Below are 57,671 nucleotides of genomic sequence, written 5' to 3'. Positions count from 1 at the left end.
GTGATGCGGTGACGCGCGCGAGCGCCGCGCACGCCGCGCCCGCGTGGTCGATGCTCGCAACGGCCGCGGGCGCAGTGCGCGGGCCGCTCGACCTCCCCGCCGACGGCTGGATCGCAGCCCCCGTCCCCGGCACGGTCGCGCAAGCGCTCGCGCTGGCCAGTCGGGCTGACGAAACGGCGTCGCTCGACGAGCGCGACCACTGGTATCGCGTCGAACTGCGCGGACACGGGCCGCGCGTGCTGCGCTTTCATGGCCTCGCGACGCTCGCCGAGGCATGGCTCGACGACACGCCGATCCTGCGCTCGGACAGCATGTTCGTCGCGCACGACGTGCGCGTGTCGCTCGACGGCACACACCGGCTCACCGTCTGCTTCCGCGCCCTCGCGCCGCACCTGCGCGACGCGCGCGCATCGCGCCGTGCCCGCTGGCGCACGCGGCTGGCCGAACCGGCGACGCTGCGCACGGTTCGCACGTCGCTGCTCGGGCACATGCGCGGCTGGTTTCCGCGCTGCGTGCCGACCGGACCGTGGCGGCCCGTCGACGTGCTCGACCCGGCCGACGGCCCGGTTCTCGTCCATTGCGACCTGCATGCGCGCATCGACGGCGACACCGGCTGGCTCGATGCGGAACTCGCGTTCGCCGCTCCGCTGCCCGACGCGTTCGCGGCGCGGCTGTCGTGCGGCGAGCACCACGCGACGCTCGAACACATTGGCGCCGACCGGCTGCATGCGAGCGTCGCGGTGCCCAACGTGCGCCGCTGGTGGCCGCACACGCACGGCGAACCGGTGCTCTACGACGTCGCGCTGCACATCGGCGCCGAACGGCGGCCGCTCGGTGCGACAGGTTTCCGCACGATCGAACCGGACGCCGGCGACGACGGCAAGGGGTTCGGGCTGCGCGTGAATGGCGTGCGCGTGTTCGCACGCGGCGCATGCTGGAGCAGCGCCGCGCCGCTCGCGCTGCACGCGGATGACGCGACCTATGGCCGTTTGCTCGGGCACGCGCGCGACGCCGGCTTCAACATGATTCGCGTCGGCGGCACGATGACCTACGAGGCCGACGCGTTCCATGCGTGGTGCGACCGGCTCGGGCTGCTGATCTGGCAGGACTTCATGTTCGCGAACTTCGACTACGCGCTCGACGATCGCGCGTTCGCCGACGCCGTCGATCGGGAAGCCGAACAGTTCCTCACGCGCCACCGCGCGTCGCCGTCGCTCGCGGTGCTGTGCGGCGGCAGCGAGATCGCGCAGCAGGCCGCGATGTCGGGGCTCGGGCCGAAGCAGCGCTTCGTCGAACTGACCGCCGAGCGCCTCGCCGGCCATGCGGCGGCACGGCGGCCCGACGCGCTTTACGTCCCCGACTCGCCGGACGGCGGCCCACTGCCGTTCCTGCCACGCGAGCGCGTGTCGCACTACTACGGCGTCGGCGCGTACCTGCGCCCGCTCGACGACGCGCGCCGCGCCGACGTGCGCTTCGCGAGCGAATGCCTCGCGTTCGCGAACGTGCCGTGCGACGCGATGCTCGCGAGCCTCGGCTGGCCCGGCGTTCATGAGCCGCGCTGGAAGGCGGCCGTACCGCGCGACCCCGGCACATCGTGGGATTTCGACGATATTCGGGATCACTATCTACAGATGCTGTACGAGGTGGCGCCCGACCGGCTGCGACGCGAGGATCCGTCGCGCTACTTCGAGCTGTCGCGCGCGGCGATCGCCGACCTGATGCGCGACACCTTCGCCGAGTGGCGGCGCGCCGGCTCGCGCTGCGCGGGCGCGCTCGTCTGGCAGTTCCAGGACGTGATGCCGGGCGCCGGATGGGGCTTGATCGATGCGACGCATCGGCCGAAATCGGCGTGGTATGCGCTGCGCCAGGTGCTTCAGCCGGTGCAGGTCCTGCTCGTCGACGAAGGGCTGAACGGCCTCGACGTGCACGTGATCAACGAGCGGCCGGCGCCGCTGTCGGCGGCCGTCGAGCTGGTCGCGCTGCGCGACGGCCGCACGCCGGTCGCGCGGGCCGGCGGGCCGGTCCGGATCGCCGCGCACGACACGGTGCGGCTCGGTTCGGCCGAATTGCTCGGCCGCTTCTTCGACTGGACCTACGCTTATCGCTTCGGCCCGTGCGAGCACGACACCGTCGTCGCGACACTGCGTGCCGACGATGGCACGCTGCTGTCGCAGGCGTTCTACTTCCCGTCCCGCACGCATCCCGCCGTGTTCGCACGTCGCGAGCCCGGCATCGACGCATGCGTGTCGCGCATCGGCGACACGTGGTATGTCGACATCGACACGCGCCACGTCGCACGTCACGTGCAGATCGACGCGCCGGGCTTCGTGCCGCGCGACGACTGGTTCGATCTCGCACCCGGCACGCCGGCACACGTCGCGCTCGTGCCGCTCGACGACACGGGCGACCGCGCGGCCGCCGGCGCGCCGCCGACCGTCGATATCCGCGCGGTCAACGCCGCACGCACCGTGCGCGCCGCGCCGGCCCGCTGACGCGGCCGGCGCCGCCCATGCGGTTGCGCGGCCGCGCCGCGCATCAGTCCGACGACCCCGTGCCGCGCGGCCGCTCGATGCCGTACGCTTCCATCCAGCGATAGAGCGTCGCGCGCGACACGCCGAGCTCGCGCGCGGAAGCAGCGACGCGGCCGCGCGTGCGCAGCAGCGCGGTTTCGATCGCTTCGCGCTCGATCGACTTGCGGATGTCGGCGACGGACGGCGAAGCCGCGTCGAGACAGTATTCGAGCTCGAGATCCTGCGCGGTGATCAGGCGTCCTTCCGTCATCACGACCGCGCGCCGCACACGGTTGATCAGTTCGCGGACATTGCCCGGCCAGTCGTGCTTGTAGAGCGCCGTGATCGCATCCGTCGAGAAGCCGCGCACGCGATGGCGCGCGTCGCCGCGAAAGCGTTCGAGCATGTGATGCGCGAGCAGTTCGATGTCCTTGCCGCGCGCACGCAGCGGCGGCTGATCGATGCGCATCACGCACAGGCGGTGGAACAGATCCGCGCGAAACCGCCCTTCTTCCATCGCCTCGCGCAGGTCGACGTGCGTCGCGGAGACGATTCGCACGTCGACCGGCACCGGATCGCTGCCGCCGAGGCGATGAATCGCGCGCTCCTGCAGGAAGCGCAGCAGGCTCGCCTGGCTCTCGTGCGGCAAGTCGCCGATTTCATCGAGCAGCAGCGTGCCGCCGTTCGCGGCTTCGACGTAGCCCGTCTTGCGCGCGTTCGCGCCGGTAAACGCGCCGCGCTCGTAGCCGAACAGTTCCGATTGCAGCAGGTGCGGCGGGATCGCGCCGCAGTTGACCGCGACGAACGGGCCGTTGCGCCGTTCCGAATGACGATGGATCGCGACGGCCGTCAGCTCCTTGCCGGTTCCCGTCTCGCCGAACACGAACACCGGTGCGTCCGTGCGCGCGAAACGCCGCACCGTATCGAACAGCCGCAGCATCGCGCTGCAGGTGCCGACGATGCCGTTCTCCTGCGATTCCAGGCGTTCGCGATCGCGGGCGAACAGGCATTCCATCCCGTACGCATGGCCGACCGTGTCGGCGATCCGCTGATGCGACGCGGGCAAGGTGATGTAGTCGAAGCAATAGTCGCGCAACAGCGCGCGCACGTTCGGGGACGCGGTCTGGCCGGTCTCGACGAGCGCGACCCACACGACATCGCGCATCGACGCGCAGGTGGACGCGATGCTGCCGATCGCATCGGCGTGGCCGCCACTCAGGTCGAGGATGCCGCAGGTGATTTCGCCGGAGCTGTCGCGCAACTCGCTTGCGTGCGCGACGATCGTCACTTTCCAGTCGCGTCGCGCGAGTTCCTTGCGAAGCATGACGGAAGGTGACTGCGTCCAGTAAATCAGAGGACGCTGCCCGGTAGTCCTCCCCGCGCCGGCGCTCTTATCGCGCGTTATTGGCATATTCATAGCGAACCATCACTTTCTCCACTCTGCGAACCGTTCGCGTGCGCTGCGGGCGGCGGCGCATGGCCGCCAGTCCGTGCTGCGTTTCCGCAGCCTTGGCGAAGATCGAAACTGCACACGGCGAGAGCCCCCGGAGGTCGAGCCGGATTTCATCCGGCCTCGTTGTCATCGAACTCGAAGGGAACGCGCGGCCGCGGGAGCCAAGGCGTTCCGGCTTTGATGCGACGCGCCGTCAGGCGGAGCACGTCGGCAAACGGGAATTGCGTCCGCATTTGCGTCGCGTCGTACACGACAGTCGCGCTCGATGCTGAACTCGACGGCCGCCAACCCGCTTTCGGAATGGCTGCCTCATTTCATCCACTCCTGAATTTACACCCCGTATCGAGACCGCTCGTTACCAAACGATAAATATCGATTCAGCCGGTTACGCGGCCGCCCGGCCGGCCCGGCCGCATTTAGCGACTCAGATTTGATTATCTACGACCATTCGCATCAATCAGTGGCAAATACTACTTTTCTGCAAGATCGGTATCGCCCATTGCCCGCGATTCTTGACGAAATCGCGTGCAAGAACCGTGCAGTGTTTGTCAGGCGTCGGTAATCGCACGCCTCGCGCGACACAGGAATGTCACATCGAATGCCCGCGAACCGTGCGCGGTCGTTACAACGTCGTAACGAAGCGGCGCAGCGTCGCCGCCGCGAAACCTGGCGTGTCGTCCACTTCATTGCGCAACGCCGCATGATCGCCCTGCATCGCCGGCAACCGGTCGCTGCCGTCGCGCCGCGCGACAGGCTAATTATGGAAAAGCCTCCACTCGGCCAGTGTGTGCTACCGCACATTGCTCCGCTCGCGGCACGCGGACGCGCGGCGCCGCCCACGCGGCCCGCGCGTAACGGGTGGGTGAGTATGCTTTCGAACAGACCGGCGCACGCCGCATCCGCATCATGGGCATCGCCGCGCCGCATCGCACGAACGCGTTCGTGCGGCTCGGCGTGCTGAAGGCTTCACACGAGGACCGCATCATGGAATGGCATTGTTGTGAATTCGAGCATCTGAGCGCCGTCGATCTCTATGCAATCCTGCGCTCGCGCAACGCCGTGCTGGTGGTCGAGGACGCGCACACGCATCTCGACATCGACGGCAAGGATGCGCACGCGCTGCACGTGTTCGCGCGCATGCGCACGGGCGACATGATCGAAGTCGTCGCGTACGCGCGCGTGCTGCCCGGCGACGAAGTCGATCCGGACGTCGTGATCGACAAGGTGCTCACGAGCGAGGCATGTCGCGACGACGCCACCCTCGAGCAGTTGATGCAGCGCGCGCTCACGGCCGCGCAGGCCGCGTGGCCCGATGTGGCGGTACGCACGCACGTTCCCGCTCAGCGCCAGCCATTCTACAAACGCTTCGGATTCCGCAAGGCCTACGGCCCCTATCTCGAACAGGGCGCGCCGTTCGTCGGTCTCGTCCGGCCGGCCGACCGCGCCGCCGGCGCGCTGCGCAAGCTGCTGTCGCGGACCGTCCCGGCGCCGCGCTCGCGAAACGAGGACGCGCGCGTCGACGGCCGCACGCACAACCGGCTGCCCGCCGATACCGGAGCCAATCGATGAACGCCACCCTTCGCCCAGTTCCCGAACCCGAGCTGCCCCGCATCCTGCCCGTCATTCTCGCCGGCGGTTCGGGCACGCGGCTCTGGCCGCTGTCGCGCGAGCAGTATCCGAAGCAGCTGATCGAGCTGACCTCGAACGAATCGCCGCTGTCGGCGACCGCGCGCCGCCTGAACGGCATCACGAACGCGTCGCTCGGCGACACGCTGCTGCTGGTATGCGGCGAACAGCATCGCATCATGAGCGCCGCGCAGGTGCTCGGACGCGCCGCGCCCGCGCGCATCCTGCTCGAACCGGCCGCGCGCAATACGGCGCCCGCGCTGACGCTCGCTGCGCTCGACGCCAGCGTGCTCGCGGACGATCCCGTGCTCGCGGTCATGCCGGCCGATCACGTGATCGGCGACGTCGGCGCGTTCCATGAAGCGATCGGGCGCGCGGCGCGCTACGCGCAGGAAGGCGCGATCGTCACGCTCGGCGTGCTGCCGCGCCGCGCGGAAACCGGCTACGGCTACATCCAGGTCGGCGCACCGCGCGCCGGCCGGCTCGGCGGGCACGGCGGCTATACGATCGGACGCTTCGTCGAGAAGCCTAACGCCGCGCTCGCCGAGCGCTACCTGCATTCCGGCGATTACTGGTGGAACAGCGGCATTTTCGTCACGCGCGCATCGATCTGGCTGAAGGCGATCCGCGCACTCGCGCCCGACATCCACGCGGCCTGCGACGCGGCATGGCGTGCGGGCATCGCCGAGGATCCGTTCTTCCGGATCGACGCGGCGGCCTTCGACGCCTGCCCGGCCGACTCGATCGACTACGCGGTCATGGAGCGCCTCGCGGAGAGTCCCGACCTCGGCATCGAAGGCATCGTGGTGCCGCTTTCGGCCGGCTGGTCGGACGTCGGCACCTGGGATGCGATCTGGGAAATCATGCCGAAGGACGATCAGGGCAACGTCGCACGCGGCCCGATCGTGTTCGAGGACACACAGGACAGTTTCGTGCGCTCGGAAGGCCGGCTGATTGCATGCGTCGGGATGAAGGACGTCGTCGTGATCGAGACGCCCGATGCGGTGCTGGTCGCGAACAAGCACGACGTGCAGCGCGTGAAGAACATCGTCGCGCGCCTGAAGACCGAGCAGCGCCCGCAGGCGAGCGAGCACCGCAAGGTGCAGCGGCCGTGGGGGCACTACGATTCGATCGATCTCGGCGAGCGGTTCCAGGTGAAGCGGATCGTCGTCGAACCCGGCAAGCAACTGTCGCTCCAAATGCACTATCACCGCGCCGAGCACTGGATCGTCGTGCGCGGCACCGCGAAGGTCACGCGCGGCGACGACACGTTCCTGCTCAGCGAAAACGAATCGACCTACATTGCCGTCGGCGAGGTCCACCGTCTCGAGAATCCTGGCCGGATCCCGCTCGAGATCATCGAGGTGCAGTCGGGCGACTATCTCGGCGAAGACGATATCGTGCGGTTCGACGATCGGTATGGACGGCCGGTCGTCGGTACCGCGCAGCTTGCGCCACGTTCACCATGCGAACCTGACGAGCCGCTTGAGGAAGCGGCGGAACGCGACGCCACTCGATAAGCGCGTCCGACAGGCGCGCGCGCATCCCCCCGGGCGCGCGGTCAATCGATGCTTCGCTGCGACCAGCGCGCCTGCCTGACGGCCTCGCGCACGCGCGGCAGTGACGACGGATCCGCGCCGAGCGCGTCGGCCTCGGTCGCCGTCGACTGACGCGCCGACGCACACGTCGCCCATTTCACCGGGTTCGCCGAGGGCCGCGACGGCCCATCGCTCGCGCAATCCTTGCCGGGGCCGACCCGCAACGCCATGCCGCCGATTCCCGACAGCTGGTTGTCGGCGAGCCGCACGCCGGACACGTTTCCCCACAGGCGAATGCCGTCGAAGCGCGCATTCGACACGCGGTTGCCGATCACGGTCACACGCGACACCGCACCCGACCACGTGCTGACCTCGATCGCCGCCTGCTGCGTGATCGGGCGCGGATCGGTGCGGCCCGTCGCCGTCTGGATGTCCGCGATCACGTTGTGCTCGATGCGGACGTCCGACGCGCCGTAGGTGCGGTTGCTGTCTTCCTGCGCGACGAGAATCCCCGCGCTCACCTGCACGTTGCGCACGATGTTGTTCGAGATGGTGACGTTCGCGCCGCCCACCACCGTGATGCCCCGGCCCCACGGGTTGCCTTCCAGCGAGTTACCGGTAATCAGCACGTTGCGCGTCAGCACGCCTTCCGCCTGGTAACTCACCACGGCGATCATGTCGTCGCCGGTGCCGCGCACGACGTTGCCGCGCACGAGCACGTCGTGCGAGCCGTGCGTCAGGTGAATGCCGTCGGCCAGCGTCGACAGCACCTCGTTGCCGACGATCGCAACCTCCGCGCCGCCGAACACGAAGATGCCCGCGCCGGCGCCGCCGTCGATCACGTTGTCGAGCACCTGCACGCCGCGTCCCGTGACCTCGATCTTCGTCGATGCCGGCGTCGTCAGGCGCGTCGTGCCGGTGCCCGCCAGGCGGAAGCCGACGAGCGCCGTACCGTCGCCGCGCATCTCGACCGTCTGATCGTCCGCGGTGGTCGCGATCAGCGTCGCGCCGTAGCCCGACACCACCACATTCGGCTGCCGCACGACCAGCGAACGGCCGACCACGTATCGCCCCGGTGCGAATACCAGGCGCTGGCCCGGCTGCAACGCGTCCAGCGCATGTTGCAGCATGTCGGCCTGATCGGCCGCGTCCGCGACGGGACGCACGTATGCATCGGGCACATTCGCGTGAAGCGCGCCAGGCGCACGCGCGCCGGATGCTGCCGCGGCACCATCCGGCCACGCCAGTGCGCCTGCCATGCACATGCCGGCAATCAACGCGCAGGCGCGGAACGAGTATTGCGGTCTACGCATATCGAATCGTTTCCTCTGGAATGACATCGCGCGCGTCGGCCTGCGCACGCGAAGCGCCGCGCTGCCCGCCCGCGCCACCCTCGACGCGGCGGACCACGCGCGACGTTCGATTGAATCATTCGCTCCGGCCGGGTGTCGGTGCGTCAACAGACCGACGCGTGCCGCCCGCGCGACGTGTCGCCGAACGGTAGGCTCGCGAACCGAGCGCCGATCCGTGATGCGTATCATGGCCACCATACGACGCGGCCGCGCTCCGGCGTCGCCGCAAGGCACCGGGCATCCGGACCGTCCGCTCTTCGCTCGTCCAGAATCCGTTCATGACCGAACTGACCATCGCCATCTGCAACTACAACCACGGCGCATACCTGCGCGACGCGATCGATTCGGCGCTCGCGCAGACCGCGCACGGAGTACGCGTGCTGGTCGTCGACGACGGGTCCACCGACGATTCGCGCGACATCATTCGCTCATATGGCGAGCGCGTGACGGCGGTGTTCCAGGAAAATCGCGGTCAGGTCGCCGCGTACAACCGCGCGCTCGAGCATGTCGCGACGCGCTACGTGATCCTGCTCGACGCGGACGACCTGCTCTATGCGGACGCCGCGGCCCGCGTGCTGGCCGCGTTCGCGTCCGGCGACTTCGTGAAGGTCCACTTCCGGCTCGACGTGATCGCGCGGGACGGTGCGATGACGGGCGCGAGCGTGCCGCAATCCGCCGTCGACACCGATTGCGGCCGCCTGTTGCGCGCGGGGTGGCTGTATCCGTCGCCGCCCGCGTCCGGCAACGCGTACCGGGTCGACGCGCTCAAGCGGATCTTTCCGGTGCCTGTCACGGCCGACAACCTGCATGGCGCGGATTTCTATGCGATCTACGGCATCGCGTTGCTCGGCGCCGTGCACATGATCGACGCAACGCTCGGCGGCTATCGCGTGCATCAGCATCCGGACCTACGCGCGGACGACGACACACCGGCTCTTGCACTCACCAATTCGGAAGACGCCGCGACGGGAGCGCTGAAGGCCGAGCGCCGATGGTCGACGCTGCGCATGCTCGCCGGCACGCGGCTGCACGAAGCGTTGCCGATCGCGCCGCTCGACTTCGCGATCGAGAAGGCCCGCTTCGCAAGCACGCTGTATCGCGCGCCGCTCATGCGGCGCTGGCGCTGGTTCCTGTGCGAATCCGGACGCTACTGGCATACCGTGCTGCGCAATCCGTTCTGGCGTCCCGCGAAGAAGGCGGCCGTCGCCGGGCTGTCGCTCGCCTGCCTGCTGCCATCGTCGACGCTCAGCGACCGTGCGATTCGCTATATCTCCAATCCGCTCGCGCGCGTACGCAAGTCTTCCGGGCAGCGTGTCGGCACACGATAGCGTCGTCGCGTCGTGACGTCCGCCGCCGAATCGCTTCTTCGGTAAGCCATCGCACCCAGTGGATCGCGCATGCGCTGCACAATGATCCGGACCAGTGGATTCACGCGCACTGAGCGGCCTTCGCCGTTGCCGCGTCCCCAATTGGCATAGCCCAACGCCGCATCGATTCGTCGTGCTGCATCGCGTCCGGCGCAATTCGACCGACCACTTCGCACACGCGAGCCAGGCAGCGGGATTCAATGGCCACGACTCGCAAGCATTTATCAATTAGGAATGCGTAGTTCAAGGAACCGGACGACGCGACCGCACGATTCACCGGCTGCCCATCGTCGCGACGGGCGATGACCGGCGCGATCGGATCGCTGGACCCAAAGATGACCACAGAAAAGATCTTTCATATTGCCGAAGCGTTTGGTGGCGGCGTGCTTTCGATGCTGACGCATCTTGCCAACCATGCCGCGGCAACCGGCGCCGATGTCACGGTGCTGCACTCGATCCGACCGGAAACGCCGGCCGATTTTTCAACGCTGTTCCGGCCCGACGTGAAACTCATCCATGTCGACATGGTGCGCGAGGTCAGCGTCACACAGGACCTGTGGAGTTTGCGCGCGCTGATCCGGAACCTGCGCGACTGCAAGCCGACCGCGATTCATCTGCATTCGTCGAAGGCCGGCGTGCTGGGACGGGTCGCCGCCCGGATCGCCGCCCCGAATGCGACGGTCCTCTACTCGCCGCACGGACTTTCGTTCTTGCGCTGCGACGTGTCGCGCATGAAGCAGTTCGCGTATCTGAGCTTCGAACGCATCGCGGCGCGCATCGGCGGCACCGTCGTCGCCTGCTCGGGCAGCGAGCTCGGCGAGATCAGAAGAAAGGTCCGGCCGAAATCGGCGGTCCTGGTGGAAAACGGCGTCCATGTGACCGAGATCCCGCCGCGTCGAACGCGCGACGATCGCAAGGTCGTCATCGGGATGAGCGGTCGCGCGTCGTTCCAGAAGAATCATGACGCATTCGTGCGACTCGCCGACACGCTGCAAGGCGCCGACGTCGAGTTTCTGTGGATCGGCGGCAACGCGGCCGAAATCGCGGATCCCGGCCAGCGCAGTGCCGTCGTCTGCAGCGGTTGGGTGACCCGCGCCCGGGCGCTGGCGCTCACGTCCGAACTGGACATCTACGTGCAGACCTCCCGCTGGGAAGGCATGCCGGTCGCGCTCATCGAAGCACAGGTTGCCGGCATACCGGCCGTGGTGACGGACGTCGTCGGCAATCGCGACGTGGTGATCCACGGCGTGACCGGCTACGTCGCGTCGAACGCCGACGAGATCTCCGCGTACGTGGCCCTCCTCCGCGACGATCGGCAACTGCGCGAGCAAATGGGCGCCGCGGCCCGGCAACGGGCGATCCAGCGGTTTTCGATCAACGCGATCTTCCGCCAGTGGAATGCCCTCTACGGACTCGGCGCCAACGAGCCGCGTGCCGACACGCGCGACTTCGAGCCGGTTACGCCGGATCACGTCAAAGCCTGATCCCGATTTCGACACCTCCTTATCGACATGATCGCAAGCAAACCGAAGCAACTCGTCTACAACGGCCGATTCACGACGCAGAAGACGACCGGCGTGCAACGCGTCGCGCGCGAGCTGATCGCCGCACTGATCAAGTTTCAGCCGCAGGATCCGGTCACCGTGCTGGTGCCGCCGCGGCCCGGCGTCGCAGTGAGCGGCGCGAAGACAGTCGAGGTCGGCTTTTACAAGGGCGTGGTCTGGGAGCAGTTGATCCTCCCGCTGTTCGCGCGCCGCGGCCGCATCGTCAATCTCGGCAATTCGGCATCGATCTTCCTCGGCAACCAGATCATCTACATGCACGATGCGGCGGTGTTCGACACGCCCGCGCATTTCTCCCGGCCGTTTCGGGTGTGGTACCGGATCATGTTCTGGATCCTGGCGCGAACCTCGGTGTGCGTGCTGACCAACTCCCGTTTCTCGCGGGATCGCCTCGCCCATCACTGCGGCGTTTCCGCGGAGAAGATCAGCGTCGTGCCGCTCGGTGCGGATCATCTGGACGCGCTGGAACCGGACATGAGCGTGCTCGACAAACATGCGCTGACGCCGGATCGGTTCGTGCTCGCGGTCAGCAGCATGAATCCCACCAAGAACTTCGGCCGGCTGATTGCCGCATTCCGGCAGGTCGGCGATCCGTCGGTCGATCTCGTCATCGTCGGGATGCAGAACACCACCGTGTTCGGCAAGCACGACCCGGTTGGCGCGCCGGAGCCGAACGTCAAGTACGTCGGCTACATCAGCGACGAGCAACTGAAGTCGCTGTATCAGAACGCGGCGTGCTTCCTCTATCCGTCGATTTACGAAGGCTTCGGCATTCCGCCGCTCGAGGCGATGCGCTACGGCTGCCCGGCACTGGTCGGAAAATCGGCCGCGCTGCCGGAAGTCTGTGCCGATGCGGCGCTGTACTGCGATCCGTATTCGCAGGACGACATCGCGCGGAAATTGCGTAGGCTGCTCGATTCCGCCGAGCTCAGGGCCGAGCTCAAACGCAAGGGGATCGTGCATGCGGAGCAATATCGCTGGAGCCGCAGTGCCGAGATGATGAAGGCGATCTTCGAGACGCTGTAGCGCGATCGGCACACGGCCGGATCGACGCGATTACGCGACGTTGACGGGGCTGCCGGACGCGGCCGCTTGATTTCCGAACAGGCGCTTGCCGAGATACGACCTGATCGGCTCCTCGACGAATTTCGCGAAGAACGCGGCCGACACGATCGACAGGCACGCGGCAAGCATTGCCGTTCTGACGACGTGGATATCGCCCTGCGGCGCATACGCGAACACGAGCCTTCCGATCGGGTAATGCACGCAATAGAGCGGATACGAAATCCAGCCGAGGAACGCGCTGATCCGTGCCACCGCGTTTCCGCTCGGCGCGAGCATGGCGCCGCGATAAACCAGCGCCGGGGCAACGAACAACAGCACGGCCAATGCGTAAATTCCCTTGATCGACGTCGGAAACAGCATGACCAGCAGGAACACGACAAACAGCATCCGGTCGTTCCTCACGAACCCGGCCACGAGCCAGTGCGGCCTCGCCAAGTGACCGGCGTCGTGCATCTTCGCGATTGCCACGCCGAGCAGGAACCCGTAGCCGACCCTGAAGAACCCGCCGAAGAAATTGTCGGCCGCCCAGCCCTGATTCAGGATGACAGTCACCTTGTCGTGGTCGAGGCCCACGAGCCATCCATACGCGACGAACGCACCGAGACATGCATAGGCCAGTCGCAGCAGGTTCTTCTCGTTCATCTTGACGGCCGCGATCAGCACAACGCTCGCGAACAACTCGAAGAACAGCGACCAGGCGGGCGGATTCAGCGGAAACACACCGGGATCGTCGACCGCCGGCAGGCCGTGAGTCGTGGCGCCAACAAAGCCCGACACCGAAAAACGACCCAGATACGGAACGAGAAAATAATTCTGGCCGGTCGCTGCCGCCAGGTTGCCGAACGAAAACGCCACCGACGCATTGACGCGCATGACGACGAGGCTCACGAACCCGATCGTCAGCCCGATGCCTATCATCGGATAAAGGCGGATCACCCGTCGCTTCAAATACTCGCCCCGCCACGACGCCTGACGCAATTTCTCCCCGTAGGAGTACGTGAGGATGAAGCCGCTCAGCATGAAGAACACGTCCACCGAAAGATAAGCACTCTGCAGTATCGGAATCGGCAGATCCTGAAGGAAATGCATGAGCATCACGCTGATTGCCGCAATGCCGCGCAACCCGTCCAGCGTTTCAAACTTCTGCTTGTGAGTCGCCATGAAAAGGAGTGGCTCCGGGAAATATTGGTGTTGGGACCCGGCAATCTGCAAAGCGGGCGCATGCCCCGCACGACTCGACCATGGCCTTATCGCGACATCACCGGATCGACGTCCGTGGCCCGATTGCCACGCCCAACGACGCGCCGTTTTCCCTCTCCATCAGATCCGCCGCCGGCAAGCGCCGCACGGGCCGGCGCCTTGGCGAACCAATGGAAGATGGCGATCAGCAGTACGACCGGCACGAAATTGCGTCCGCTGAACAGGTTCGGCGTTCGCATGACTTCCATGACCGACACGTAAAGCACCGCATGGACGCAGCACCAGAACCCGTTGCCGCTCCGCCAGCCCGCATAGCTGCGACCGACCGCCCAGCCGAGCGCGAGCGCATCGAGCAAGCCGAACCAGCCCCACTCGTAGAAGTGGACGAAGATGCCCGACGGGTTGTTGAACTCCGGGTCGGCGTAGCCGTTCAGGAACAGGTTGATGCTGTCGCCCGAGTCCAGCCACGGCTGCAAGGTCGAGCCGATGACCGGGAAGCGCAGCAACCAGTCGAACGTAAACATCGGGTGGCCCTGGTCCCAGCCCAGCACACTCACTATTCCGGCGCCGTTGTTCAACGACGTCGAGTAGTACAGGCCGAGACGTTCGAGCGCGAAATCGAACAGGTTGTCGTAGATGTTGACGTAATAGGCTTCCCACGACCGGTTGTACTCGTTCGCGATGAACAGGCCGAACAGCAACGGGATCGCCGCGTACGGACCGAGCGTCAACAGCCGCGAATACCGGCCTCCGAGCCGGAACCGCACGACCATCAGCGCAAGCGGCATCACCATCTCGATCAGCGCAAGCCGTTCGGCGAAGATGAAGCTGCGCATCAGCGTCAGCACGGCAAGCACGGCGAAGTAGATCTTGTAGCGATTCAGTCCCTTAACCGGTGTCCTGAACACATAGAAATACAGCACGACGAATGGCGCGGTCGCCTGCGTGAAGGTGCTGAGGCCCGTGATGCGCCCTTTCAGTTCCAGCATGTCGTAGGCATTCGCGTCGCCGCGCACGAACGCGACCAGCAGCGCCGGATGCGTGAGGATGCCACTCAGCAACAGCGCATAGCCGAACAGCGCGAGCGCGAACACGACATCGAGCACGCGAGGCGACAGCTCGACGGCGGCTGGCGGCGGCCCGCGTCGCGTGCGCGCTTCGGTCGTCGCGAGCCATGCCGCCGCCATCACCACCATCAGGAACAGCGCGCCGACGAACGCGTAGTAGCCGTCGAAATAGACGCGCGCGATCGCCTTCGGATCGCCCAGCAGGCTGAGCGACAGCATGCCGTACAACGGCAGGATGAACATCAGCACGAGGCGTGCCGGGTCTTCCCACCAGTAGCCCGCGTAACCGCCCGTGTAACCGCCGGCGCCGCGCACGCGCGCCGCCGTGCGCATCGTCGCAGCGGGCCGTCGCGGCCCGTGCCCGGCCCCGCCCGCTCGCCGGTTCATGACACCCGTTCCACCCGTTGCCGCGACGCCATCCCTTCCGTATAGCCGGACGCGGCCTGATGCGTGTTCGTATCCTTGTAGCCGTAGTCGTACCGTCCCGGCGCGCCCTTGTAATCGTTCAGGACCACGCCGCACACGTCGATATGCGCGTGTTCGAGCCGTCGCGCGCTTTCTTCGAGTTCGGTCAGCGTCGTCACGCCGCTGCGCGCGACGAGGAACACGGTTCCCGCGAGACGGCCGAGCACCAGCGCGTCGGCCACCGGCAGCAACGGCGGGCCGTCGATCACGACCATGTCGTAGCGCGCCGCGACCTGCTCGATCAGTGCGGCGAGCGCGGGCTGCAGCAGCAGTTCGCCCGGGTCCGGCACGATGCTGCCCATCGCGATGAAATCGAGGCCCGGCGCGACCCCGCGCCGGATCGTCTCGGCGAGGCCGTGCGTGCCTGCCACCACGTCCGACAGGCCCGGCGCGCGGCTATGGCGGAACCGCTCGTGCTGCGAACCCTTGCGCAGGTCGGCATCGATCAGCAGGACCCGCCGTTTCGCCGCGCCGACGAGCGACGCGATATTCGCGGCGACGAACGACTTGCCGACACCCGTCGTCGGCCCGGAAATCAGCACGACGGGATTCGACGCGTCCGGCATCGACAATTGCAGTGCCGCGCGGAAATTGCGCAGGCTTTCGAGCGCCGCGTCCTGCGCGCCGATCGGCGGCATCGGCGGCATCGGCGCGCGCGTGCCGCGCCGTCCTGCCTTCGGGCGCGACGCCGCTTGCGCCGCGACCGGACTGTGCGGCACGGTCGCGAACACGGGCAGCCCCGTCGTCCATTCGATTTCCTCGGCGTCGCCGATCGTGCCGACGACACGCTGCCGGACGATCACGATCGCCGCGCCCGCCAGCAGCCCCAGCATCAGCAGCGCGATCACCGCGACCCCGCGATGCGGGCCGATCGGCTCCTCGGCGACCTTCGCCGTATCGACGATCCGCACGGTGCCGGTCTTGCTGGCCCGCGCGAGGATCATTTGCTGGTGCGTGTTGAGCAGGTTCGTGTACAGCGCGGTATCGACGGCCACATCGCGCTGCAGCTGCAGCACGCCCTGCTCGACGGTCGGCAACTGCTGGATCTGCTTGCGTGTCGTGTCGAGCGAACGCTGCGCGTCGGCCAGTTGCGCGTCGACGGCCACCACGGCCGGATGCTTCGGCATGAAGCGCGTCAGCAATTCCTCGCGCCGCTGCTGCAGCGTCTGCACGCGCGTCTCGATGTCGACCGACTGCTGGCGCAACGCCAGCGCCTCGTCACTCGTATTGACGGTGCCATGCGACGCACGGAATGCGTTGAAGCGGTTTTCCGCCTTCTCCAGTTGCGCCTTCAACTGCGGCAGTTGGGTATCCATGAAGCGGATCAGCTTGTCGGCCGCCTCGGACTTGCGCTGCGTGTTCTGCGCGAGGTACGCGTCGCCGATCGCGTTCAGCACGCGGCTGTCGTGCACGGGATCGATGCCGTCGAGCGTCACGCCGATCATGTTCGACTGCTTGCCGCGCTCCGAGATCAGCGCATTCTTCTGCAGCCAGACCGTCGCTTCCTCGTCGCTGTAGCGCGTGAGGTCGAAGCGTGCGCCGGGCTTTCCGGCCACGTCGCGCACGAAGATGTCGAGCGGCCCCTGCGGTGTGTCGACATGCAGCGGCTGCCCGATACGGCCCTGCCATGCCGGCCCCTTCCGGCCGAACCAGCTCGTACGCTGCAGCGTATAGACGCCGTCGTCGCCGAGCGTCAGCGCGAAGCGCTTGCCGAGCAGGCGCTTCGGCACGTCGAAGGTCGGCACGTCGATGCGCTCGGTGCCGTACACGTAGCCGCCCGGCAACGGCGAGGACAACCCGTCGGTCGCGTTCACGAACCGCCAGCCGATCAGCGGCAGGTAATGCGGCCGCGCGTCGACGGCCAGGTTGGTGCTGTCGATCGCGCGGTCGAGCACGGCGCGCGATTTCAGCACTTCGATCTCGGTCGACGCGTCGGTCTTCAGGTCGAACACCGCCGACGGATCGCCGGGCGGCGACGTCGGTTTCGAGTCGGTCGGGCTCTGCTCGACCTGGAACAGGATGTCGGTCCGGTAGACGGGTGCCGCGCACAGCGCATACACGGCGCCGACGAGCGCGCCCGCGAGCGCCGTGCAAAGAATCAGGCGCCGGCCGCCGTACAGCATGCCCCAATAGCGGCGCACCGGATAGGACGGCCGCAGGGCGGGCCCGCTGTGCGGGTTAGGCAGGGTCGAAGAAGTCATGCAGCATCAGTCCCGTATGGCGCGACGCGCGGTCGCGGTCACGAAATCCGCCACGAGCGTCACGGCGAAATGGCTCTGGCCGTCAGCGCACCCTGCGCGGACGACGGAATCAGCAGGTTGACGACGCGGCTCCAGCGCACCAGCGACGACGCATCGACGAACACGACGTCGCGGCGCTCGAGCGGAAACTGGTCGGCCAGTGCGAACGACGCGGGCGAACTGCCGTCGAGGTGGTACACCCGCGCTCGGTTGTCCGGGCCGCGGCGCACGACGAACACCTGGCGCGCGTCTGACGTGTACTGGCTCACGCCGCCCGTGTCGCCGAGTGCTTCGCCGAGGCTCATCCGGCCGTCGGTCAGCGTCAGCGTCGCCGGTCGCGACACCTCGCCGAGCACGAACACCTTCGCGTCGCTCGCCGCGCGCACGCGCACGAGGTCGCCGTCGCGCAGTAGGATGTTCGACGGATTCACGCCCGCGGCGATCAGCGCGGGCACGCTCACGTTCACGGTCCGGTCGCCGCGCGTCACCGATACCTGCGAGCGGTCGGCCGTCGGAGTGAAGCCGCCCGCGCGGTCGATCGCCTCGGGCAGCGTCATCGGCATGTCGTTGACGATCTGCAATCCAGGCGTACGCACTTCGCCGTCCAGATAGACGCGCTTGCTGCGGTAGGTCTGCACGCGCAGCGCGATCTGCGGCTTGCGCACGTATTCGCCGAGCCGCTTCGTCAGCAGCGCGCGCGCCTGCGCCTCGGTCAGCCCCGCGACATGCACGAGGCCCGCATACGCGAACTGCACGTTGCCGTTCGCGTCGACCGTGTAGCCCGTCGCGACCGAGCTGGCGCCGACGCCGTCGCCGCCGCCCGTCGTCTGCGTCGTCGGCAGGTTCAATTCGGGGTGGTCCCAAACCACGATGCCGAGCACGTCGCCCGGGCCGATCGCGTATGGCTTCGGCTTGCCGAACAACTGGCGGATTTCCGCGTCGACGTCGGCGCGCTGGCCCGCATGCTGCTGCGCGACGAACGCCGGCGTGATTTCGATCAGATCCTCGCTCGACACGTTCTGCACGCCGTCGAGGCCGCCCGAGCCCGATGCGTCGGCGCTCACGCGCGCATTCGCGTCGCGCGCGGCAGGCGCCCGGTAGCTCATGCCCGGCGACAACGCACAAGCGCTCAGTGCGCACGCGGCCGCCACGATCGCCATGCGCGACAGCCACGGCGCGCGCCGGATGCCTGCCGTGCGTGGCCGCGGCGTCCCGAGCGTCGATTCCGGTTGCGTGGTGATTGACATCGTGTCCTTCCAAAACTGTGCGGTAACCCGCCGAACGCGGCGAATTCCGGCATTACGCTTGGGCGGCGCGGCTCGCATGGCGGTGCCGCGCCTCCCTCTTCACCGCACGTTACTCCGTACGATTCGTCATGAACTGCTCTGCGTCGCTTTCGTCACTCGTCTGCATCGTCTCGGCCTGCGTTGCCTGTGCCGCCGGCGCGCAGACTTTGCCCGCCACGCCGGCCGATGCGCCGGCCTTCGCATCGTCGACGCCGCTCGCGCCGGTGCCGCTCCAGCGTTCCGCACAAACCGCGATAGCCGGTGCTCCCGCGGAGCCAGCCGCGACTGCATCCGATGTCGCGGCACCTGCCGCCGCGCTTCCTGCTGCACTTGCCACCGCGAGCACCGCCGCAGCACCCGAATCGCGCGCTCGCGGTGCACTGCGCCGGCCGCTCGTGCCGACGCGGCCGCATCGCCCGCAAGTGGCCGATGCGCGCACCGAAGACCTCTGGCACACCGGCACGCTGTACACGTCGCCTTATGAGAAGTCGCCCTACGCGCTGCCGGGCGATCCGGACTGACGCATCCCGGCCGGCCATGCCACGGCGTGACCGCGCACGTGCCGATACGGGATTGGACACCACGGCGAACGGCGCGTCTGTGAGCGACCCCACCGAACGCGATCTTCATACCGAACGGGATCGCACCCCTAAGCATCGACGCAACGCGCGCGGCACACGCATCCCGATCAGCCGACCGACACGTTCACGTACGATCGCGCGGCCGCATCCTGCGTGGCCGGATCGGCGACCGGCGCGACCGGCCAGGCCGAGTCGCGGCCCAGCGCCTGCATGCACAGGTCGATCACGATGTCCGTGCCCGCCGCGCCGTACACCGCATGGTCGACCTGCGGCTCGAGATGCAGACGCACGTGACGCGAGCGCCGGAACGCGTGCTCGATCGCGCCGAAGTGACGCCGGACATCGTCGATGCCGGGATCGAGCGCGCCGTACACCAGCGTCGTCCAGACGTTGCGCTGCGCAAGTTCGTGCATCACGCCGCGCGGCGTGCCGCTGCGCGGCTTCCACCCGACGCGCGCAGCGAGCGCATTCGCCGGCACGCTGACCCGCGCGATCGCATTCGCGGCCACTGCCCGCACGATCGGACGCAGGTCGCGACGCTCCCGCACGAGGCGCTTCCACTTCTGCCAGTCGCGCACCGACAGCCAGTAGCCGCGCACCGAGTTGTTCCGCTGCTTCTGCACCGCTTCGAGCGTGAGCCCGGCCGGCCACACGAAGCGCGCGAGATTGATCGCGATCACGCCGGCGAGTGACGACGTCTTCAATGCCGCATGCAACGCCGCATAGGCGCCGGAACAAATGCCGGCCGCGACCACCTCGGGATGTCCGAGCGCGCGCAGCCAGTCGGCGGCGGCGGCCACGTCGTCGCTCGACTGCGTCGAATACACGACATCCGACTGATCGTCGGGCGCGGCGGACCCGCTGTCGCCGACGCCATGCACGTCGATCCGCAGCGTCGTCACGCCGGCGCGTGCCAGCGTGCGGGCGAGCCGCACGCTGAAGCGCCCTTCGCCGCTGCGCGGATTCGTCGACGTGTTCGCGATCACCACCGCCGGGCCGACCGGCTTCGCCGGCCGCGTATCGACGGCCCGGCACAGCACGCCCACCAGCCGGTCCGGCCCGACCGCGACGGCCTGCTCGGTCATGTCGTTCATGTCGAGCGCGACGGCCGACTCGCCATTCCACGCCGGGTCCGCCCGCGACGCGGTGCCGGCGCCGGCCGGCTCATGCGGTGTGCGTTCGGCGATCCAGTTCGCGAGCGTGTCGATCGCCGCGAGCGGCAAGCGCGAGCGCGTACCGTCCAGCATCGTCGTCGGCCATTCGCGGAACGGATCGCTCGCCACGTCCACGCCGCGCGAGAGCAACGCGTCGCGCAATGCCGGCCCGTCGCCCTGATCGGGCTGGATCAGCAGCATCGCGCCGGGCAACGTCGGCGCATCGCGCACGACGTCGCACAGATCGAGCGCCTTCAGCGCATCGACGAAATCGGCGGGAAAGCGGTGGCCGAGCACGTTCATGCACGGTTCGTCGCGATGCGCGGCGCGAATTGCCGGCGACGTGGTGTCGAGCCACTGGCGATGCACGAACGACAACTCGCGCAGGTAGGCGCGGCCACGCACGACCGGTGCGAGCGCCACCAGCGCATCGACGCGCGGCGACGGGCGCGAGCCCATGCCCGCGGCGGCCAGCATCGCGAACAGCGCACCCGCGCGAATCCCGACGAGCGTCAGCGCGGTGACGCCGACCTGCTCGCGCAACAGGTCGATCGCGTCGTGAATGCTGGCGATGCACGCGGCGTGCCGATCGGCGTCGCGATCGTCGCCCGCCGAGTCGCCGGTGCACGGATAGTTGAATCGCAATACCGTGACGCCGTCGCGAGCCAGCCGCTCCGCGATCGCCCGCATGAGCTTGTGCGTCCACGAAGCCTCGTGCCCGAGCGATTCGCACAGGATCACGCCTTGTGTCGTCTGTCCTTCGTGCAGCCACCCCACGCAGCTGCCGAACGTTATCGGCTTCAATCGGTACTCCTCGGATCGGTATTTGTTATCGGGTGCGGACGCACGCGCCGGCGGCTCCACGGGGATCGGCCAGTCCGCGATCGTGCGACCGGTCGGCAAACGCATGGCCTTCAGGTGACGGACTGCCGCCGCGCCCCTGCGCGCCCCGCCCTTCGCCATGCGTATCGTGTTTCCGTCGCCCAGGGACGGCGGTTGTCGGCCCGCGTCGTCGTCAAGCCCTTCGCGCTGTGGACCAGAACAGTGCGCTCGATTAGAGCACCGGGCCCGAGCGTCCTTCGGTGCGCCAGCTTACAAATGCATTCGTCACTGCCGCGATACAACGATGCGCGCCGTAGCGCGATTCGCGCCGCACGCGCGCAGGGAATCCGCGGACGGTAGGCTCGCGAACACAGGCGCCTCGCGCGGCCCGTATCATGACCGCCATACGATGTGGCCGTATCCGGCATCGCCGGACGGAACCGGCGCCCCCCGGAACGGGCCGCGAACCCACGCAGCCGGGCCAGCGCCGGCCGGCCGCGCGAGCGCACGGCGGCCCGCACTCCGCCGCCATGCGGCACTCACGGCGCCGACCGAGCGAATGTCAAACATCAAGAAGAACTTCCTGCTGCTGCTGACGTTGCAGATTTCGATGTACGCGGTGCCGCTGCTGATCGCGCCGCTGCTGACGCACGCGCTGGGGCCGGAAGGTTACGGCCAGCTCGCGTTCTCGCTCGCAGTCATCGCCTACCTCACCAACTGCACGAGCTACAGCTTCGACCTGACCGCGACGCCGCGCATCGCGCTCGCTCGCGACGACCGCGCCGAACGCTCTCGCATCTTCTGGGCGACGCTGTACGCGCAGATCGGCATCGCCGTGATCTGCTTCATCGTGCTGATCGCGCTCACCCTCCTGGTCGAGCGCTTCGGCGAGGACCGCGACCTGCTGCTGATCGGTTTCGGGATGGTGGCCGGCGTGGCGTTCACGCCCGGCTGGTATTTCCAGGGGATGGAGAAGCTGCGCGCGCTGAGCGTCATCCTGTTCATCGGCCGCATCCTGAGCCTGCCCGCGATGTTCGCGCTCGTGCACAGCCCGGCGGATATCGACCGCGCGATGATCGTCAACGCCGCCGTGCCGACGCTGTCCGCGATCGCGCTCGCCGCCTATCTGTATTTCCAGCGGGAAATCGACTTCGTGCGCGTCGGCGTCGCCGACATCGCCGAATCGCTGCAAGGCGGCTGGCAGGTGTTCCTCGCGTCGACGTCGATCGCGTTCTATGCGTCGACCAACACCGTGCTGCTCGGCTTCGTGTCGGGCAACGTCGCGGCCGGCTACTTCGCCGCCGGCGACAAGCTGATCCGTGCGGCGCTCAGCATGCTCCAGCCGCTGAAGGCCGCTACCTATCCGCGCATCAGCTACCTGATGCGGCACGCACGCAACGACGCGTTCTCGTTCCTGCGCAAGCTGTTCGTCGTGCAGGTCGTGATGGTGCTCGGTATCTCGCTCGCGATCTTCTTCGGCGCGCCGCTCGCGGTGCGCATCCTGTATGGCCCTTCGTACGAGCCGACGGTCCAGGTGCTGCGCTGGATGGCCTTCGTTCCGTTCATGGCCGGGATGACCGACTTGTTCGGGGTCCAGACGATGCTGCCGCTCGGCATGAAATCGGCGTTCACGCGGATCCTGATGTCGTCGGGCATTCTGAACATCGTGCTGGTGCCCGTGCTCGCGAAGTACTTCGCGGAACTCGGCGCGGCCGCCGCCGTGCTGACGGCCGAGGCCGCGGTTGCCGCGGCGCTCGCGACCGTCGTCTATCGCGCCGGGATTCCGCTGCCCGGCAGCCCTGTCGCTCGACGCGGCTAGCGCGTCGGCCGTGCTGCCCGGCTCCCTCGCGCTGGCCGGAATCCAATGGCGTTCCCTTAGATGCGCGCACAACGAAGCGCATTGCGCAGGTACGTCTTACTCCGCCACGGACACGCGATCGGGAACGATGACCGTCTTTTTCCGGCGCCGAGCGATCGCATCGAAAAAAGATCATACGGATCAGTAGAAACACCGATGCTGTAGTCAAACTACATTCGTAGGATTGGTCCCTGCAGAGAATCGCTACATCCGATTCGACAGTGTCGGGCGGTCCGCGTCGCCGTCCGCGTTGTCCGATCGGGCCCAACCGGCCGTAACGATTCCCCGCCTGGCCTGGCATGCCGACGCGCAATCACCCTGCATCGCCAGCCGAATGCGTTCGATGCGAATCCATCGGACGTACGCAGCTCCAGACATCATCCGAACAACAACCGGCAATACGATCATGGAGAGCAACATGCGGGACACACTCTGGCCGGCCGCCGTGCTGGCGGCGACCCTCTGCACCAGCGTCTATGCGGGCAACGCCGATTTCAACTCACCGGGCGACGCCGCCGACGCATTCGCGTCATCCGCCGCGCAACGGCGCGCCGACCTCCTCGTGCGCAAGATGACGCTCGACGAGAAACTGCAGTTCATCCATTCGCAATACGAAATGTCGAAGGTGCCGGGCGGTGGCGCCGGCTACATCCAGGGCGTGCCGCGGCTCGGCATTCCCGATCTCAACATGGTCGACTCGGCGACCGGCTCCGGCAGCACGTCGCTCGCGAGCACGACCTTTCCCGCGACGATCGCCGTCGCCGCGAGCTGGGATCGCCGCCTGTCGTACGACTACGGCAAGCAGGTCGCAATCCAGTTGCGTGCGCAAGGATTCGGCATGGGTCTCGCCGGCGGCACCAACCTCGCGCGCGAGCCGCGCGGCGGCCGGCTGTTCGAGTATCTCGGCGAGGATCCGCTGCTCGCCGGCGACCTGCTCGCGGAGCGCACGCTCGCCACGCAGCGGCAGAAAGTCATCGCGACCATCAAGCACTATGCCGGCAACGAACAGGAGCACGGCCGGATGGGCGGCAACACGCAGATCGACGAACGCACGCTGCGCGAGCTCTACCTGCTGCCGTTCGAGATCGCCGCGAAGCGCGGGCAGCCCGGCAGCGTGATGTGCAGCTACAACCGCCTGAACGGCACGTACGCGTGCGAGAACAATTACCTGCTGAACGACGTGCTGAAGAACGAATGGGGCTTCCAGGGCCAGGTGCAATCCGACTGGGGCGCCGCGCACAGCACGGCCGCCGCGATCAACGCCGGGCTCGACGAGGAGGAGGACGTCGGGCCGACCGTCTACCTCACGCCGGCCGCCGTCAAGCAGGCGATCTCGAACGGCTCGGTGTCGACCGCGCGCCTCGACGACATGGTGCGCCGCAAGCTGGCCGTGATGATCCGCGTCGGCGTGATGGACGATCCGGCCAAGGGCGGCGGCACGATCGATTTCGCGGCCGCGAACCGGTTCGCGCAGCGCGTCGCCGAGCAGTCGATCGTTCTGCTGAAGAATGACGGCAACCAGTTGCCGCTGGCCGCGGCCGCGCTGTCGCGGATCGCCGTGATCGGCGGCCACGCCGATGCGGCCCTGCTGTCGGGCGGCGGCTCGGGCAACACGCGCGATCCGGTCACCGGTTCGTTCGCGGGCTGCGGCGGCCTGACGTTCGGTTCGTCGACGGGCTGCAGCTGGTGGCGCAATCCGTGGCTGAAGGTCGACGTGCCGATCGTCGCGGCGATCCGCGCGCTCGCGCCGGCGGCGCAGGTCACGTTCGCGGGCAACAGCGACCAGCAGTCGCCGTTCCGCGCGTACACGCAACAGGAAATCGACCAGGCCGCGGCGCTCGCCGGGCGCTCGGACGTCGCGATCGTCGTGGTCGCGCAGCCGGCCGGCGAGGATTTCGGCGACCTGCAGAGCCTGAGCCTCGCGAACCCGTCGAACCAGGACGCCCTCGTCGAGGCGGTCGCGCGTGCCAACCCGCACACGATCGTCGTCGTGCAGAGCGGCAATCCGGTGCTGATGCCGTGGAAGGACAGCGTGTCGGCGATCGTCGAGGCGTGGTATCCGGGCGAAGGCGGCGGCAAGGCGATCGCGAACGTGCTGTTCGGCGCGGTCAATCCGTCCGGCAAGCTGCCCGTCACGTTTCCGGCGCGCGACGAGGATTCGCCGGCGTGGCGGCAAGGCGGCGCGTTCGAGAACGATCCCGTCTACGCGGAGAAGCTGAACATGGGGTATCGCTGGTACGACGCGCGCAACATCAAGCCGATGTATGAGTTCGGCTACGGGCTGTCGTACACGCACTTCGCGTATTCGGGGCTGTCGGTGTCGCGGCAACGGGACGGCTCGCTGAGCGTCGCGTTTACCGTGCGCAATGACGGCCGCGTCGCAGGCGCGGAAACGCCGCAGGTCTATCTCGGCGTGCCGTACAAGGACGAACCGCCGAAGCGGCTGGTCGGCTGGGAGAAGATCCGGCTGAACCCGGGCGAGGCACGGCATGTGCGCGTGATCGTTTCACCGCGGATGCAGAGCGTGTGGGATACGTCGCGAAACGGCTGGAAGTTCGTGCCGGGCGGGACCGTGTATGTCGGCGCGTCGTCGCGCGACATCCGGCTGCAGGGGAGCTGAGCGACGGTGACGCGATGGCGGGCGCCGGACGAAACATCGCCCGGCGTCCGCCTCGCTTCACCGAATCACCCTAGGCCACCGGCACGGCAGAATTCGGCGAGCACATCGAGTCCGCGCGCCGGTTCCCGCACGAACGGATTCGACTCGTCCCACGCATAGCCGGCCAGAATCGAGCAGACCATGCGCTTCACGTCGGACGCCTTGTCTTCATGAAACACGATATCCTGAAGCGCGCCTGAGTACCAGCGCTCGACGAACGCGCGGAAGGTGTCGATGCCCTTGCGCAGCGCGATGTCGTAATCGCGTGTCCAGTCGACCGCCTCGCCGCGCAACTGACGTTCGAGCACGGCGACTGCCAGTTGCGCGGAGCGCATCGCGATCGTCACGCCGGACGAGAAGATCGGGTCGAGGAATTCGCCCGCGTTGCCGAGCAACGCGTAGCCGCGCCCGTGCAGATGCTCGACATTCGACGCATAGCCCGCGATGCGACGCACCGGCATCACGAACGTCTTGCTGCCGACGAGCCGCGACAACGTCGGCTCGCTCCGCAGCAATTCCCGCAGCAACGATTCCTGCTGCGCTTGCGGCACGTCGAGAAACCCGGCGTCGGCCACGCAGCCGACCGACGAGCGTCCGTTCGTCAGCGGGATCATCCAGAACCACACGTCGCGACGCTCCGGATGGACGGCAATGCAGATCTTGTCGCGATCGGTCGATCCGGCCGGCAGACTGTCTTCGACGTGCGAAAAGATGGCCGCGCGCGTCGGCATGCCGGTGGGCGCCTCGAGACCGAGCAGGCGCGGCAGCACGCGCGCGAAACCGCTGGCGTCGAGTACGAACGACGCTTGAACGGAATATTCGCCCCCCGCTTCGTCGACCACATCGAGCCGTTGCGTATCGCCAGGATGGAAAGCTTGCACGGTATGGCCGAATCGCACGTCCGCACCCTGTGTCGCCGCACAACGGATCAGCAGATCGTCGAATGCGGCGCGTTCGACCTGATAGGCAGTCCCCCAACCGTCGGAGAATTTTTCGCGGAAATCGAACGACGACATCCTGTCGCGATAAACGAAATAGGCGCCGTTCTTGAACTGGAAGCCGGCCTCGACGACGGCCTGCAACATACCGGCCTCTTCGAGATACTGCATGCTTTGAGGCAACAGACTCTCGCCAATCGAAAAGCGCGGAAAATGCTGTCGCTCGAGCACCAGCACGGAACGGCCCGCCTTGCGCAACAATGCGGCCGCGACCGCGCCGGAGGGCCCCGCGCCGATGATCGCGACATCGACGGAATTCGATTTCATTTCACTCATGCTTGCCGTTCCATTTCGATGGATTGGATATCTTACGTTTCTCACGCCACGATCTGGCGTTGCAAACTACAATAGGCGGTCAACAAATCCAACATTCCGACGAGAGGCCCATGACGTCCTGCCGCACGCACGCCCCCGCCTATGTTCCCGAAACCCGCTTCGGCATCTGGTTTCTTCGCACGCATACCTGGGAGCATCACGTGCTCAGGGTGGCCATCGACGATCTCAAACAGCTCATCGCCGCGCCCCTGCCGAAGGCCCCCGTCATCCTCGATGCGGGCTGCGGTCAGGGCAAGTCGTTCCGCCTGCTCGGCGAAGCGTTCGCGCCCGGCAAGATCATCGGCATCGATTGTCACGACGACTCGCTCACGCATGCGTCCGAAGCCGCGCGTCGCTGCGCAACGCCCGTCGAACTGCATCGTGCGGACTGCACGCAGATCCCGCTCGCCGATTCGAGCGTCGACATCGTGTTCTGCCATCAGACCTTTCATCATCTCGTCCACCAGGAGCAAGCGCTGGCCGAGTTTCGCCGCGTGCTGAAACCCGGCGGGCTGCTGCTGTTCGCCGAATCGACCGACGCATACATCAAGTCGTGGGTGATCCGGCTGCTGTTCCGTCATCCGATGGAGGTTCAGAAAAGTGCCGACGGCTACCTTGCGATGCTGCGCGACGGCGGGTTCACGTTCGACGCCCGCAATGTGTCGTTCCCGTACCTGTGGTGGAGCCGCGCGAAAGACTTCGGACTCCTCGAGCGCATCGGCCTGTATGCACCGAAGCCGGGCAAGCGCCGCGAGACGCTCGTGAACGTCGCCGCGCGCAAGCCCGCGTGAGCGACGGAGGCCACCGTTCGGCGGCCCCGTCCCTACAGGCGCCTGCTAAGGCTTCAGCGTCACGATCTCGCCGGTGAGCGCCGCACCCGCCACGACCGCGCCGGCCCCGCACGTGAACTCGGTCGTACTCGAGCGCAACACGTTGCGGTAATTGCTCTTGATGCCGACGACGGCATTGCCGCCTTCCTTTCGCGCGCGCGCCTGCAGTTCGATCACTGCCGACAGGAACACATGCTGGCACGCCGCCTCGTCGCTCTTGCCGAATGCGTTGGTCTTCTTGTTCGTCGCGAACGTGCCGTACGACTTGAGCACGCGAGGATGCGACTGATCACCGAAATAGAGCGCGACGCCGTCGTCGAGCTTTCCTTCCTCGCTCTTCAACGCGTTCTCGATCGGATAGTCTCTGATCGTGTCCCGTGCGTGCGCGGCCGACGCGACGAAGGTCGCGCCGAGCAGCGCCAGTGCGATGCGGTATTTCACGTGTTGCTCCCGGTTATTGCGCGTTCAGCTGCACGACGTCGCCCGACACGGCGATCGCGCCGGCGCTGCCGCTCACGCCGCACGTATATTCGGACGTCGACTCCGAACGCTTTTCATGAAAACGCGTCGTCACGTTGACGACCGCATTCCCGCCATGATTCTTCGCGTAGATGCGAAGACGGTTCAACGCTTCGGCCAGCGCCTGGTCGCACGTCGGCTGTTCGGCTTGAGTCCCGCGCGATACGCGCACCGATTCCGAACGCGGACCGATGCTGGTCTTGACCTCCGGATGCGGCTGCGCGCCGAAATAGATCGCGACGCCGCTCGTGTCCGGTGTCGTTGCCGCCGCCGGCAGAGGCAGCGAACGCACCACGGTACCGCACCCCGTCAGCAACGACGCGGCCACCAATATGCCGGCCAGATGTCCTTTGTGCTTCATTGTTATCGTCCTCTCAGCTCAGTAAGTTCACTTCAATCGCCCTTCCAGGCGTCCAACAACACACTTGCACAGCTGCCGCCGAATCCGAACGAAACCGACAGCGCACGTTCGATCGAGCATTCGCGCGCGGTACGCACGAGCGGCATGCCGGCGACCGCCGGATCCGGCTCGAGGCCGACCCCGGTACCCGCGACAAAACCGTCGCGCATCATCAGGATCGTGTAGATCGCTTCATGCGCGCCGCTCGCGCCGAGCGGATGTCCGGTCATTCCTTTCGTCGACGAGAATGCCGGCACGTCGCCACCGAATACGTCGCGCAGCGCGTCGAGTTCCTCGGTGTCGCCGAGCGGCGTCGACGGCGCATGCGTGTTGACGTAGTCCGGACGCCGGCCGCTACCGTCGAGCGCGCCACGCATCGCGCGTGCGATCCCCAGCGCATGAGGCGCCGCCATGCCGGCGTTGTCCGTGGCCTGACCGAACCCGCTGATTTCCGCGTAAATTCGCGCGCCGCGCGCACGCGCATGCTCGAGCGATTCGAGCACGAGAATGCCGGCGCCGGACGCGATCACGAAGCCGTCGCGGCCGAGCGCATACGGGCGCGATGCGCGTTCCGGCGTATCGTTGAAACCGCTCGACAACGCGCCCATCGCGTCGAACATCAGCGTCATGTTGTCGTGCAGTGCTTCGCTCCCGCCGGCCAGCACGATGTCCTGGTACCCGGAGCGAATCCAGTGCGCCGCCTGCCCGATCGCCAGCGCCGCGCTGGTGCAGGCGGACGACGGCGAGTACGACACGCCTTCGATGCCGAACAATTGCGCAACGCATGCCGACGCCGTGCTGCTCATCGCTTTCGGCACGACATAAGGCGGCGTCTTCTCGATACCGCGATGCCGCGCGATCTCTATCGCGTCGTCGTAGTCGGCTATCGATCCGATGCCCGACCCCACGATCGCGCCCGCGCGCGGCGAACGCAGCATGCCGGCGTCGAGCCCTGCATCGTCGAGTGCCGACGCGGCCGCATGCGCGGCGAAACGCGCGGTGTCGCCCATGAAGCGCTCGTGCTTGCGCGCGAATCGCGCCGCCGACGCCACGCTCGCCACCCCGGCGACCTGGCTGCGAAAGCCGCGCTCGCGCCACGTGTCGACGCGGCTCACCCCCGAGCGGCCGGTGCGCAGCGCGTCCGATACTTCGGTGAGCGAATTGCCGAGACACGACACGATGCCGAGCCCCGTGACCACGACGCGCGTCGCCGCGCCGCCCACCGCCGTCATGCGCCGATCCGGCGGAAGATCAACGAGGTGTTGATCCCGCCGAACGCGAAGTTGTTGCTCATCACGAATTCCGCATCGATTCGGCGCGCGTCGCCGATGATGTAGTCGAGCGGCGCGCAAGCCGGATCGACCGTCGTGAGATTGAGCGTCGGCGCATACCAGTTGCGCTTCATCATTTCGATCGTCCACCATGCCTCGAGTGCGCCGCACGCGCCGAGCGTGTGGCCCACATAGCTTTTCAGCGAACTGATCGGCATGCGTTCGCCGAACACGGACGCCGTCGCATGACTCTCCGCCACGTCGCCCCGATCGGTCGACGTGCCGTGCGCGTTAACGTAGCCGATCGCGTCGGCGTCGAGCGTCGCATCGCTCAGCGCGAGACGCATCGCGACCGCCATCGTCTCGGCGGTCGGCTGGGTAATGTGCGCGCCGTCGGAATTGCAGCCGAAGCCGACGATCTCCGCATGGATCGTCGCGCCGCGCGCGACCGCGTGCTCGTACTCCTCGAGCACCAGCGTCGCCGCGCCCTCGCCCACCACCAGGCCGTCGCGATCGGCGTCGAACGGCCGTGGCGTCAGGTGCGCGGCATCGTTGCGCGTGCTGGTCGCATACAGGGTATCGAACACCGCCACCGCCGGGCCGGACAATTCTTCCGCGCCGCCCGCCAGCATCAGTGCTTGCTTGCCCGCCGCAATCGCTTCGTACGCGTAGCCGATCGCCTGGCTGCCCGACGCGCATGCGGACGACGTCGGCACGATCCTACCTTTCAGATCCCAGAACAGGCTGACGTTGACGGCCGTGGTATGGGGCATCATCTGCACGTAGCTGTTCGACGTAACGTCTCGCATCGAGCCCGTTTCGAGCATCGTGCCGAATGCCCGGATCGGCTCGACCGATCCCGATGACGATCCGTACGCGACGCCCATCCGGCCGTCACGGATCGATGCATCGTCGGACAACCCCGCATCCTCCAGCGCCAGTTCGCTCGCGCGCACCGCGTACATCGACACCGGCCCCATCGAACGCGTCTTCTTGCGCGGATACGTAGGCGGTAGCTCGAACGCCGGCAACGGACACGCAAGCCGCGTATGCAGCGCCTCGAAGCAGTCCCATTCCGGCATGCGCCGCACCGCGTTGCGCCCGTCGCGCAAGCGCGCTTCGATTTCCTGCCAGCGTTGACCAAACGCGGTCACACCGCCCATTCCCGTCACGACCACGCGCTTCATCACACCATCCCGCCGTTGACGCCGATCACTTGCCGGGTGACGTAGCTCGCCGCGTCCGACATCAGGAAACCGACCACAGCGGCGACTTCGTCGGGCTGGCCGACGCGGCCCATCGGCACGGCTTTCAATGCGTGTTCCAGCGGCACATCGTCGAGCATGCCGGTGTCGACCAGCCCGGGCGCCACGCAATTGACGGTGATCCTGCGTGACGCCAGCTCGATCGCCAGCGCCTTGGTCGCGCCGATCAATCCGGCCTTCGCGGCGCTGTAATTGACCTGGCCGCGATTGCCCATCACGCCCGACACGGACGCGATCGTCACGATGCGGCCGCCGCCGCGCAGGCGCACCATCGGCATGGTCAGCGGATGAACGACGTTGTAGAAGGCGTCCAGCCCGGTTTCGATCACGATGTCCCAATCCTCTTCGGACAGCGCCGGAAACGCGCCGTCACGCGTCACGCCCGCGCAACAGACGATCCCGTAGTACGCGCCGTTCGTTTCGACATCGGCCTCCAGTTCCCGCCGGCACGCCGCACGGTCGCGCACGTCGAACTGCAGCACGCTTGCCGTGCCACCCTGCGCGCGAATCGTCGCGGCGACGGCTTCCGCTTCGTCGCGGCCGGTGCGGCAATGCACGGTCACGGCGAAACCGTCGGACGCCGCGCGCAGCGCCACGGCGCGGCCGATGCCGCGACTCGCCCCTGTCACGAGAACTCGCCGAGTCATGAGTTGAAGCTCCCTTCGATAAAGGATTGAAAATCGTTTGGTTGGTACACCTTGACGACGGCTTCCGCGCAACACTCGCCGTCGGCATGAATCGCGCATTCGTACGCGCCATGCCCCTCGTCGCCGCGCAGCAGTTCCCGCGCGACGATGCGCAGCGTCGTGTCGGCGCCGAACGCCGTGCGATGCGCGAGATAGCGATTGGCCCCGAGCAACACGCCCGGTTTCGCGCGGCCGCCTGCATGCGCGGCGAGCAGGCCGACATGCGCGGCGATCGCCTGCGCCATCAGCTCGATGCCGATCCATGCCGGCATCGCGCCATTGCCGTCGACATACCACGCATCGCGGCGCGCGAGCGCGCTGACCTCGATGCCGGTTTCCGAGCAGCGCTCGATCGCGTCGAGCAGCAGCATCGTGCCTCGATGCGGCAACACGTCCCGCACGTCGCCGACGGGAATATCCGCGCCGCCATGCAGCGCGTCGATCAAGGGTCCGGCCTCCATGTCAGCCTCCCAGAATCAGGCTGGCATTGCTGCCGCCGAATGCGAACGAATTGCTCATCACGTAGCGTCCTGTTGCAGCGCCGGCCAGACGATCCTCGCGGTCGACCAGGTCGAGTCCCGGCAGCGCCGGGTCGCGCTCGCCGTCCCAGACGTGCGTCGGCAGCGCGATCCCGCGCGCCAGCGTCAGCCAGCCGAATCCAAGCTCGGTCGCGCCCGCCGCGCCGAGCATGTGTCCTGTCAGCGGCTTGGTCCCGCTCGCCGGCACGCCCTGCGGAAACACCCGTGCCATCACGTTCGCTTCCATCTCGTCGTTCAGCCGCGTCGCCGTCGCGTGCAGGTTCACGTAGCCGATCGCGGACGATGCGACGCCGGCGTCCGCGAGCGCGGCCCGCAGCGCGTCCTCCGCGCCGCCGCCCGCAGGATCCGGCGCCGAGATATGGTGCGCGTCGCTCGACTCGCCGACGCCGGCCAGCCGCACCGCCGCTTCGTCGCGACTCATCACGAACAGCGCGGCGCCTTCGCCGATATTGATGCCGTTCCGGTTTCGGCTCATCGGGTTGGCCCGCCCCGGGCTGACCGATTCGAGCGACGCAAAGCCCTGCAGCGTCAGCTCGCACAGCGAATCCGCGCCGCCGACGACGACCGCGTCGCACAGCTTCAGCCGCAGCAGGCGGCGCGCGGCCGCGAATGCCTTGGCACTGGATGTGCATGCGGTAGACAGCGTATAGGCTGGCCCGGCCACACCCAGCACCGCGCGCACGAATGGCGCCGCCGTGCCGATTTCCGTCTGTCGATAATCGAATCCGGCAGGCATCGTGCCCGTCGCGGCACGCTTTGCAAGCGCCTGCTCCGCCGCCTGGATGCCGGACGTACTCGTGCCGATCACGACACCGATCCGCCGCGGACCGTAACGCGCGATCGCCGCGTCGACGAAGGGTCCGATCTGCGCCAGCGCGGCAAGCAACAGCCGGTTGTTCCTGCAATCGAAATGCACGAGCGAGGTGGGCGGCTCGACGTCGAGCGCGGCACGCACGCTACCGATCCAGCCGCCGGCGAGGCCATCGGTACGCGGCGCCATGCCCGGCGCGACGCCGGCGTGCAATGCGTCGACGATTTCGTCGGTGGTTGCGCCGAGCGCGTTGATCATGCCGGGCGCGGACAGGTAGACCGGCGTCAGTCTGGCGTTCATGCGCGCCCCTCCTTCGTGGACGGCGTGGCGAGCGGCGCGAACAGCACCGAAAAAACGATACCCATCGCGAGGGTCGTGCCAAAGCTGCGCAACGCGGGCATCGCGCTCGCGCCGAGCATCCCGAACGACAGCAACGTCGTGGCCGCCGACAGCAGCACGCCGGTCCATACGGCGCCGACACCAGCCGCGTCCCGCATGCAGCCTTCCCGGAGGAACACCGCGTAGTTGGCGCCCACGCCGAGCACCAGCATCAGCGCGAGCCAATTGAAAAGCGTGAGCGGCACCCCCGCATAGCCGAACGCCGCGAGCGTCAAGGCGATGGCGAACACGACCGGCAACGTCGTCGCAATACCGCCGCGCATGCCGTATCGCCACATCAGCAGCGCGGCGACCACGACCAGCGCTCCCGCCAGCCACAGCCCGCTGTCGACCCGATAGGCGCCGAACAGGCTCGACACGCTCGCGGCCTTGTCGACCCACGACACGCCCGGCAGTGTGCGCGCCAGCGCCGCGAAAGTCGCCACGTTCGCCGCGTCGACCCGTTCCGGAATCGCCAGTGCCGCATCGACGGGGCCGGTGCCGCCGTCGATTCGACCGAGCCACAGATGCCGGAACGGGGCCGACCAGCGTGCCGCCAGCCACGTATCGACGGACAGCGTCGCCGGGGCATCGACGGAATACGCGCGAATCCACGCGTCGGCGACGTCGTCTCGGAAGCCCGCGTGCGCCAGCGTCGCACGCAGCGCGGCGGCATCGGCAAACACGTGCGTGCCCAGCACCGCGCGATTGTGTGCCTGCTGCTTCGCCGACGGCACGAACGTCGCGATCGACTGGACACGGCCGACCCGCTGCTGATCGAGCGCCCCGAGCAGCACCTCGGAACGCTCGAGCACCGCTTCCGCAGACGCGCCCTGGACGACGAAGAATTGCGCGGTGTTTGCCAGCCCGACCGCCGCGCGGATATTGCTTTCCTGCAGAGCGAGGCCCGCATCGCGCTGGATCAGCAGATGAATGTCGTCGTCGCTCTTGAGGACGGCCCACCCCGGAATCGCAACCAGCGCCACCAGCACGGCGGCGGCCACGGCACGCCGCCCCGCCAGCAGCGACTGCCAGCCGTTCAGCAAGCGCGCCGCGCACGAGAACACGCGGGACGGCGCGCTCCGGGGCGGCTGAGTAAGCATGAGCGGCAAAAAGCCGGTGACCGCCGCGAACGCGCTGAGGATCCCGACGATTGCAAAGCATGCGATCTGCTTGAGTGCCGGAAACGGCACCCACATCAGGATCGCGTAACCCAGCAGGCTGGTCGCCAGCGCCACCGCGAGCGCCGGCCTGACCGCCGTCGCGCCGCGCCGCGCATCCCATTGCCGCCCCGCCGAAAGGTATGCGACGAAATACTGGATCGAATAGTCGACGGCCTCGCCGATCAGGCTCACGCCGAACACCAGCGTCAGCAGGTGCAGCTTGCCGAATACCAACAGCGTTGCGGCCAGCGCACACACGATGCCGAATGCCGTCGACGCAAACGCGAGCACCAGCAGGCGCGGCGACCGAAATACGCTCATCAGCAGCAGCGCGATGCCGGCCAGCGACACCGCGCCGATCACGTGCACGTCGCGCTCGGCACTCGCGCGCGCCGCTTCGGCATGGAACACGGCGCCGGCCCGATCGACGCGAACGCCACGGAAGTCGGCCGCGAGTGCGCGTTCCGCATCGGCCGTCGCGACACGTACCGCGTGCTGGACACTGGATTCATAGGCCGACCCTGCCAGCGACGTCATCACCAGCACGCCCGTTGCGCCGGCATGATGCGACACGAGCATGCCGTCTTCGAGCGACAGGTTCGATGCCGCGAGCGGCAGCTCGCCGAGCCAGTGCTGCACCCAGCCAAACGGATCGTCCGCCACGGCAGTCTGCAGACCATCGACGGGCGGCGCGTAGAGCCGCCGGACGAGCCGTTCGCCGAGCGCGGCGTCGCGTTGTTCGAGCGACCGGCGATCCGCGTTCGTCAGCAGACCGAAACGGGCCGGCATGTAGGTTGCCGCGATCTGCGACAGGTCGAACGGCGGCACTTCGACCGTCACCGAACGAAATGCCCCGCTCGCCGCGAGCCGCGCGCCCAACTGCTTCGCGGCAGCCTTCGCACGGTCGGCGTCCCGATCGGTCACCAGATAGACAGTGCGATTGCCGAGCACATCGCCGAGCACGTCGACGGCTCGTTCGGCAACGGGGTTCGCTTCGGTGGCCGGCAGCAGCGCAAGGAGGTTCGTCTGCAACGGTGCGGGGCCGCTGAAGCGCCACACGATGAATGCGATCGCAACCAGCGCAACGATCAGCCATGCGGCGCACAGCGCGCGCCGTCGGCTGCGCTCGCCCGATGCGTCGATCGCGTCGCGCGCCGTATTCATCATCGTGCCTCCAGCCAACCGCGCTCGATCGGCGCGGGCGCGTCGACCGGCGTCGGCCGCACGAATTCGAGCACGGTCACATTGCCGTTCGCAAACGTCATGTCGAGCTTGCCGAGATAGGCACCGCCGCTCATTTCGAGCACGCGGATCGCCTGTGCGAGCTGCGGCTGGTTCGGCCGCAACACCATCCGCCACCGTTCCGGCGTGCCGCTCGCTTCGACGTCGAATTGCGCATAGAGTGCCGACAGGTCACCGCCGAGCATGTCGCGCATCATGCGCGACACTTGCGCGACGCCGCGGCCGCCGCCGCCCGGCGCGACGAGGCGTCCGTCCGCCCCGACCTCACGCATGCCGCCGTCCGTAATCACGTAAGTGGCCTTGTAGGGTGTCTCGATTCGCCAGACGACGCCCGACCTGCGATCGAACAACATCGAGCCCGTGCTGACGAGCGGCTGCTTCATCGCCGACAGCGTCTGTGTCTGCCGAAAATCCGCGCGAATCGCGCCGACGCGCGCCAGCCGCGTCGCGACATCGGCAACGAGCGCCGCATTCGCCGGCCGGGCGACCGCTGTGGCCACGGGCGGCGCCGGAGCGGCCGCCAGCTCGCCGCCGGCGTGCATCATGCAGGCGCCGAGCATCGTCGCCGCCAACCGTCTGTAGCGCAGCGTCAGGCCCATTGCGCACGCACCCTTTCGATCAAGACCGGCGGCGACACGAACTGCAGTTCGCGCGTCGTCGCATCGATCGCCAGCTGCACCGTATAACCCTTCGTCAAACGCTCGCCCGAGGCCGCGTCGAGGATTTCGTAACCGATCTTCAGCCGGTTCTCGAATTCGACGAGCGTCGCGCGCACGTCGAGCTGCTGGCTGTAATGGGCGGGGCGGACGTATTTCAAATGCGCCTCCACCACGGGCCACACGTAGCCCGACGCCAGCATCGCCGGATAGTCGTAGTCGATCATCCGCAGCAGTGCGGCGCGGCTGCTTTCGAAGTACTTCAGGTAATGCCCGTGCCAGCAGACATTCATTGCGTCGACATCGTGGAACAGCACCTCGACGCGTGCGGTCGCGGTGAGCGGCTCACGGTTCTCGTTCATGCCGCCTCCCCGCGCCGGCATGCGCCGGACGATCCGCCAATCGGCTCGCAGGCGGCCAGCCGCGCGGTCAGCGCGCGCAGCTCCGCTTCGAGCGGCCGGTCCTCGACCACCAGCGGCGATTGGCGACCCACATCGTCGATGAACGCGCGCAGCGCGGACGAAAGCTGCGTGCGCGGGTCGTCGCGCAGCCGCAGACGGACGGCCTGCACGGTCGCAAGCACGTGCGCCGCGGCGACCTGCTCCGTCAGCGCCAGCACGCGCAGGCAATCGCGCGCGGCGATCGTTCCCATGCTGACCTTGTCCTGGTTGTGCGACTCCGTCGAGCGCGAGAACACGCTGGCCGGCATCGTGTGCTTCAACGCCTCCGCCGTCCATGCGGAAGACGAGATCTGCACGGCCTTGAACCCGTGGTTGATCGCGGCCCGTTCCCCGGTCGCCCCCGTCAGGTTGCGCGGCAGTCCGTTGCTGAACTTGTCGTCGACCAGCAGCGCGAGCTGGCGATCCATCAGGTCGGCGAGGTTCGCCACCGCGGTCTTCAGCGCATCCATCGCGAACGCGATATGGCCGCCGTAGAAATTGCCGCCGTGCAGGACGCACCCTTCGTCCGGATCGATCAGCGGATTGTCGTTCGCACTGTTCAGTTCGTTCTCGATATCGCGACGCATCCACGACAACGCGTCGCGCGCCACGCCGATCACGTGCGGCGCGCACCGGACCGAATAGCGATCCTGCAGGCGTCGCCCCGGCAATTCGTCGCGCCCGGCCAGGTCGGCACGTATCCATGCGGCCGCCTCTGCCTGCCCCGCATGCGGCTTCGCGTCGAACAACCGCGCATCGAAGTGGCCCGCCCGCCCGTCGAGCGCGACCGTCGTCAATGCCGTCAGGCGGGCAGCCATCGACGTCAGGTGCTCGGCACGCACAAACGCGAGGCACGCCAGCCCCGTCATGACCGCCGTGCCGTTCATCAGCGCCAGCCCTTCCTTCGGCGCAAGCGTGAGCGGCGCGCGATCGATCGCGCGCCATACGTCCCGCGCGTCGCGCTCGTCGCCGGCGAACGATACGGTGCGCTCGCCGACCAGCGCCGCGGCGACGTAGGACAGCGGCGTCAGGTCGCCGCTCGCGCCGACCGAGCCTTCCGACGGAATGCGCGGCAGGATCCGGTGATTCACCAGATCCGCCAGCCGCTCCAGCAATGTGAACCGCACGCCCGAGTAACCGAACGCGAGCGAATTGAGCCGTGCGACGATGATCGACAACGTCTGCGTCGCGTCGAACCAGTCGCCCATCCCGCATCCGTGATAACGGGTCAGTTGCAGCGGCAGCGCTTCGACGAGCGACGGCGGTACCTCGACCACGCACGCGTCGCCATACCCCGTCGTTACACCGTACAGGGTGCCGCCGTTCGCGAGATAGTCGCGCAGCCAGGTTGCGCCGCGCTCGATCCGCGAGCGCCACGCGGGCGCCGCATTCAGCGCGACCGGCGCACCATCGCGGGCGATCGCGACGACGTCCTCGATCGTCAGATGCCGGTCGCCGATCACGACGGCCGGCCGGCTCGCGTGCGCCGCGGCGGTTGCCGGGACGTTCTTCATGTCATGCTCGGCCACGCGGACCTCCATCGGGCCGCGCCCAGAAATCGAAGAAGTTGAACCATTGATAGGGAGCCTTGCGGCAATAGTGTTCGAGCCGCGCGGCATAGCGCTGCGCCCATTGCGCGACGTGACTCGCGCGCTCGCGACGCGGTAGCTCGATTCGGTCTGCGAATGGTTCGAAATAGAGCCGGTAGCCGCGCTGCTCCTTCAGGCAGAAGAACAGGTAGACCGGACAGCCGAGCGCGTGGGCGAGGATGTACGGGCCCTGCGCGAACGGGGCTTTCGCGTCGAGAAAACGGGCGTCGACCGTTTTCCCCGAATCATGCGGCGGCACGCGGTCGCCGACGATCACGAGCAGCTCGCCTGCATCGATCCGCGACTGCATCATCATCGCCGTATCCGGCCCGAAGTCCGATACCTCGACGAGTTGCTTGCCGAATGCCTGGTTCGCGCCGGCCAGCACACCGGTAAAGCGCTTCGCGTGTTCGGTATAGACGATCGCCGTCACCTTCGTGTGCGCATCGCGCAGCGCGAGCGCCCGTGTCATCTCGAGGTTGCCCAGATGCGCGCCGATCACGAGCGCACCGCGCCCGCTTGCGGCGAGCGCATCGAATGCGGACGAATCGTCGAAGCGCACGTCGAGTTCGTCGAGACGGCCGGACCATGCGACGAACTTGTCGAATCCCGCCTGCGCAAAGGCAAGCATGTGCCGATACGCACTGCGCCATCCCGGCTTCGGCACGGCCGCCGCTTGCGCGTCGCGCAGGCGCGCGATGTACGCATGCGACGCGGTGCGCGCCGTGCGGTTCGTCAGCACGAAATAGCCGACGATCGGATGCAGCCAGAACGACGTGAAGCCCTTGCCGAACCAGCGGCAGCTCAGGGCCAGCAACGCCATGCCGAGCCGGCTGCCGCGTTCCGGCATGCGCCACCATGCACGCGTGCGCGCCGTCGCCGGCGCGCCGCGCGACCGGATGAGCCGGCGCGTCAGCAGCATCGGCGCGCGCACGAGCATCCCGGCGACGAGCCGCGTGTGGCTCGCGCTGATGCGCACGTTGTCGCGCCAGACGTCGAAATGCGACACGCCGTCGGCCGGGTAGACGACGCGCGTCGCGATCGTCCTGAATGCCAGGCCTCGCCAGTGAAGCCTGACCAGGATTTCGCTGTCGAAAGCCATCCGCGTCGGCATCGATACCGTGTCGATCAGTTCGCAGACGGCATCGACCGGATACAGACGAAACCCGCACATCGCATCGGGAATGTCCAGCGACAGCGTTTCGATCCATACCCACGCGTGCGTGAGGTAGCGGCCGTACAGGCGCGCCTTCGGCACGCTGTCGTCGAAACGTGGCCGCCCGAGAATCACGGCGTCCGGCTCGGCCTGCGCGGCCGCGACGAACTTCGGCACGTCGTCGGCATCGTGCTGGCCGTCGGCATCGATCTGGATCGCATGCCGGTATCCCCGTGCGCGCGCGGCACGCATGCCGGCCATGACCGCCGCACCCTTTCCCCCGTTGACGGGCAACCGCAGCAACGTCACGGCACCGGCGTACTGCGCGGCCAGCGCGGCCAGCACCCGCCGGGTGGGCTCGTCGCTGCCATCGTCGACCACCAGAATCGGCTGGCCGTGCACGACCAGGCGCGCCAGCGTGCCGCCGATCGCATCGCGATGGTTGTAGATCGGAATGACGATGCAGGTGTCGCTCATGCCGCCGCCACGCCGTATACCAGCACGCCCGACGTGCATTCCCGGCCGCCGCACCGGAACGCGAAGCGCGTGCGGCCGCGTACCGGATCATGCGCGATACGCAGCGCCAGCACGGCGCCGGGCGGCACGGGTGCCTTGAACTTCAGGTGTTCGATCGAACGGATTTCCCGCACGGCCGGCATCTCGCGGCCGGCAAGGCGCGCGGCCCAGTCGATCTGCACGACACCGGGCAGGATGGGCAGCCCAGGAAAATGCCCGTCGAAATGCGCGAGCGTGGGCGGCACGCGCAGTTCGTAATGCAACGCGTCGTCGCTGCGCCACGACGCGAGCAGCTCGAAGCCCTCCGGCGTGGCCGTAAAGGCCGCAGCCAGCGCGGCAGCCGGCAGCTTGCCGCGCACATCGAACGGCATCGCGTGGCGGAAACGCCAGTAGCGCGGCAATGCCGCCGCATCGAAATAGGCACCGAGCGCATGCCGCAACGTCGTAGCAACGGCAATCCGCCCGTGCTCCGCCAGCGCGTCCCGCCCCGCCGCGCTCAACACCGCGACGACGCCCACGTGTGGCCGCGTCGCGCCGTCGACGACCACCGCAGCCGCCTGCTCGACATACTCATGCGCGAGTATCCGCGTCTCGAGCTCCGGCAACGAAACGCGCTTGCCGTCGAGCTTGATCACGCGATCGCGCCGTCCCGCGAGCGCGAAGCGCCCCTGCGCGTCGAATCGCGCGGTGTCGTCGGTGCGGTGCCAGCGATCGTGACGGAGATGCGCGGAGCGAACGCACAGTACGCCGTCGTCGTCGCAGCGCACGTCAACGCCCTTCAACGGCTGCCATGCATGCGAGACGTCCTGACGCCGCCATGCGATGCCGCCGGTTTCGGTGCTGCCGAAGATCTCGAGCGGCGCCGCGCCGAACGCGTTCGAATAGGCCGCTGCCGCATCGGCCGGCAGCGGGCCGCCCGACGAGAAGAACGCGCACGGCGCGGGTGCTTGCATCGGAAAACCGGACAACGCAGGCCAGCGCATCAGTTGCGACGGCGTCGAGACCACGACACCGCCGCCGTATTCGGCAAGCCGCTGCTGCAGTTGCAACGGCTCGAGCACCGGTGTCCGGTCGAACGCGCGGCCCGCCGCCAACGGCCACAGGATCCTGAACAACAGTCCGTAGATGTGGTGATGCGGCACGCTCGACAACGTCACTGCCGCACCGATCCGGTCGGCCCATTCGCGCTGCAGCGTGCGCACTTCGGCATCGAGCTGCGCGAGCGACTTCCGCACCGGCTTCGCGATGCCGCGGCTGCCGGACGTATAAAGCGTCACCGCGGCCGCCGCGTCGATCGAGCGGACGGAGATGGCAGGTTCGCACTCCGTGTGGTGCACGCACGCGGCCAATGCCGGCGCATCCAGCACCAGGTCATACGCATGGGCCAGATCGCCGAGATAGCCGGGCGCGTTGCTGGCCGGAATCACGATTTCGCCCTGCACCGCCGCTACGGCGAAGAATGCGCACGCGAAGTCGTACGGATCGTCGGTGCAGATCGCGACCCGGCGGGCGCCGCTCGCGTCGAGCGTCCGGGCGATGACGTCCACGCGCGCACGCAAGTCGCCGAGCGTCAGCACCTCGGCGCCGTCGCGGCAGACGATCGTTTCGCTATCCGCCGCGGCGCACAGCATCTCGTGCAGCGCGATCATGCGACACCCGTGCGCTTTCGTCTGGCGGCAATGACGACGCTGCGCCACAGCCACTCGCCCGCAAGCAACGCACCGATCAGCAGGTACGCGACGAACCCGTTGTAAAGGGCCCATGATGCCCGGCTCCAGTACAACGCCGTGTAGACCGAAAAGCCGCCGTTCACGATGAAGAATACGCACCACACCTGTGTGACGCGCCGCGTGTAGCGGACGATTTCCGGACTCGGCTCGGGATAGGTCGATCGTGCGAATTTTTCGATCATTGTCGGACCGCGCCGCAGCGTCGCGCCGAACGCGACCAGCAAGCCGGCACTCACACATGCAGGGTAGAGATGAAGAAGACGTTCGCTGTCCGTCACGGCAATCGCGACGGACAACGCGGTCAATGCACCAGCCACGCACCAGTCGAGCGTCGTGAGCCGTCGCAGCGCCTTCGCGAGCGTGCCCTTGCCGACCGTGCGCTGAAGCCACAGCAATGCGAAGAGCAGGCAACCGACGTAGCGCGGCGACATGCTCTGCCACGCAAACAGGATGACGAGCGGATAGGCGACGAGCAGCGCCGCCCTGGCCGCCACGCTTGCCCAACGTGGCAAGCCGGTGCCGGTAGTCGCCCGCATGCCCGTCATCGCCATCGTCATGCGCGCGCGAGTAACGCGTGAACCGCGACGACGACATCGCCGACGGTACGCACCGACTTGAATTCCTCGGGCTTGATGCGCTTGCCCGTCATCTCCTGAAGCTTGATGGCCAGATCGACCGCGTCGATGCTGTCCAGGTCGAGCTCTTCGAACAGGTGCGTTTCAGGTGTCACGCGCTCCGGCTCGATCGCGAAATTCTCGTGAAAAATGGCGCGGATGCGCTCCAGGATTTCTGCGTCGGTCACGAGTGATTCCCCTTTTCCAGCACGGCTTCTTGCGATGCCTGATGCGACTGCTGATCGGCAATGAACGCCGCCAGTGTGTTGATCGACCGAAAATGCGCTTTCGTGCGCTCGTCGTTCGCGGCGATCGTCAGTTGAAACTTCTTGCGCAGCATGATGCCGACTTCGAGCGCATCGACGGAATCGAGGCCGATTCCGTCAGTCGAGAACAGCGGCGCATCGTCATCGATATCGTCCACCGTCATGTCGCTGAGATCGAGCATCTCGATCAGAAGCTGCTTAATTTGCAGTTTTAAAGTATCCATACTGAAACAGGCTTTGAGTAATGTGCACTTCCACCTCGCGGGCAATACTGCGTGCGGCAATCGACGGCGACGTCACATCCGACGCGAGCCGGTTCAGATCCATCGGCTCCAGCACGTCTATGCGCATGCGAAACGCACGAGACGGCACGTGATACCACTGCAGGGTCTTGGTGAATACCGGTGGATCGCAATCGATCAGCACCGGCTGGATCCGGCTGCGCGACTGCAGCGCCATATGCGCGAAGCCGCGCGAGAATGCATGCAGACGATTGCCGCCCGGGCTGCGCGTGCCTTCCGGGAAGACGATCATCGTGTAGCCCGCCGCCAGTTGCCGGGCCCCGGCCTCGACGAGATCGACGGCATCGGCATTGCTCACGTAGTCGGCTGCGCGGACGATGCCCCAGAAACAGGGGTTGCCCCAGTGGCCGCGCTTGACGACGCAACAGGCCTTCGGCGTCAGCGACAGCAGCACCATGACGTCGAGCCAGGTCGGATGATTGGCGACAACGATTGCGGGGCCGCCCTTGGCAAGACGCTCGACGCCGCTCAGCTCGAGCTTCATCACGCCAATGCGCTGCAGCAGCGCGACCAGCACGCGGAAGAAATAGTGGATCACGAGCGTCACGCAACGCTGGCGCGAGCGCCGATGCGGCCACAGCGCGCCGACGGCGATCGCCAGCACCGAGAACACCGATCCGCAACACGCAAAAAATGCCAGGCTCATGCCGGTCGCGAACAGGCGCCAGCCGTAGTCAAGCCGCGCGATCATGCCAGCTCCATCGCCAGAATGCGTGTTCGCCACGCCATGACACCGGCGTGCGCGCCGACAGGCAGCGCAGCACTGCCGCGCTTTGCGTACTCGCCGCGTCGTCGGGAACGTGCGTGTCGCTCGCGCCGTCGACCTCCATTTCGCAGGTTAGATAGCCGACCGGCTCAGCGGTGTCAAGCAGCACGGCAAGCCCGACGCTCGCCGGGTCGTCATCGACATCGCCGTACACAGGGTCGGCCGGCTCGTGCGCATAGACGAGCAACACCGGCGATTCCGGCGACGTGTCGTATTGGGAAAATGCTTCGAGCAGCGCGTAGCCGAGGGTTTCATGGCCGGCCGCGATCGCGGTCGCCGCCGATCGGTCGCGCCTTGCGATCCCGAATATGCCCGTGACCGCATTGAGAACGGAGAGACTGAAGGCCGTCGGGGAGACGGGTTCCGCGGCGCCGATGTCGGAGAGAATGCCGGTGGTGCGCGTCAGTTCGCCATGGCGCGACGCGAATACCATCCGCAACGGATTTTCCGCTCCGGCGCAATCATAGGCAGCCTGAAGCGCGAGACGCGACAGCCGGCTCAAGCGGCGTCGCACCATCGGATCGAGGGCTTCGACGCCCGGCACCCCCGCGGTCGAAATCGACGTCCATCTGGCGATTGGCATGATCCAATGCAAATCGGCCATTGTTGTTCTCGTTGAGGTGATTTCTCTTGAGTGTTTTTATATAGCGCCGCCGCGTATCCGGTTGTTGCGCTCCGCTTTCCATGCCGAGGGACCGGCATCCCGGTGCGGCGGAACTGTAACAGGACCGTTACAAAAGATCAACGTTACGGCGTGAGACTTCTTCGATATTTAACCATTTACTGATTTCGCGGAAAGTCGTGCATCGTCGGTTATCCCGACAATCCGCCGTCCGACGTACTTTCTACCGATCGTGCACCCAAATGGCTCATAATGGGCTCGATTCCGAATCTCCTTTTTCCCGTTCAATGAGTTATTCGCTCGCCACCGAATACACCCGCGAGCTCGAAATCCGCAAGAGCCGCTTCATCGCACACGCGATTCCCGTCGACGACCGCGACGCCGCGATGCGGGCGCTGCAGCGCCTGCGTGACGCGCACCCCGCGGCCACCCACGTCTGCTGGGCGCTGCTCGCGGGCGGCCAGTCCGGCATGTCGGACGACGGCGAGCCCTCGGGCACCGCCGGCCGGCCGATCCTCGAGGTGCTGCGTCATCACGATCTCGACGGCGTGCTCGGCGCGGTCGTCCGCTACTACGGCGGTGTGAAGCTCGGCGCGGGCGGCCTGGTGCGCGCCTATACGGATGCGATCGCCTCCGCGCTGCTCGACGCCGAGCGCGTCGAACGCATTCGCCACACGCGGTTCGCGATCGAACTCGGCTATCCGGACGAAGCGCGCGTGCGCCGCTGGATCGAGCAGGCCGGTTACGAACTGGCGGACAGTGCGTACGGAATGACGGTGAAGCTCGTGATCAAGCTGCCGGAAACGGCCGAAGCGGCGGCGAAAACCGAGCTGTTCGACCTGACGCAGGGGCGCTCGGGCTTCCCTGACCTGTGACGCGCTGCCAGCCGCGCAGCCTCGGCTCCCCGGCTTCATGACGATCCCCGCGAAAATTCAGATAAGTCCCATAGAAAAACCGCGCACCCGAATTTAATCTCGCTGCATTCCCGGTACGGCGTTGCGCAAACGGCTGGCCGGGCATGGGGCACGCCGCACCTCGCGCGTCGCCGACACAATCAGAATTGAGCCAGGGGGATCGGACGCATGCAACTCCAAGAACTGCAAGCCCAACTCGCAGAACTCGATCGGCGCATCCAGACGGCACGTCGCCGCGAACGCGATGCGGCACTGGCGCAGGCGCGCCAGCTCGTGAAGGACTACGCGCTGACCGCGCGGGAAATCTTCGGGCAGGGCTACAGCGATCGCGCGAAGCTGTTCACGATCGGCGCGAAATATCGCGATCCGGCGACGGGCGCCACGTGGAGCGGACGCGGTCGCGCGCCCGCCTGGATCGTCGGCCGCGACCGTGCCGCATTCCTGATCCGGGAGTAACGCGCGCCGCGTCGCACGGCGCGCCCCGGCGGTCGATCCGGCTGGTCCGAACCGCTCAATAAACGTCCGGGACGATCATGCTGTCCGGCACCGGACGACGAATGTAGTCCTCGTGATGCTCGCGCCGCGGCAGATCGATCGTCGGCCGGGGCACCTCGTGATACGGCACCTGGGTCAGCAGATGGCTGATGCAGTTCAGGCGCGCGCGCTTCTTGTCGACCGCCTGCACGACCCACCACGGCGCTTCGGGGATATGCGTGCGCTGCAGCATTTCTTCCTTGGCGGCCGTGTACGCTTCCCAGCGGCGACGGCTCTCCAGATCCATCGGGCTCAGCTTCCACTGCTTCAGCGGATCCTGGATCCGGCTCTGGAAGCGCACTTCCTGCTCGCGATCGGTGATCGAGAACCAGTACTTGACGATCTGGATCCCGCTGCGCACCAGCATCTTCTCGAATTCGGGCACCGACCGGAAAAACTCCTCGTACTCGTCATCGGTACAGAAATTCATCACGCGCTCGACGCCTGCGCGGTTGTACCAGCTGCGATCGAACAGCACGATTTCGCCGCCGGCCGGCAGATGCGCGACATAGCGCTGGAAATACCATTGCGTGCGCTCGCGGTTGTTCGGCGCGGGCAGCGCCGCCACGCGGCACACCCGCGGGTTCAGGCGCTGCGTGATGCGCTTGATCGCGCCGCCCTTGCCTGCCGCGTCGCGCCCCTCGAAGATCACGACGAGGCGGTGTCCCGTGCTCACGACCCAGTCCTGCAGCTTCACGAGCTCGCCCTGCAGCCGGAACAGCTCGCGGAAATACTGCTTGCGCGCTTCGCGGCGCTCCGGCGAGAACAGCAGATCCTCGCCGCTATCGAAACGGCGGTCGTCAAGCTCCATTTCGAGTTCTTCGTCGTACGCATCGACGAGGTCTTCCTCGAAATGGTGCCGGCGCGACTCGCCCGACGCCATATCGGTGACGTCGTCGGTCTCGGTGCGGGTATCGTTATCGCCCATGGGGCCTCCTTCCTTCAATTGACGCAGCCATACTCCGCCATTATCCCAGCGTCGCGGGTCAAATTGATGAAAAAGGGGGCGACCGGCTGGGGCGACCGGCTGGGGTGACCCGCAGGCGCCGTCCGCCCGCCAAGCCGGCGCACCATGAAAAATGCCGGGCACGGGCCCGGCATCGCTTGCCGCTGTCACGGCTGCCACGGCGATCGCGCCTGCCGCCTACCCCGTCAGCGAATGATCCGCGTGACGCCGCGTCCGCGCGGATCGGCCATCGCCTCCGGCGTCTTGCCGTCGATCTTGATCACCTGGATGTCGCCGCTGAAGTCCTGCCCCTTCAGCGTGTAGCCGCGCGCCTCGATCTGCTTCGCGAGCTCGCCTTCGATCGGATGGTACGGCTCCCAGAAGATCGTGTTCGGCGGCAGCAGCTGGTGGTGGAAACGCATCGCGCCGACCGCCTCCTTCAACGGCATCTTGAAGTCGTAGATGTTGTTGATCACCTGGAAGATCGACGTGAAGATCCGCGAGCCGCCCGGCGTGCCGATCACGAGCGATACCTTGCCGTCTTTAGTCATGATCGTCGGCGACATCGACGACAGCGGACGCTTCTTCGGCTCGATCGCGTTCGCATCGCTGCCGACCACGCCGAACATGTTCGCGACGCCCGGCTTCGCGGAGAAGTCGTCCATCTCGTCGTTCAGCACGATGCCGGTGCCGTCGGCGATCACGCCCGAACCGAAATAGCCGTTGATCGTGTACGTGTTCGATACCGCGTTGCCCCACTTGTCGACAACCGAGAAGTGCGTCGTTTCGGCCTTCTCCGGCATCGACGTGCCGAGCCCCGGCTGCACGCTCTTCGTGTCCGACGGCTCCTTCGGATTGACCTCGGCCGCACGCTTCGCGATGTACGCGTCGTCGGTGAGCCGCGCGATCGGCACCTTGTAGAAATCGGGATCGCCGAGGTATTGCGCGCGGTCGGCGAACACGCGTTTCTCGATTTCCGCGACCAGGTGGATGTACTGCGGCGAGTTGAGCGTCACGCCGTCGAAGTCCTTCTTGAGATCGGCCTTCATCTTCAGCAACTGCACGAGGCCGATGCCGCCCGAACTCGGAGGCGGCGCGGTGATCACGTCATAGCCGTTCCACTTCGCCTGCACCGGCTGGCGCCACACCGCGCGGTATTGCGCGAGATCCTCGGTCGTGATCAGCCCGTTGCCGTCGCCGGTCTTCATCGAAGCCGCGATCAGCTCGGCCGTCTTGCCCTTGTAGAAACCTTCCGCGCCGCCGTTCGCGATTCGCGTGAGCACGTCGGCGAGATCGGGCTGCCTGAAGTTCGTGCCCGCCTTCAACCCGGAGAAGTACTTGTCGAAATTGGTCTTGCCGCCGAACTCCTTCGACGCGTCGACGCCGCGCTGCGCCAGTTGCTCGTCGACCATGAAGCCGTCGCGCGCATAGTGGATCGCCGGCGCGAGCACCTGCTTCCATTTCAGCTTGCCGAAGCGCTTCTGCGCTTCCCACATGCCCGCGACCGTGCCCGGCACGCCGGCCGCGCGCGGGCCGTACAGGCTCATGCCCTTGACGACGTTGCCCTCCTTGTCGAGGTACATGTCCTTCGTCGCGGCGAGCGGCGCGCGCTCGCGGTAGTCGATGAAGTACGGCTTGCCGTCCTTGTAGATCGTCATGAAGCCGCCGCCGCCGATGTTGCCGGCCTCCGGATACGTGACGGCAAGCGTGAACGCGATCGCGACGGCCGCGTCGATCGCGTTGCCGCCTTCCTTGAAGATCCGCTCCGCGGCATCCGCGCTGTACTTGTCGGCCACCGCGACCGCCGAACTCGTCAGGACCGCCGGCTGCGGCCCCTTCGCATAGACGGGCGCGTTCGGCAGGAAACCGACGCCGGCCACCGTCGCGAGCACGACGGCGGATGTTTTGAAGCGATTCAGCGTAGTCATTGCATGTCCCCCATGTGGATCTTCTTCAGGCGGGAAAGGCGCCCGATCCGCCCGTATCCGCTGGCTCGCCGGCGGACACCTGCGGCTTCGTAGTATAGGGGGACAAAAGGGGTCGAACACGCGACGCGCGATCAACGCGTGCAAATTGTGGGCAGCGAGGTCACCTTCCCGGTAGAAACGGGCGTGCGCATCGGTCGAAATTGCCTGCGCTGCCAGTCCTCGCGCCATGCAGAAATCCGAAAGTTGGAAACTGCGCTCCCCTCATGCCGCACATGCAAAAAAACGGCGTCAGAGCTGCCCGCTGTGCCGGCCGATCTGAGAAGATAGCGCCCCGCTTTCGCGCTGCGTTCAGGCTTTCGCTCGCACGCCGCTTCACGTTCGTTCGTCTCGTTCCCTATGGCATCACACAATGCGCATCACGCGTCCGGCTTTGCGGCCGGCGTCGCCGCCGCCGTCCTCGTCGCGCAAACCGGCGCGACCGGCCCCTGGCACACTGGCCTGCTCGCCGCGTTCGCGGCCGGCGTCGCGGGCGGCACCGCGCCCGACTGGCTCGAAGTCGCATGGTGGACCCGCAAGCGCCGCCTGTGGATCACGCACCGCACCGTCACGCACTGGGGCATCGGCTGGATCGCGCTGCTCGCGCTCGGCTGGCACGGGCTCACGCATCATCCGCATCCGCTGTGGGCCGCGCCGCTGTTCGGCTTCGCGTGCGGCGGCGTGATGCACCTGCTCGCCGACTGGCCGAATCCGCTCGGCGTGCCGTGGATCTGGCGGCGTCATTCGCTGAATCTGTGGAACAGCGGGCACTGCGACCTGATCATCGTGGCCGCTGCTTGGGGCGGCACGCTGTGGCTCGCGCAGTCGCTGTGGACGCGCGCGCCGTTCCTCGAACACTGGCTCGGCTGGTTGCATCGCGTGTAATCGCGAACCGGGCCGCGCTCCCACTCCGCCGCGCACGCCGAACGCAAGCGCCACTCCCTTTCGCTGATCCGGCACCCGTGACCGAACGGGCGCCGTTGCGCACGCACGCCTATTGAAACGCCGGCGCCGCGCCTCATCTGCGTCGTCGAGGCGCGCGCATTCTCCCCGCCCGCGGTGCCCTGCGCGCATATGCGACGTCTGGCACACTGACGATTCGCGCACGGCCGCCCGTGCGCTCGCACCCTATTTCAACGCTCCGATGGACGTCACCGCCACCCGCCCCGCCCACGCGCTCGACGTGTTCCACCCGGCCGTCGCCGCGTGGTTCCGCCGCACGTTCGCCGCCCCGACCGGCGTGCAGGCGCTCGCGTGGCCGCACATCAAGGCCGGCCGCTCGACGCTCGTGGCCGCGCCGACCGGCTCCGGCAAGACGCTCACCGCGTTCCTGTGCGCGCTCGACGAGCTCGTGCGCGATGCGCTCGCGCACGACGGCGCGCTGCCCGACGCGACGCTCGTCGTCTATGTGTCGCCGCTGAAGGCGCTGTCGAACGACATTCACGTGAACCTCGATGCGCCGCTCGCCGGTATCGCCGAATCGCTCGCGCAGCTCGGCCTGCCGGTGCCCGCGATCCGCACCGCGGTGCGCACCGGCGACACCCCGCAGGCCGAACGCGCGGCGCTGCGCAAACGCGCGCCGCACATCCTCGTGACGACGCCCGAGTCGCTGTACGTGCTGCTGTCGTCGACGTCGGGACGACAGATGCTGTCGAGCGTGCGTTCGGTGATCGTCGACGAGATCCACGCACTCGCGTCGTCCAAGCGCGGCAGCCATCTCGCGCTGTCGCTCGAACGCCTCGATGCGTTGACCGGCCGCGCGTTGCCGCGCATCGGACTATCGGCCACGCAGAAACCGATCGACGCGGTCGCGCGCTTCCTGGTCGGCGGCCCGGCCGATGCGCCGCGCGACTGCACGATCGTCGACACCGGCCACACGCGTGAACGCGACCTCGCGCTCGAACTGCCGAACGTGCCGCTCGGGCCGGTGATGGCGACCGACGTGTGGGAACAGGTGTACGACCGGATCGCCGCGCTCGCGGCCGCGCATCGCACGACGCTCGTGTTCGTGAACACGCGGCGCACCGCGGAGCGGATGGCGCGCCATCTCGCCGAGCGCGTCGGCAAGGAAGCGATCGCCGCGCACCACGGCAGTCTCGCGAAGGAACATCGCTTCGACGCGGAACAGCGGCTCAAGCGCGGCGAGCTGAAGCTGCTCGTCGCGACCGCGTCGCTCGAACTCGGCATCGACATCGGCGATGTCGATCTCGTGTGCCAGGTCGGGTCGCCGCGCGGGATCGCACCGTTCCTGCAGCGCGTCGGCCGCTCCGGGCACCATGTCGGCGGCGTGCCGAAAGGCCGCCTGTTCCCGCTGTCGCGCGACGAGCTGGTCGAATGCGCGGCGCTGCTCGACTGCGTGCAACGCGGCGAGCTCGACGCATTGCGGATTCCCGAGGCGCCGCTCGACGTGCTCGCGCAGCAGATCGTCGCCGAAGTCGCGTGCGCGGAATGGCAGGAGGATGCGCTGTACGCGAGCTTCACGCGCGCCGCGCCGTACGCGCGCCTGTCGCGCGAACGCTTCGACGAGGTCATGAAGATGCTCGCCGAAGGCTTCACGAGCCGCCGCGGCGTGCGCGGCGCGTATCTGCATCGCGACGTGGTCGGCGGCACGGTGCGCGGACGCCGCAACGCGATGATGACCGCGACGACGTCCGGCGGCACGATTCCCGACATGGCCGACTACGCTGTGTTGCTCGAACCACAGGGCATCCAGGTCGGCACCGTCAACGAGGATTTCGCGGTCGAGAGCCTGGCCGGTGACGTGTTCCAGCTCGGCAACCAGTCGTACCGGATCATTCGCGTGGAAACGGGCCGCGTGCGCGTCGAGGATGCACAAGGCCAGTCGCCGAGCATTCCGTTCTGGCTCGGCGAGGCGCCCGGGCGCAGCGACGAACTGTCGGCCGCGGTCGGCCGGCTGCGCGCGCGGCTCGACGGGCTGTTCGCCGAAGGCGATCGAAACACGGATGCCGGCGGGCGCAAGCGCGGTGCGAGCGGCGTGAATGGCGTGAACGGCGCGAATGGTGATGCAGCCGGCAAGACGGCCACGCGCGGAAAAGCCAAACGAGCCGCGGAAACCCCGGCCGTCGCCGATTCGCGAAGCGATGCCGACGGCACCGCGATCGTCCCGGCCGAAAGCCGCCTCGCGCCGGCGCTGCGCTGGCTCGCCGACGATCTGCATCTGGCTCCGGACGCGGCCCGCCAGATCGTCGACTACCTTGCCCGCACGCGCGCTGCGCTCGGCGTGCTGCCCACGCAGGACACGCTCGTGATGGAGCGCTTCTTCGACGAGTCGGGCGGCACGCAACTGGTGATCCATTCGCCGTTCGGCAGCCGCATCAATCGCGCGTGGGGGCTCGCGCTGCGCAAGCGCTTTTGCCGCACGTTCGACTTCGAGCTGCAGGCCGCCGCGACCGACGACGCGATCGTTCTTTCGCTGTCGCTCGCGCACAGCTTCGCGCTCGACGAAGTGTGGCGCTACCTGCGCTCGACCAGCGCCGAACATGTGCTGATCCAGGCGCTGCTCGACGCACCGATGTTCGGCGTGCGCTGGCGCTGGAACGCGACGACGTCGCTCGCGCTGCCGCGCTTCACCGGCGGCCGGCGCACCGCGCCGCAACTGCAGCGGATGAAGAGCGACGACCTGCTCGCGACCGTGTTTCCCGAACAGGTCGCGTGCCTCGAGAATGTCGTCGGCGAGCGCGAGATCCCGCACCACCCGCTCGTCGACCAGACGCTCGACGATTGCCTGCACGACGCGATGGATACCGACGGCTGGCTCGCGCTGCTGCGCCGGATCGAAAGCGGCGCGATCGAACTGATCGCGCGCGACCTCCCTGCGCCGTCGCCGCTCGCAGCCGAGATCCTGAACGCGAAGCCCTATGCGTTCCTCGACGATGCGCCGCTCGAAGAGCGCCGCACGCAGGCCGTGCAGTCGCGCCGCTGGAGCGACCCCGAGTCGGCCGACGATCTCGGCGCGCTCGATGCCGACGCGATCGATGCGGTGCGCGACGAAGCGTGGCCGCTCGTGCGCGATGCCGACGAAATGCACGACGCGTTGCTCACGCTCGCATGCGTCGCCGACAGCGAAGCGCAGGCGCACGACGGCTGGCCCGAGCGGCTTGCGGAATTGGCCGAACGCCGTCGCGCGACGAAACTCGTCACACCGGATGGCGCCGCGCTGTGGGTGCCGGTCGAACGGCTGGTCTGCCTGCGCGCGCTGCATCCCGACGCACGTGTTGCACCCGCGCTGAAGGTGCCGGCCGCGTGCGCGCAGCCTTGGGACGCCGACGCCGCGCTCGTCGACGTGATCCGCGCGCGGCTCACCGGATTCGGGCCGCTGACGCTCGACGCCATCGCGCAGCCGCTCGGCCTGCCGCCCGCGACGATCGCGACGGCGCTCGCCGCACTGGAGCGCGAAGGCTACGTGATGCGCGGCCGCTTCACGCCCGGCGCCACGACCGACGAATGGTGCGAACGCCACCTGCTCGCGCGCATTCATCGCTATACGGTGAAACGACTGCGCCGCGAGATCGAGCCCGTCGAGCGTGCCGATTTCATGCGCTTCCTGTTCCACTGGCAGCGCCTGACGCCCGATACGCGCGGATCCGGCCGCGACGCGCTCGCGGCCGTCGTCGAACAGCTCGAAGGCTATGAAGCCGCGGCGAGCGCATGGGAAGACGCACTCCTGCCCGCACGGTTGACCGACTATGCGGCCGGCGGCCTCGACGATCTGTGCCGCTCGGGCAAGCTCGTGTGGATCCGCATCGGCGCACCGGCCCGCGCGGCCGGCACGCCCGTGAAGACGACGCCGGTCGTGCTGCTGCCTCGCCGCCACCTCGGCGCATGGCAGGCGCTGCGCGACCCGGACGCGCAACCGGCGCTGTCCGCGCGCGCGACGCAGGTGCGGGACGCGCTCGCCGCCCATGGCGCGATGTTCTTCGATGCACTGCTGGACGAACTGCACATGCTGCCCGTCGAACTCGAACAGGCACTTGGCGAACTCGTGTCGGCCGGCCTCGTGAATGCCGACAGTTTCGCCGGACTGCGCGCGCTGCTGAAGCCGGCGGTCAAGCGCAGCGCGACGTATGCGCCGCGCACGCGGCGCGGCGGCGCACTGATCGGCGGGATGGACGATGCGGGCCGCTGGGCGCTCGTTCAACGCGTTTCGCCATCGGATGACGCGCCAACCCCGGCACCGAAGCGCGGTGCGCCCGCGACCGATCCCGACGCGCTCGAACACATCGTCTGGACGCTGCTGCGCCGCTACGGCGTCGTGTTCTGGCGGCTGCTCGAACGCGAAGCCGACTGGCTGCCGAGCTGGCGCGAACTCGTGCGCGTGCTGCAGCGGCTCGAAGCGCGCGGCGAGATTCGCGGCGGACGCTTCGTCGCCGGGCTCGCGGGCGAACAGTTCGCGCTGCCGGAGGCGATCCCGATCCTGCGCGAACTGCGTCGCCAACCGGGCGACGGACAGTACGTGTGCGTGACGGGCGCCGATCCGCTGAACCTTGCCGGCACGCTCCTGCCTGGCGACAAGGTGCCGGCGCTCGCCGGCAATCGCGTGCTGTTCCGCGACGGCGTGCCCGTCGCATCGCTCGTGTCCGGCGCGTTCCACTACGCGCCCGAACTGCCGCCTGCCGCGCGCGAGGACGCGCGCCTGCGTCTCGCACGCCGCTACTGACATCGGCTGACACGCGGCACGTCGCGGACTACTGAACGCCGCGCCGCATCGCCGCGCCCGTTCGGGTAGCATCCCACGATTCACCGCGCGAACGACCGCGCCCAGAACAAGCCTTCCGGAGACTGCCTTTCATGCCTTCGCATGCCGATTCGCCCGCCGTTCATCACGCGGGCTCGCTGACGATTTTCCAGGGCGCCGCGCTGTATATCGGCGCGGTGCTCGGCACCGGCGTCATTGCGTTGCCCGCGCTCGCCGCCGAGGTCGCGGGCCCGGCATCGCTGCTCGCCTGGGCCGCGCTCGTCGTGCTGTCGGGGCCGCTCGCGGCCACCTTCGCCGCACTCGGTGCGCGCTATCCGGACGCGGGCGGCGTATCGACCTACGCGCGACGTGCATTCGGGCCGAAGGCCGCGGCGATCGTCGGCTGGTGTTTCTATTTCGCGGTGCCGGCCGGCGCGCCGGCCGCCGCGATGTTCGGCGGCGCGTATGTCGCGGCCGTCACGGGCGGCGGGCATGCCACGGTGATCGTCACGGCCGCCGCATTGATCGCCACGGTGTCGGCCGCGAATGCATTCGGTGTGACGGTGTCGGGTCGCATGCAACTCGTGTTGTCGGCGCTGCTCGTCACGCTGCTGCTGGCCGCGGTACTCGCGTCCGCGCCGCATGCGCGCACCGCGAACCTGCATCCGTTCGCGCCGCACGGTTGGCTCGCGGTCGGTCAGGCTTCGGCACTGCTCGTATGGAGCTTCGCGGGCTGGGAAGCGATCACGCACCTCGCGGCCGAATTCCGCCGGCCCGCGCACGACATGCCGCGCTCGGCCGCCATCGCGGTCGTGGTCGTCGGGTTCCTGTATCTGTCGGTCGCGGCCGCGAGCGTGACGGTGCTCGGGCCGTCGGCCGGCGCATCGGGCGCGCCGCTCGCGGAGCTGATCGCGGGCGGCATCGGCGGTCACGCGCAGGTGCTGGCGGCCGTGGCAGCACTGCTGCTCACGCTCGGCACGATGAACGCCTATTTCGCAGGTGCGGCCAAACTCGGCGCGGCGCTGGGGCGCGACGGCGCGCTGCCTGCGTGGCTTGCGCAAGGCAGCCAGGTCGGCGGCGTGCCGCGCCGCAGCCTCGGCGTGATCGCTGTACTCGCGGCCGTCGCGCTCGCGGCAACGACGATCTCGGACGTCGGGCCGAAACCGCTCGTGCTCGTTACGTCCGGTTGCTTCGTGATGGTGTACGGGCTGGGCGCGGCCGCAGCGCTGAAACTGCTGCCGCGTGGCGGCATCGCGTACGGCTGCGCGTGGATTTCGTTGATCGCAGTCGCCGCGCTGTTTCTGACGACGGGTTGGTATATCTTGTGCCCGCTGCTGCTCGCGGGCGGTGCGTTGCTTTATTTGCGGGTGACCGGGACGTCGTAGAGCGAAATGCAGTCGCCATCGCTTGCAAACGCAAAGTATCACCGCTCTGGCAACGTTGACTGCAACGCCCCTGCGACGCTCGACGTCAACAAGTCGGCCAACGCCGCAAGTATGTCCTCGACGAGACATACCTGCACGTACATTGAGTCAATTAGACTTGGAAACCCCAAATCAATTGAGCAGAGGGGAAGCCGCTACTGCCGGGAATATAGATGGCGTTGTTCTGGATCAAGTGTCCGTCGCCGGTATATTTTGAACTGCCGGTCAAGTGTCCCGACGAATCATAGCTTTTTGCATTGTACGTTCCATCACTGTTGTATGTGAACTTTGAGAACCCGGTAAGCTTTCCCGTTGAGATGCTAAAGCGGTCAGCTTCGATCTGACGCCCCAGACCGTCGAAGATGTCACGTTCAAGCAACTTTCCGTAGGAATACTGATAGTAATCGTAAACAATATGATTTACACCGAAAAGTGCAACCATCTCATCCGAACCGTCAAACATATGGGCGACAAAACTATTGTCGAGGGAAAAATCGTACCGATGCGTCGCCCGTCCGTTCGAGTAAAAGGTGTCGTGCGTCTTGAACCCGTTCGCATTAAAGCTCGCATATTCTTTCATCTGGCCATTAGTGCCGAACAGCGCCGCGAATTGCGAGCCGTCACTGTTAAATACGTGGGACGTGTAGCTGCCGTCTAGATTGAAATCAATCTGCTTGGTTGCCTTTCCGTCCGCGCCAAAGAAAATGTCCTGCGTCTGGGCACCGGCCGCGTTGAATTTCGCATACTCACTCACTTGACCATTGACGCCGAAAAACGTCGCTGTTTGTGAACCATCGGCGGCGAAGTCGTATTTCGTGTAGCTCTTGTCCAGGTTGAAGTTGTACTGCTGCGTGGCCTTGCCGTCCGCACCGTAGAAGATGTCCAGCGTCTTGTTGCCGTTGGTGTTGAACTTCGCGTACTCGGTCATCTGGCCGGTCGTGCCGTACAGCGTCGCGGTCTGTGAACCGTCGGCGGCGAAGTCGTACTTCGTGTAGCTCTTGTCCAGGTTGAAGTTATACTGCTGCGTGGCCTTGCCATCGGCTCCGTAGAAGATGTCCAGGGTCTTGTTGCCGTTGGTGTTGAACTTCGCGTACTCGGTTATCTGGCCAGTCGTGCCGTACAGCGTCGCGGTCTGAGAACCATCGGCGGCGAAGTCGTACTTCGTGTAGCTCTTGTCCAGATTGAAGTTGTACTGCTGCGTGGCCTTGCCATCGGCTCCGTAGAAGATGTCCAGCGTTTTGTTGCCGTTGGTGTTGAACTTCGCGTACTCGGTTATCTGGCCAGTCGTGCCGTACAGCGTCGCGGTCTGAGAACC

Annotated in this window: 45 protein-coding genes (1 of these 45 running past the window's edge); 16 read left to right on the top strand and 29 right to left on the bottom strand. The window is 67.2% G+C overall.

What is annotated here, in order from left to right; translation table 11 throughout:
• Positions 1–12, top strand: the final stretch of a protein-coding gene (locus SB786_RS23220) for a DUF1839 family protein (RefSeq protein ID WP_410729534.1). The gene continues 1,044 nt to the left of window position 1, outside the view; only the last 12 of its 1,056 coding nucleotides appear in the window; the start codon falls outside the window, past its left edge; it ends in the stop codon at positions 10–12.
• Between the two features lie 38 nt (positions 13–50).
• Entirely contained in the window at positions 51–2,492 is a 2,442-nt protein-coding gene (locus SB786_RS23215) for a glycoside hydrolase family 2 protein (RefSeq protein ID WP_410729584.1), read from the top strand.
• Positions 2,493–2,535: 43 nt separating this feature from the next.
• Here the strand turns inward: SB786_RS23215 and SB786_RS23210 are convergent, their stop codons facing one another.
• Positions 2,536–3,927 carry a sigma-54 dependent transcriptional regulator gene (locus tag SB786_RS23210; protein WP_006760499.1) on the bottom strand — a complete coding sequence of 464 codons (1,392 nt, stop codon included), beginning with the start codon at positions 3,925–3,927 and terminating at the stop codon, positions 2,536–2,538.
• Between the two features lie 1,020 nt (positions 3,928–4,947).
• Here SB786_RS23210 and SB786_RS23205 point away from each other — a divergent pair.
• Complete coding sequence (locus SB786_RS23205) at positions 4,948–5,532, top strand: drug:proton antiporter (RefSeq protein WP_410729583.1); 585 nt, start codon at positions 4,948–4,950, stop codon at positions 5,530–5,532.
• Positions 5,529–7,109 (top strand): mannose-1-phosphate guanylyltransferase/mannose-6-phosphate isomerase, encoded by a 1,581-nt coding sequence (locus tag SB786_RS23200; protein ID WP_410729533.1) that lies wholly within the window; start codon positions 5,529–5,531, stop codon positions 7,107–7,109. Before SB786_RS23205 ends, SB786_RS23200 begins: the two co-directional genes overlap by 4 nt.
• Before the next feature lie 41 nt (positions 7,110–7,150).
• On the opposite strand, the gene SB786_RS23195 is transcribed toward SB786_RS23200, so the two are convergent.
• The gene (locus SB786_RS23195; RefSeq protein WP_410729532.1) at positions 7,151–8,440 is read right to left on the bottom strand and encodes a nitrous oxide reductase family maturation protein NosD; all 1,290 of its coding nucleotides are present in this window, start codon (positions 8,438–8,440) and stop codon (positions 7,151–7,153) included.
• A gap of 317 nt (positions 8,441–8,757) precedes the next feature.
• On the opposite strand from SB786_RS23195, the gene SB786_RS23190 reads away from it, so the two are divergent.
• The 3 genes from SB786_RS23190 (at position 8,758) to SB786_RS23180 (ending at position 12,434) form a co-directional block, all read left to right on the top strand.
• Positions 8,758–9,807, top strand: a complete 1,050-nt coding sequence (locus SB786_RS23190; RefSeq protein ID WP_410729531.1) for a glycosyltransferase family 2 protein — start codon at positions 8,758–8,760, stop codon at positions 9,805–9,807.
• 374 nt (positions 9,808–10,181) lie between these two features.
• Positions 10,182–11,330 (top strand): glycosyltransferase, encoded by a 1,149-nt coding sequence (locus SB786_RS23185; protein ID WP_410729582.1) that lies wholly within the window; start codon positions 10,182–10,184, stop codon positions 11,328–11,330.
• A 27-nt stretch (positions 11,331–11,357) separates the two neighbouring features.
• On the top strand, positions 11,358–12,434 hold the full coding sequence (locus SB786_RS23180; protein ID WP_410729530.1) for a glycosyltransferase family 4 protein: 1,077 nt from the start codon (positions 11,358–11,360) through the stop codon (positions 12,432–12,434).
• Between the two features lie 30 nt (positions 12,435–12,464).
• Here SB786_RS23180 and SB786_RS23175 read toward each other — a convergent pair whose 3' ends face one another.
• From SB786_RS23175 to SB786_RS23160, 4 genes are all read right to left on the bottom strand, one after another.
• Positions 12,465–13,634, bottom strand: a complete 1,170-nt coding sequence (locus tag SB786_RS23175; RefSeq protein ID WP_410729529.1) for an acyltransferase family protein — start codon at positions 13,632–13,634, stop codon at positions 12,465–12,467.
• Between the two features lie 86 nt (positions 13,635–13,720).
• Complete coding sequence (locus tag SB786_RS23170; RefSeq protein ID WP_410729528.1) at positions 13,721–15,127, bottom strand: oligosaccharide repeat unit polymerase; 1,407 nt, start codon at positions 15,125–15,127, stop codon at positions 13,721–13,723.
• On the bottom strand, positions 15,124–17,406 hold the full coding sequence (locus SB786_RS23165; protein WP_410729527.1) for a polysaccharide biosynthesis tyrosine autokinase: 2,283 nt from the start codon (positions 17,404–17,406) through the stop codon (positions 15,124–15,126). Before SB786_RS23165 ends, SB786_RS23170 begins: the two co-directional genes overlap by 4 nt.
• Before the next feature lie 59 nt (positions 17,407–17,465).
• Positions 17,466–18,692, bottom strand: a complete 1,227-nt coding sequence (locus SB786_RS23160) for a polysaccharide biosynthesis/export family protein (RefSeq protein ID WP_410729526.1) — start codon at positions 18,690–18,692, stop codon at positions 17,466–17,468.
• Between the two features lie 128 nt (positions 18,693–18,820).
• Between SB786_RS23160 and SB786_RS23155 the strand changes: the two genes are divergently transcribed.
• A complete protein-coding gene (locus SB786_RS23155; RefSeq protein ID WP_410729525.1) occupies positions 18,821–19,252 on the top strand; it encodes a hypothetical protein in 432 nt (143 codons plus the stop codon).
• A 167-nt stretch (positions 19,253–19,419) separates the two neighbouring features.
• On the opposite strand, the gene SB786_RS23150 is transcribed toward SB786_RS23155, so the two are convergent.
• The gene (locus SB786_RS23150) at positions 19,420–21,270 is read right to left on the bottom strand and encodes an alpha/beta hydrolase (RefSeq protein WP_410729524.1); all 1,851 of its coding nucleotides are present in this window, start codon (positions 21,268–21,270) and stop codon (positions 19,420–19,422) included.
• Positions 21,271–21,847: 577 nt separating this feature from the next.
• Here SB786_RS23150 and SB786_RS23145 point away from each other — a divergent pair.
• Both SB786_RS23145 and SB786_RS23140 read left to right on the top strand, forming a co-directional pair.
• Complete coding sequence (locus SB786_RS23145) at positions 21,848–23,107, top strand: flippase (protein WP_410729523.1); 1,260 nt, start codon at positions 21,848–21,850, stop codon at positions 23,105–23,107.
• Positions 23,108–23,564: 457 nt separating this feature from the next.
• A complete protein-coding gene (locus tag SB786_RS23140) occupies positions 23,565–25,766 on the top strand; it encodes a glycoside hydrolase family 3 C-terminal domain-containing protein (protein ID WP_410729522.1) in 2,202 nt (733 codons plus the stop codon).
• A 65-nt stretch (positions 25,767–25,831) separates the two neighbouring features.
• Here the strand turns inward: SB786_RS23140 and SB786_RS23135 are convergent, their stop codons facing one another.
• On the bottom strand, positions 25,832–27,079 hold the full coding sequence (locus SB786_RS23135; protein ID WP_410729521.1) for an NAD(P)/FAD-dependent oxidoreductase: 1,248 nt from the start codon (positions 27,077–27,079) through the stop codon (positions 25,832–25,834).
• Between the two features lie 110 nt (positions 27,080–27,189).
• Here SB786_RS23135 and SB786_RS23130 point away from each other — a divergent pair, with 110 nt between their 5' ends.
• Entirely contained in the window at positions 27,190–27,909 is a 720-nt protein-coding gene (locus SB786_RS23130; protein WP_410729520.1) for a class I SAM-dependent methyltransferase, read from the top strand.
• Positions 27,910–27,954: 45 nt separating this feature from the next.
• Here the strand turns inward: SB786_RS23130 and SB786_RS23125 are convergent, their stop codons facing one another.
• From SB786_RS23125 to SB786_RS23040, 18 genes are read right to left on the bottom strand one after another with little or no spacing between them, the layout of a single operon-like run.
• Positions 27,955–28,389: an excinuclease ABC subunit A gene (locus SB786_RS23125; RefSeq protein ID WP_012365896.1), complete on the bottom strand. Its 435-nt coding sequence runs from the start codon at positions 28,387–28,389 to the stop codon at positions 27,955–27,957.
• 13 nt (positions 28,390–28,402) lie between these two features.
• Complete coding sequence (locus SB786_RS23120) at positions 28,403–28,828, bottom strand: signal peptidase (protein WP_410729519.1); 426 nt, start codon at positions 28,826–28,828, stop codon at positions 28,403–28,405.
• A 32-nt stretch (positions 28,829–28,860) separates the two neighbouring features.
• Positions 28,861–30,099: a beta-ketoacyl synthase N-terminal-like domain-containing protein gene (locus SB786_RS23115; RefSeq protein ID WP_410729518.1), complete on the bottom strand. Its 1,239-nt coding sequence runs from the start codon at positions 30,097–30,099 to the stop codon at positions 28,861–28,863.
• On the bottom strand, positions 30,096–31,325 hold the full coding sequence (locus tag SB786_RS23110; RefSeq protein ID WP_410729517.1) for a beta-ketoacyl-ACP synthase: 1,230 nt from the start codon (positions 31,323–31,325) through the stop codon (positions 30,096–30,098). Before SB786_RS23110 ends, SB786_RS23115 begins: the two co-directional genes overlap by 4 nt.
• Positions 31,325–32,050, bottom strand: a complete 726-nt coding sequence (locus SB786_RS23105; RefSeq protein ID WP_410729516.1) for a 3-ketoacyl-ACP reductase FabG2 — start codon at positions 32,048–32,050, stop codon at positions 31,325–31,327. The genes SB786_RS23110 and SB786_RS23105 overlap by 1 nt, the downstream gene beginning before the upstream one ends.
• Positions 32,047–32,550 (bottom strand): hotdog family protein, encoded by a 504-nt coding sequence (locus SB786_RS23100; protein ID WP_006760530.1) that lies wholly within the window; start codon positions 32,548–32,550, stop codon positions 32,047–32,049. Before SB786_RS23100 ends, SB786_RS23105 begins: the two co-directional genes overlap by 4 nt.
• A gap of 1 nt (position 32,551) precedes the next feature.
• Positions 32,552–33,739, bottom strand: coding sequence for a beta-ketoacyl-[acyl-carrier-protein] synthase family protein (locus SB786_RS23095; protein WP_410729515.1), 1,188 nt, complete (start codon positions 33,737–33,739; stop codon positions 32,552–32,554).
• A complete protein-coding gene (locus tag SB786_RS23090) occupies positions 33,736–36,147 on the bottom strand; it encodes an MMPL family transporter (protein ID WP_410729514.1) in 2,412 nt (803 codons plus the stop codon). The genes SB786_RS23095 and SB786_RS23090 overlap by 4 nt, the downstream gene beginning before the upstream one ends.
• On the bottom strand, positions 36,144–36,821 hold the full coding sequence (locus tag SB786_RS23085) for a LolA family protein (protein ID WP_410729513.1): 678 nt from the start codon (positions 36,819–36,821) through the stop codon (positions 36,144–36,146). Before SB786_RS23085 ends, SB786_RS23090 begins: the two co-directional genes overlap by 4 nt.
• A complete protein-coding gene (locus tag SB786_RS23080) occupies positions 36,812–37,240 on the bottom strand; it encodes an acyl-CoA thioesterase (protein WP_410729512.1) in 429 nt (142 codons plus the stop codon). The genes SB786_RS23085 and SB786_RS23080 overlap by 10 nt, the downstream gene beginning before the upstream one ends.
• Positions 37,237–38,847, bottom strand: a complete 1,611-nt coding sequence (gene hutH / locus SB786_RS23075; RefSeq protein ID WP_410729511.1) for an HAL/PAL/TAL family ammonia-lyase — start codon at positions 38,845–38,847, stop codon at positions 37,237–37,239. Before hutH ends, SB786_RS23080 begins: the two co-directional genes overlap by 4 nt.
• Positions 38,834–40,540 carry a glycosyltransferase family 2 protein gene (locus SB786_RS23070; protein WP_410729510.1) on the bottom strand — a complete coding sequence of 569 codons (1,707 nt, stop codon included), beginning with the start codon at positions 40,538–40,540 and terminating at the stop codon, positions 38,834–38,836. The genes hutH and SB786_RS23070 overlap by 14 nt, the downstream gene beginning before the upstream one ends.
• Positions 40,537–42,228, bottom strand: a complete 1,692-nt coding sequence (locus tag SB786_RS23065; protein ID WP_410729509.1) for an AMP-binding protein — start codon at positions 42,226–42,228, stop codon at positions 40,537–40,539. The genes SB786_RS23070 and SB786_RS23065 overlap by 4 nt, the downstream gene beginning before the upstream one ends.
• Entirely contained in the window at positions 42,225–42,866 is a 642-nt protein-coding gene (locus SB786_RS23060; protein WP_410729507.1) for a hypothetical protein, read from the bottom strand. The genes SB786_RS23065 and SB786_RS23060 overlap by 4 nt, the downstream gene beginning before the upstream one ends.
• Positions 42,863–43,111, bottom strand: coding sequence for an acyl carrier protein (locus SB786_RS23055; RefSeq protein ID WP_006758588.1), 249 nt, complete (start codon positions 43,109–43,111; stop codon positions 42,863–42,865). Before SB786_RS23055 ends, SB786_RS23060 begins: the two co-directional genes overlap by 4 nt.
• Positions 43,108–43,413: a phosphopantetheine-binding protein gene (locus tag SB786_RS23050; RefSeq protein WP_006758587.1), complete on the bottom strand. Its 306-nt coding sequence runs from the start codon at positions 43,411–43,413 to the stop codon at positions 43,108–43,110. Before SB786_RS23050 ends, SB786_RS23055 begins: the two co-directional genes overlap by 4 nt.
• Positions 43,388–44,182 (bottom strand): lysophospholipid acyltransferase family protein, encoded by a 795-nt coding sequence (locus SB786_RS23045; protein WP_410729506.1) that lies wholly within the window; start codon positions 44,180–44,182, stop codon positions 43,388–43,390. Before SB786_RS23045 ends, SB786_RS23050 begins: the two co-directional genes overlap by 26 nt.
• Positions 44,166–44,861 carry a beta-ketoacyl synthase chain length factor gene (locus SB786_RS23040; RefSeq protein WP_410729505.1) on the bottom strand — a complete coding sequence of 232 codons (696 nt, stop codon included), beginning with the start codon at positions 44,859–44,861 and terminating at the stop codon, positions 44,166–44,168. Before SB786_RS23040 ends, SB786_RS23045 begins: the two co-directional genes overlap by 17 nt.
• A 305-nt stretch (positions 44,862–45,166) precedes the next feature.
• Here SB786_RS23040 and SB786_RS23035 point away from each other — a divergent pair, with 305 nt between their 5' ends.
• Together SB786_RS23035 and SB786_RS23030 are read left to right on the top strand one after the other, a co-directional pair.
• On the top strand, positions 45,167–45,754 hold the full coding sequence (locus tag SB786_RS23035; RefSeq protein WP_410729504.1) for an IMPACT family protein: 588 nt from the start codon (positions 45,167–45,169) through the stop codon (positions 45,752–45,754).
• A 207-nt stretch (positions 45,755–45,961) separates the two neighbouring features.
• Entirely contained in the window at positions 45,962–46,249 is a 288-nt protein-coding gene (locus SB786_RS23030; RefSeq protein ID WP_006758583.1) for an H-NS family nucleoid-associated regulatory protein, read from the top strand.
• A 55-nt stretch (positions 46,250–46,304) separates the two neighbouring features.
• On the opposite strand, the gene ppk2 is transcribed toward SB786_RS23030, so the two are convergent.
• Positions 46,305–47,255 carry a polyphosphate kinase 2 gene (gene ppk2, locus SB786_RS23025; RefSeq protein WP_410729503.1) on the bottom strand — a complete coding sequence of 317 codons (951 nt, stop codon included), beginning with the start codon at positions 47,253–47,255 and terminating at the stop codon, positions 46,305–46,307.
• A gap of 224 nt (positions 47,256–47,479) precedes the next feature.
• Positions 47,480–49,201: a gamma-glutamyltransferase gene (gene ggt, locus SB786_RS23020; RefSeq protein ID WP_410729502.1), complete on the bottom strand. Its 1,722-nt coding sequence runs from the start codon at positions 49,199–49,201 to the stop codon at positions 47,480–47,482.
• Between the two features lie 396 nt (positions 49,202–49,597).
• On the opposite strand from ggt, the gene SB786_RS23015 reads away from it, so the two are divergent.
• The 3 genes from SB786_RS23015 to SB786_RS23005 all read left to right on the top strand — a co-directional run bounded on the left by SB786_RS23015 (position 49,598) and on the right by SB786_RS23005 (position 56,317).
• Positions 49,598–50,122 (top strand): metal-dependent hydrolase, encoded by a 525-nt coding sequence (locus SB786_RS23015; protein WP_006758580.1) that lies wholly within the window; start codon positions 49,598–49,600, stop codon positions 50,120–50,122.
• Between the two features lie 259 nt (positions 50,123–50,381).
• Positions 50,382–54,914, top strand: a complete 4,533-nt coding sequence (locus tag SB786_RS23010; RefSeq protein WP_410729501.1) for a DEAD/DEAH box helicase — start codon at positions 50,382–50,384, stop codon at positions 54,912–54,914.
• A 131-nt stretch (positions 54,915–55,045) separates the two neighbouring features.
• The gene (locus SB786_RS23005) at positions 55,046–56,317 is read left to right on the top strand and encodes an APC family permease (protein ID WP_410729499.1); all 1,272 of its coding nucleotides are present in this window, start codon (positions 55,046–55,048) and stop codon (positions 56,315–56,317) included.
• A 151-nt stretch (positions 56,318–56,468) separates the two neighbouring features.
• Here the strand turns inward: SB786_RS23005 and SB786_RS23000 are convergent.
• Positions 56,469–57,671: hypothetical protein (locus SB786_RS23000; protein WP_410729498.1), on the bottom strand; the 1,203-nt coding region annotated here is incomplete at its 5' end.

The sequence above is a fragment of the Burkholderia sp. SIMBA_062 genome, from assembly GCF_046534765.1.
Lineage (GTDB): Bacteria > Pseudomonadota > Gammaproteobacteria > Burkholderiales > Burkholderiaceae > Burkholderia > Burkholderia ambifaria.
The sequence above is the reverse complement of the archived record's forward strand: the minus strand, read 5'-3'. Positions and strand labels throughout refer to the sequence as shown.

Excerpts from the sequence above, each read along its gene's own strand:
- SB786_RS23215 (WP_410729584.1), top strand. The coding sequence starts at position 51 with ATGCTCGCAACGGCCGCGGGCGCAGTGCGCGGGCCGCTCGACCTCCCC.
- SB786_RS23210 (WP_006760499.1), bottom strand. The coding sequence starts at position 3,927 with ATGAATATGCCAATAACGCGCGATAAGAGCGCCGGCGCGGGGAGGACT.
- SB786_RS23205 (WP_410729583.1), top strand. The coding sequence starts at position 4,948 with ATGGAATGGCATTGTTGTGAATTCGAGCATCTGAGCGCCGTCGATCTC.
- SB786_RS23200 (WP_410729533.1), top strand. The coding sequence starts at position 5,529 with ATGAACGCCACCCTTCGCCCAGTTCCCGAACCCGAGCTGCCCCGCATC.
- SB786_RS23195 (WP_410729532.1), bottom strand. The coding sequence starts at position 8,440 with ATGCGTAGACCGCAATACTCGTTCCGCGCCTGCGCGTTGATTGCCGGC.
- SB786_RS23190 (WP_410729531.1), top strand. The coding sequence starts at position 8,758 with ATGACCGAACTGACCATCGCCATCTGCAACTACAACCACGGCGCATAC.
- SB786_RS23185 (WP_410729582.1), top strand. The coding sequence starts at position 10,182 with ATGACCACAGAAAAGATCTTTCATATTGCCGAAGCGTTTGGTGGCGGC.
- SB786_RS23180 (WP_410729530.1), top strand. The coding sequence starts at position 11,358 with ATGATCGCAAGCAAACCGAAGCAACTCGTCTACAACGGCCGATTCACG.
- SB786_RS23175 (WP_410729529.1), bottom strand. The coding sequence starts at position 13,634 with ATGGCGACTCACAAGCAGAAGTTTGAAACGCTGGACGGGTTGCGCGGC.
- SB786_RS23170 (WP_410729528.1), bottom strand. The coding sequence starts at position 15,127 with ATGAACCGGCGAGCGGGCGGGGCCGGGCACGGGCCGCGACGGCCCGCT.
- SB786_RS23165 (WP_410729527.1), bottom strand. The coding sequence starts at position 17,406 with ATGACTTCTTCGACCCTGCCTAACCCGCACAGCGGGCCCGCCCTGCGG.
- SB786_RS23160 (WP_410729526.1), bottom strand. The coding sequence starts at position 18,692 with ATGTCAATCACCACGCAACCGGAATCGACGCTCGGGACGCCGCGGCCA.
- SB786_RS23155 (WP_410729525.1), top strand. The coding sequence starts at position 18,821 with ATGAACTGCTCTGCGTCGCTTTCGTCACTCGTCTGCATCGTCTCGGCC.
- SB786_RS23145 (WP_410729523.1), top strand. The coding sequence starts at position 21,848 with ATGTCAAACATCAAGAAGAACTTCCTGCTGCTGCTGACGTTGCAGATT.
- SB786_RS23140 (WP_410729522.1), top strand. The coding sequence starts at position 23,565 with ATGCGGGACACACTCTGGCCGGCCGCCGTGCTGGCGGCGACCCTCTGC.
- SB786_RS23135 (WP_410729521.1), bottom strand. The coding sequence starts at position 27,079 with ATGAGTGAAATGAAATCGAATTCCGTCGATGTCGCGATCATCGGCGCG.
- SB786_RS23130 (WP_410729520.1), top strand. The coding sequence starts at position 27,190 with ATGACGTCCTGCCGCACGCACGCCCCCGCCTATGTTCCCGAAACCCGC.
- SB786_RS23120 (WP_410729519.1), bottom strand. The coding sequence starts at position 28,828 with ATGAAGCACAAAGGACATCTGGCCGGCATATTGGTGGCCGCGTCGTTG.
- SB786_RS23115 (WP_410729518.1), bottom strand. The coding sequence starts at position 30,099 with ATGACGGCGGTGGGCGGCGCGGCGACGCGCGTCGTGGTCACGGGGCTC.
- SB786_RS23110 (WP_410729517.1), bottom strand. The coding sequence starts at position 31,325 with ATGAAGCGCGTGGTCGTGACGGGAATGGGCGGTGTGACCGCGTTTGGT.
- SB786_RS23105 (WP_410729516.1), bottom strand. The coding sequence starts at position 32,050 with ATGACTCGGCGAGTTCTCGTGACAGGGGCGAGTCGCGGCATCGGCCGC.
- SB786_RS23100 (WP_006760530.1), bottom strand. The coding sequence starts at position 32,550 with ATGGAGGCCGGACCCTTGATCGACGCGCTGCATGGCGGCGCGGATATT.
- SB786_RS23095 (WP_410729515.1), bottom strand. The coding sequence starts at position 33,739 with ATGAACGCCAGACTGACGCCGGTCTACCTGTCCGCGCCCGGCATGATC.
- SB786_RS23090 (WP_410729514.1), bottom strand. The coding sequence starts at position 36,147 with ATGATGAATACGGCGCGCGACGCGATCGACGCATCGGGCGAGCGCAGC.
- SB786_RS23085 (WP_410729513.1), bottom strand. The coding sequence starts at position 36,821 with ATGGGCCTGACGCTGCGCTACAGACGGTTGGCGGCGACGATGCTCGGC.
- SB786_RS23080 (WP_410729512.1), bottom strand. The coding sequence starts at position 37,240 with ATGAACGAGAACCGTGAGCCGCTCACCGCGACCGCACGCGTCGAGGTG.
- SB786_RS23070 (WP_410729510.1), bottom strand. The coding sequence starts at position 40,540 with ATGAGCGACACCTGCATCGTCATTCCGATCTACAACCATCGCGATGCG.
- SB786_RS23065 (WP_410729509.1), bottom strand. The coding sequence starts at position 42,228 with ATGATCGCGCTGCACGAGATGCTGTGCGCCGCGGCGGATAGCGAAACG.
- SB786_RS23060 (WP_410729507.1), bottom strand. The coding sequence starts at position 42,866 with ATGACGATGGCGATGACGGGCATGCGGGCGACTACCGGCACCGGCTTG.
- SB786_RS23050 (WP_006758587.1), bottom strand. The coding sequence starts at position 43,413 with ATGGATACTTTAAAACTGCAAATTAAGCAGCTTCTGATCGAGATGCTC.
- SB786_RS23045 (WP_410729506.1), bottom strand. The coding sequence starts at position 44,182 with ATGATCGCGCGGCTTGACTACGGCTGGCGCCTGTTCGCGACCGGCATG.
- SB786_RS23040 (WP_410729505.1), bottom strand. The coding sequence starts at position 44,861 with ATGGCCGATTTGCATTGGATCATGCCAATCGCCAGATGGACGTCGATT.
- SB786_RS23035 (WP_410729504.1), top strand. The coding sequence starts at position 45,167 with ATGAGTTATTCGCTCGCCACCGAATACACCCGCGAGCTCGAAATCCGC.
- SB786_RS23030 (WP_006758583.1), top strand. The coding sequence starts at position 45,962 with ATGCAACTCCAAGAACTGCAAGCCCAACTCGCAGAACTCGATCGGCGC.
- ppk2 (WP_410729503.1), bottom strand. The coding sequence starts at position 47,255 with ATGGGCGATAACGATACCCGCACCGAGACCGACGACGTCACCGATATG.
- ggt (WP_410729502.1), bottom strand. The coding sequence starts at position 49,201 with ATGACTACGCTGAATCGCTTCAAAACATCCGCCGTCGTGCTCGCGACG.
- SB786_RS23015 (WP_006758580.1), top strand. The coding sequence starts at position 49,598 with ATGGCATCACACAATGCGCATCACGCGTCCGGCTTTGCGGCCGGCGTC.
- SB786_RS23010 (WP_410729501.1), top strand. The coding sequence starts at position 50,382 with ATGGACGTCACCGCCACCCGCCCCGCCCACGCGCTCGACGTGTTCCAC.
- SB786_RS23005 (WP_410729499.1), top strand. The coding sequence starts at position 55,046 with ATGCCTTCGCATGCCGATTCGCCCGCCGTTCATCACGCGGGCTCGCTG.